The 57489-nt window shown below is 42.4% G+C and carries 58 protein-coding genes, 1 pseudogene and 2 riboswitches (2 of these 61 running past the window's edge); of the genes and pseudogenes, 10 read left to right on the top strand and 49 right to left on the bottom strand.

Annotation, left to right across the window (positions count from 1 at the left end; genetic code table 11):
- The 9 genes from AC4PHB_RS11205 to AC4PHB_RS11165 all read right to left on the bottom strand — a co-directional run.
- On the bottom strand, window positions 1–806 hold the 5' portion of the coding sequence (locus AC4PHB_RS11205; protein ID WP_492136510.1) for a cobyric acid synthase. It extends 34 nt beyond the left edge of the window; 806 of the gene's 840 nt are visible here — the first part of the coding sequence; the start codon lies at window positions 804–806; its stop codon lies off the left edge, out of view.
- 85 nt (window positions 807–891) lie between these two features.
- Window positions 892–1073, bottom strand: a riboswitch (cobalamin riboswitch).
- A gap of 37 nt (window positions 1074–1110) precedes the next feature.
- Window positions 1111–2478, bottom strand: a complete 1368-nt coding sequence (locus AC4PHB_RS11200; protein WP_492136509.1) for a deoxyribodipyrimidine photo-lyase — start codon at window positions 2476–2478, stop codon at window positions 1111–1113.
- Between the two features lie 34 nt (window positions 2479–2512).
- Entirely contained in the window at window positions 2513–3349 is an 837-nt protein-coding gene (locus AC4PHB_RS11195; RefSeq protein WP_492136508.1) for an RMD1 family protein, read from the bottom strand.
- Between the two features lie 126 nt (window positions 3350–3475).
- Complete coding sequence (gene speE / locus AC4PHB_RS11190; RefSeq protein WP_492136507.1) at window positions 3476–4324, bottom strand: polyamine aminopropyltransferase; 849 nt, start codon at window positions 4322–4324, stop codon at window positions 3476–3478.
- A gap of 11 nt (window positions 4325–4335) precedes the next feature.
- On the bottom strand, window positions 4336–5142 hold the full coding sequence (speD, locus tag AC4PHB_RS11185) for an adenosylmethionine decarboxylase (protein WP_492136506.1): 807 nt from the start codon (window positions 5140–5142) through the stop codon (window positions 4336–4338).
- Window positions 5143–5283: 141 nt separating this feature from the next.
- On the bottom strand, window positions 5284–5784 hold the full coding sequence (locus tag AC4PHB_RS11180; RefSeq protein ID WP_492136505.1) for a nitroreductase family protein: 501 nt from the start codon (window positions 5782–5784) through the stop codon (window positions 5284–5286).
- A 126-nt stretch (window positions 5785–5910) separates the two neighbouring features.
- The gene (locus AC4PHB_RS11175; protein ID WP_492136504.1) at window positions 5911–6369 is read right to left on the bottom strand and encodes a DUF2680 domain-containing protein; all 459 of its coding nucleotides are present in this window, start codon (window positions 6367–6369) and stop codon (window positions 5911–5913) included.
- Between the two features lie 96 nt (window positions 6370–6465).
- The gene (locus AC4PHB_RS11170; protein WP_492136503.1) at window positions 6466–7857 is read right to left on the bottom strand and encodes a sensor histidine kinase; all 1392 of its coding nucleotides are present in this window, start codon (window positions 7855–7857) and stop codon (window positions 6466–6468) included.
- Complete coding sequence (locus AC4PHB_RS11165) at window positions 7854–8537, bottom strand: response regulator transcription factor (protein ID WP_492136502.1); 684 nt, start codon at window positions 8535–8537, stop codon at window positions 7854–7856. Before AC4PHB_RS11165 ends, AC4PHB_RS11170 begins: the two co-directional genes overlap by 4 nt.
- A 122-nt stretch (window positions 8538–8659) precedes the next feature.
- On the opposite strand from AC4PHB_RS11165, the gene AC4PHB_RS11160 reads away from it, so the two are divergent.
- Window positions 8660–9154, top strand: coding sequence for a GNAT family N-acetyltransferase (locus tag AC4PHB_RS11160; RefSeq protein ID WP_492136501.1), 495 nt, complete (start codon window positions 8660–8662; stop codon window positions 9152–9154).
- Between the two features lie 15 nt (window positions 9155–9169).
- Window positions 9170–9658: a MarR family winged helix-turn-helix transcriptional regulator gene (locus AC4PHB_RS11155; RefSeq protein ID WP_492136500.1), complete on the top strand. Its 489-nt coding sequence runs from the start codon at window positions 9170–9172 to the stop codon at window positions 9656–9658.
- Window positions 9659–9713: 55 nt separating this feature from the next.
- Here AC4PHB_RS11155 and AC4PHB_RS11150 read toward each other — a convergent pair whose 3' ends face one another.
- From AC4PHB_RS11150 to AC4PHB_RS11125, 6 genes are all read right to left on the bottom strand, one after another.
- Window positions 9714–11054, bottom strand: coding sequence for an MATE family efflux transporter (locus tag AC4PHB_RS11150; protein WP_492136499.1), 1341 nt, complete (start codon window positions 11052–11054; stop codon window positions 9714–9716).
- 83 nt (window positions 11055–11137) lie between these two features.
- Window positions 11138–11674 carry a redoxin domain-containing protein gene (locus AC4PHB_RS11145; RefSeq protein ID WP_492136498.1) on the bottom strand — a complete coding sequence of 179 codons (537 nt, stop codon included), beginning with the start codon at window positions 11672–11674 and terminating at the stop codon, window positions 11138–11140.
- Between the two features lie 19 nt (window positions 11675–11693).
- Complete coding sequence (locus tag AC4PHB_RS11140) at window positions 11694–13103, bottom strand: Na+/H+ antiporter NhaC family protein (protein ID WP_492136497.1); 1410 nt, start codon at window positions 13101–13103, stop codon at window positions 11694–11696.
- A gap of 29 nt (window positions 13104–13132) precedes the next feature.
- A complete protein-coding gene (locus AC4PHB_RS11135) occupies window positions 13133–14332 on the bottom strand; it encodes an amidohydrolase (RefSeq protein WP_492136496.1) in 1200 nt (399 codons plus the stop codon).
- A gap of 20 nt (window positions 14333–14352) precedes the next feature.
- Complete coding sequence (locus tag AC4PHB_RS11130) at window positions 14353–15531, bottom strand: MalY/PatB family protein (RefSeq protein WP_492136495.1); 1179 nt, start codon at window positions 15529–15531, stop codon at window positions 14353–14355.
- Between the two features lie 31 nt (window positions 15532–15562).
- Window positions 15563–16777 carry a DUF401 family protein gene (locus tag AC4PHB_RS11125; protein ID WP_492136494.1) on the bottom strand — a complete coding sequence of 405 codons (1215 nt, stop codon included), beginning with the start codon at window positions 16775–16777 and terminating at the stop codon, window positions 15563–15565.
- A gap of 267 nt (window positions 16778–17044) precedes the next feature.
- Here AC4PHB_RS11125 and AC4PHB_RS11120 point away from each other — a divergent pair, with 267 nt between their 5' ends.
- The gene (locus AC4PHB_RS11120) at window positions 17045–17584 is read left to right on the top strand and encodes a MarR family transcriptional regulator (RefSeq protein ID WP_492136493.1); all 540 of its coding nucleotides are present in this window, start codon (window positions 17045–17047) and stop codon (window positions 17582–17584) included.
- 23 nt (window positions 17585–17607) lie between these two features.
- Window positions 17608–17844, top strand: a complete 237-nt coding sequence (locus AC4PHB_RS11115) for a hypothetical protein (RefSeq protein WP_492136492.1) — start codon at window positions 17608–17610, stop codon at window positions 17842–17844.
- A gap of 28 nt (window positions 17845–17872) precedes the next feature.
- Here the strand turns inward: AC4PHB_RS11115 and AC4PHB_RS11110 are convergent, their stop codons facing one another.
- Entirely contained in the window at window positions 17873–18358 is a 486-nt protein-coding gene (locus tag AC4PHB_RS11110; RefSeq protein ID WP_492136491.1) for an ECF transporter S component, read from the bottom strand.
- A gap of 210 nt (window positions 18359–18568) precedes the next feature.
- On the opposite strand from AC4PHB_RS11110, the gene AC4PHB_RS11105 reads away from it, so the two are divergent.
- Window positions 18569–19429, top strand: a complete 861-nt coding sequence (locus AC4PHB_RS11105) for a DMT family transporter (protein ID WP_492136490.1) — start codon at window positions 18569–18571, stop codon at window positions 19427–19429.
- Here AC4PHB_RS11105 and corA read toward each other — a convergent pair.
- Both corA and AC4PHB_RS11095 read right to left on the bottom strand, forming a co-directional pair.
- Entirely contained in the window at window positions 19426–20481 is a 1056-nt protein-coding gene (corA, locus tag AC4PHB_RS11100) for a magnesium/cobalt transporter CorA (RefSeq protein WP_492136489.1), read from the bottom strand. The genes AC4PHB_RS11105 and corA overlap by 4 nt on opposite strands.
- 92 nt (window positions 20482–20573) lie before the next feature.
- Complete coding sequence (locus AC4PHB_RS11095; protein ID WP_492136488.1) at window positions 20574–21464, bottom strand: DMT family transporter; 891 nt, start codon at window positions 21462–21464, stop codon at window positions 20574–20576.
- Between the two features lie 182 nt (window positions 21465–21646).
- Here AC4PHB_RS11095 and AC4PHB_RS11090 point away from each other — a divergent pair, with 182 nt between their 5' ends.
- Entirely contained in the window at window positions 21647–22198 is a 552-nt protein-coding gene (locus AC4PHB_RS11090; RefSeq protein ID WP_492136487.1) for a biotin transporter BioY, read from the top strand.
- Here the strand turns inward: AC4PHB_RS11090 and AC4PHB_RS11085 are convergent.
- The 8 genes from AC4PHB_RS11085 to AC4PHB_RS11050 form a co-directional block, all read right to left on the bottom strand.
- Window positions 22157–23134, bottom strand: a complete 978-nt coding sequence (locus tag AC4PHB_RS11085; protein ID WP_492136486.1) for a biotin--[acetyl-CoA-carboxylase] ligase — start codon at window positions 23132–23134, stop codon at window positions 22157–22159. The genes AC4PHB_RS11090 and AC4PHB_RS11085 overlap by 42 nt on opposite strands.
- Window positions 23135–23187: 53 nt before the next feature.
- Window positions 23188–24198, bottom strand: a complete 1011-nt coding sequence (fni, locus tag AC4PHB_RS11080) for a type 2 isopentenyl-diphosphate Delta-isomerase (protein ID WP_492136485.1) — start codon at window positions 24196–24198, stop codon at window positions 23188–23190.
- 30 nt (window positions 24199–24228) lie between these two features.
- The gene (locus tag AC4PHB_RS11075) at window positions 24229–25173 is read right to left on the bottom strand and encodes an LCP family protein (protein WP_492136484.1); all 945 of its coding nucleotides are present in this window, start codon (window positions 25171–25173) and stop codon (window positions 24229–24231) included.
- Window positions 25174–25422: 249 nt separating this feature from the next.
- Entirely contained in the window at window positions 25423–26655 is a 1233-nt protein-coding gene (locus tag AC4PHB_RS11070) for a DUF438 domain-containing protein (RefSeq protein WP_492136483.1), read from the bottom strand.
- Between the two features lie 130 nt (window positions 26656–26785).
- Window positions 26786–27745, bottom strand: a complete 960-nt coding sequence (locus tag AC4PHB_RS11065; RefSeq protein ID WP_492136482.1) for a hypothetical protein — start codon at window positions 27743–27745, stop codon at window positions 26786–26788.
- An 89-nt stretch (window positions 27746–27834) separates the two neighbouring features.
- Entirely contained in the window at window positions 27835–28749 is a 915-nt protein-coding gene (gene mnmL / locus AC4PHB_RS11060) for a tRNA modification radical SAM protein MnmL/YtqA (protein WP_492136481.1), read from the bottom strand.
- A gap of 16 nt (window positions 28750–28765) precedes the next feature.
- Entirely contained in the window at window positions 28766–29884 is a 1119-nt protein-coding gene (locus tag AC4PHB_RS11055; protein ID WP_492136480.1) for a glycerate kinase, read from the bottom strand.
- A 96-nt stretch (window positions 29885–29980) separates the two neighbouring features.
- A complete protein-coding gene (locus tag AC4PHB_RS11050) occupies window positions 29981–31171 on the bottom strand; it encodes an anaerobic nitric oxide reductase flavorubredoxin (RefSeq protein ID WP_492136479.1) in 1191 nt (396 codons plus the stop codon).
- A gap of 91 nt (window positions 31172–31262) precedes the next feature.
- On the opposite strand from AC4PHB_RS11050, the gene AC4PHB_RS11045 reads away from it, so the two are divergent.
- Complete coding sequence (locus tag AC4PHB_RS11045) at window positions 31263–31820, top strand: hemerythrin domain-containing protein (RefSeq protein WP_492136478.1); 558 nt, start codon at window positions 31263–31265, stop codon at window positions 31818–31820.
- 45 nt (window positions 31821–31865) lie between these two features.
- Here the strand turns inward: AC4PHB_RS11045 and AC4PHB_RS11040 are convergent, their stop codons facing one another.
- The 3 genes from AC4PHB_RS11040 to AC4PHB_RS11030 are packed head-to-tail and all read right to left on the bottom strand — an operon-like array spanning window position 31866 to window position 34652.
- On the bottom strand, window positions 31866–32540 hold the full coding sequence (locus AC4PHB_RS11040; protein ID WP_492136477.1) for a Crp/Fnr family transcriptional regulator: 675 nt from the start codon (window positions 32538–32540) through the stop codon (window positions 31866–31868).
- 2 nt (window positions 32541–32542) lie between these two features.
- Window positions 32543–34423: a heavy metal translocating P-type ATPase gene (locus AC4PHB_RS11035; protein WP_492136476.1), complete on the bottom strand. Its 1881-nt coding sequence runs from the start codon at window positions 34421–34423 to the stop codon at window positions 32543–32545.
- 13 nt (window positions 34424–34436) lie between these two features.
- Window positions 34437–34652 carry a heavy-metal-associated domain-containing protein gene (locus tag AC4PHB_RS11030; protein ID WP_492136475.1) on the bottom strand — a complete coding sequence of 72 codons (216 nt, stop codon included), beginning with the start codon at window positions 34650–34652 and terminating at the stop codon, window positions 34437–34439.
- Between the two features lie 168 nt (window positions 34653–34820).
- Between AC4PHB_RS11030 and AC4PHB_RS11025 the strand changes: the two genes are divergently transcribed.
- Window positions 34821–35432, top strand: coding sequence for a glycerol-3-phosphate acyltransferase (locus AC4PHB_RS11025; RefSeq protein WP_492136474.1), 612 nt, complete (start codon window positions 34821–34823; stop codon window positions 35430–35432).
- 33 nt (window positions 35433–35465) lie between these two features.
- Here the strand turns inward: AC4PHB_RS11025 and AC4PHB_RS11020 are convergent, their stop codons facing one another.
- Both AC4PHB_RS11020 and AC4PHB_RS11015 read right to left on the bottom strand, forming a co-directional pair.
- On the bottom strand, window positions 35466–37118 hold the full coding sequence (locus AC4PHB_RS11020; RefSeq protein ID WP_492136473.1) for a DEAD/DEAH box helicase: 1653 nt from the start codon (window positions 37116–37118) through the stop codon (window positions 35466–35468).
- A 116-nt stretch (window positions 37119–37234) separates the two neighbouring features.
- Window positions 37235–38098 carry a VIT1/CCC1 transporter family protein gene (locus tag AC4PHB_RS11015; protein WP_492136472.1) on the bottom strand — a complete coding sequence of 288 codons (864 nt, stop codon included), beginning with the start codon at window positions 38096–38098 and terminating at the stop codon, window positions 37235–37237.
- 140 nt (window positions 38099–38238) lie between these two features.
- On the opposite strand from AC4PHB_RS11015, the gene abc-f reads away from it, so the two are divergent.
- Window positions 38239–39792 carry a ribosomal protection-like ABC-F family protein gene (gene abc-f / locus AC4PHB_RS11010; RefSeq protein ID WP_492136471.1) on the top strand — a complete coding sequence of 518 codons (1554 nt, stop codon included), beginning with the start codon at window positions 38239–38241 and terminating at the stop codon, window positions 39790–39792.
- Window positions 39793–39840: 48 nt separating this feature from the next.
- Here the strand turns inward: abc-f and msrB are convergent, their stop codons facing one another.
- The 3 genes from msrB to AC4PHB_RS10995 all read right to left on the bottom strand — a co-directional run bounded on the left by msrB (window position 39841) and on the right by AC4PHB_RS10995 (window position 41655).
- Window positions 39841–40290 (bottom strand): peptide-methionine (R)-S-oxide reductase MsrB, encoded by a 450-nt coding sequence (gene msrB / locus AC4PHB_RS11005; protein ID WP_492136470.1) that lies wholly within the window; start codon window positions 40288–40290, stop codon window positions 39841–39843.
- A gap of 169 nt (window positions 40291–40459) precedes the next feature.
- The gene (locus tag AC4PHB_RS11000) at window positions 40460–41272 is read right to left on the bottom strand and encodes an IS3 family transposase (RefSeq protein ID WP_492137753.1); all 813 of its coding nucleotides are present in this window, start codon (window positions 41270–41272) and stop codon (window positions 40460–40462) included.
- Window positions 41273–41298: 26 nt separating this feature from the next.
- Window positions 41299–41655: a transposase gene (locus AC4PHB_RS10995; protein ID WP_492135739.1), complete on the bottom strand. Its 357-nt coding sequence runs from the start codon at window positions 41653–41655 to the stop codon at window positions 41299–41301.
- A 226-nt stretch (window positions 41656–41881) separates the two neighbouring features.
- Between AC4PHB_RS10995 and AC4PHB_RS10990 the strand changes: the two genes are divergently transcribed.
- Window positions 41882–42619: a GNAT family N-acetyltransferase gene (locus AC4PHB_RS10990; protein WP_492136469.1), complete on the top strand. Its 738-nt coding sequence runs from the start codon at window positions 41882–41884 to the stop codon at window positions 42617–42619.
- Between the two features lie 78 nt (window positions 42620–42697).
- Here AC4PHB_RS10990 and AC4PHB_RS10985 read toward each other — a convergent pair whose 3' ends face one another.
- From AC4PHB_RS10985 to AC4PHB_RS10915, 15 genes and pseudogenes are all read right to left on the bottom strand, one after another.
- Window positions 42698–43141, bottom strand: coding sequence for an MOSC domain-containing protein (locus AC4PHB_RS10985; protein ID WP_492137772.1), 444 nt, complete (start codon window positions 43139–43141; stop codon window positions 42698–42700).
- A 51-nt stretch (window positions 43142–43192) separates the two neighbouring features.
- Window positions 43193–43558, bottom strand: a pseudogene (gene moaC, locus AC4PHB_RS10980) (cyclic pyranopterin monophosphate synthase MoaC); the annotation flags it as partial.
- Window positions 43559–43600: 42 nt separating this feature from the next.
- Window positions 43601–44560 (bottom strand): GTP 3',8-cyclase MoaA, encoded by a 960-nt coding sequence (gene moaA / locus AC4PHB_RS10975; protein WP_492136468.1) that lies wholly within the window; start codon window positions 44558–44560, stop codon window positions 43601–43603.
- A 10-nt stretch (window positions 44561–44570) separates the two neighbouring features.
- On the bottom strand, window positions 44571–46457 hold the full coding sequence (locus tag AC4PHB_RS10970; protein ID WP_492136467.1) for a molybdopterin biosynthesis protein: 1887 nt from the start codon (window positions 46455–46457) through the stop codon (window positions 44571–44573).
- 11 nt (window positions 46458–46468) lie between these two features.
- A complete protein-coding gene (locus AC4PHB_RS10965; protein WP_492136466.1) occupies window positions 46469–47695 on the bottom strand; it encodes a molybdopterin molybdotransferase MoeA in 1227 nt (408 codons plus the stop codon).
- Window positions 47696–48325, bottom strand: coding sequence for an ABC transporter ATP-binding protein (locus AC4PHB_RS10960; RefSeq protein WP_492136465.1), 630 nt, complete (start codon window positions 48323–48325; stop codon window positions 47696–47698).
- Complete coding sequence (locus AC4PHB_RS10955; RefSeq protein ID WP_492136464.1) at window positions 48325–49017, bottom strand: ABC transporter permease; 693 nt, start codon at window positions 49015–49017, stop codon at window positions 48325–48327. Before AC4PHB_RS10955 ends, AC4PHB_RS10960 begins: the two co-directional genes overlap by 1 nt.
- A gap of 51 nt (window positions 49018–49068) precedes the next feature.
- Window positions 49069–49953, bottom strand: a complete 885-nt coding sequence (locus tag AC4PHB_RS10950; protein WP_492136463.1) for an ABC transporter substrate-binding protein — start codon at window positions 49951–49953, stop codon at window positions 49069–49071.
- A 55-nt stretch (window positions 49954–50008) separates the two neighbouring features.
- Window positions 50009–50123: riboswitch (molybdenum cofactor riboswitch) on the bottom strand.
- Complete coding sequence (gene fdhD, locus AC4PHB_RS10945; RefSeq protein WP_492136462.1) at window positions 50092–50874, bottom strand: formate dehydrogenase accessory sulfurtransferase FdhD; 783 nt, start codon at window positions 50872–50874, stop codon at window positions 50092–50094. It overlaps the preceding riboswitch by 32 nt.
- Window positions 50858–51472, bottom strand: a complete 615-nt coding sequence (gene mobA, locus AC4PHB_RS10940; protein WP_492136461.1) for a molybdenum cofactor guanylyltransferase — start codon at window positions 51470–51472, stop codon at window positions 50858–50860. The genes fdhD and mobA overlap by 17 nt, the downstream gene beginning before the upstream one ends.
- Window position 51473: 1 nt before the next feature.
- Complete coding sequence (locus tag AC4PHB_RS10935; RefSeq protein ID WP_492136460.1) at window positions 51474–51971, bottom strand: MogA/MoaB family molybdenum cofactor biosynthesis protein; 498 nt, start codon at window positions 51969–51971, stop codon at window positions 51474–51476.
- 1 nt (window position 51972) lies between these two features.
- Window positions 51973–52467, bottom strand: a complete 495-nt coding sequence (locus tag AC4PHB_RS10930; protein ID WP_492136459.1) for a ferritin-like domain-containing protein — start codon at window positions 52465–52467, stop codon at window positions 51973–51975.
- 11 nt (window positions 52468–52478) lie between these two features.
- On the bottom strand, window positions 52479–55148 hold the full coding sequence (gene fdhF, locus AC4PHB_RS10925; protein WP_492136458.1) for a formate dehydrogenase subunit alpha: 2670 nt from the start codon (window positions 55146–55148) through the stop codon (window positions 52479–52481).
- Window positions 55145–56101 carry an NADH-quinone oxidoreductase subunit G gene (locus tag AC4PHB_RS10920; RefSeq protein WP_492136457.1) on the bottom strand — a complete coding sequence of 319 codons (957 nt, stop codon included), beginning with the start codon at window positions 56099–56101 and terminating at the stop codon, window positions 55145–55147. Before AC4PHB_RS10920 ends, fdhF begins: the two co-directional genes overlap by 4 nt.
- 15 nt (window positions 56102–56116) lie before the next feature.
- On the bottom strand, window positions 56117–57489 hold the 3' portion of the coding sequence (locus AC4PHB_RS10915) for an NADH-ubiquinone oxidoreductase-F iron-sulfur binding region domain-containing protein (protein WP_492136456.1). Its footprint extends 217 nt past the window's final position; the window shows 1373 of its 1590 coding nt (coding positions 218–1590); the start codon falls outside the window, past its right edge — the gene reads right to left on this strand; it ends in the stop codon at window positions 56117–56119.

Genomic DNA, 57489 nt, shown 5'->3' with positions numbered 1-57489 from the left:
TCTATATTAGCTCTAACTACTTCTGCTAGTTTTTCAAGCTCTTCTTCAAGTTCATCCCGAGTCTGAGATCCATCTTCACATTTTTTTGTTTTATCTGTCAGAGTATCTTCATCTGCTATATTCAGGTCTATGTATGGTATTATCCCTACTACAGGTATATCAATAAGCTTCTCCAGCATTTCGATCCCAGACTCAAGCAATGATCTATCGCCTCTGAATTTGTTGAACACAATTCCCTTTATCCTCCTTCTATCTTCATGTTCAAGGAGCATAACTGTACCATATACAGCAGCAAATGATCCTCCCCTGTCGATGTCAGTTACAAGAAGAACTGGAGCATCTGCAATCTTTGCCATACCCATGTTCACAATGTCATCTTTATTAAGGTTTATTTCAGCGGGGCTTCCCGCTCCTTCTATAATAACCAGCTCATTAAGGACTTCAATTTCCTTATACCTTTCTGTTATCATTTCTCTTAATACAGCTTTATCCCTAAAATACTCGGCAGAGGTCGTTGATCCGGAGTCATCACCATTGATTATAAGCCTAGAACTCAAGTCTGAATTTGGTACAAGTAGTATTGGGTTCATATTTTCGTGGGGTTCAAGACCTGCTGCCCATGCTTGAAGTGCTTGAGCAATTGCTATCATTTTGCCGTCTTTTGTCATGTGGTATTTGCTACTCATGTTCTGTGCCTTAAATGGGTAAACCTTTACTCCATCTTGCTTGAATATCCTGCATAAGGCTGTACATAGAATACTCTTACCTGCAGAGGAAGTAGTCCCCTGTACCATTATTGCTCCCATATCCTAACCTCCCTTTGAATTAAAAAAAGCACCTATCGTCAGATAAGTGCTAAAATACTTAATTATAGACATTTCTTATCCTTCGTAAGAAAAATGACGAATCATGTATCCTGACTTAGGTATCATTGCTAAATGCAGCCTTCCCGGTTACCCAGTGGCGTATAGCATCAGCTCCTCCAATACAGTTGCGAGACAGTGCGGGATTCTCACCCGTCTTCCATATATTATTCAGTTACTGATGATTATATATTATGCGATCCTATTTTGCAAATATAGGTTGCAATGACATCAGTACTCAAATAATTTATTGCTCTGAGATTATTTGAATTCTTTCAATCTTTTCAACATAGGCGTCAATATCAAACTTCCTCTCCAAGCCTTTATCATTCATATATCTTATTTTGCCGAATATTGGTCTTTCTGCCCAGGGTCTGTCGTGCTTCCCAAAGCACCAGGCTATTCCCGCGAAGCTGTTAGGATCTCTTCCGTCAAGTGCATATTTATTGTTAAGGTACAATGCAATATTGAAAGCCTCCTCCGGATTCATCGACCACTCTATGAATTTTTTCCCCCAGTACATCCTCATATAACCATGCATCTCCCCAGTAATTCTAAGCTGAGTTTGTGCTGCATTCCAATATGGGTCATGAGTTTCAGACATCTCAAGCTGCTCAAGAGTATATATCCAGGTTCTTTTATCTTTCTTATGCATCACTAATGACTGGGTAGCCCAGCTGGGTAAACAGTCATAGGTATCATAACGGTCATTATAGTATACGAAGTTGAAGGCAAGCTCTCTTCTCACTATTAGCTCATCTATGAAGTTTTCCTTCCCGGGAGAATCAATATCCTTTACTGCATTGTATATATCTATTGGAGAAATTTGCCCAAAATGAAGATAGGCGCTAAGACCTGAGGAAAAGTCCTTGTCCGGATGGTTTTTCAACGTATCATAATTACAAAGCTTATTCTCAATAAAATCATCCAGTCTTTTCTTTGCCTCAGAGTACCCTCCCCTTTTATTCTTTATCGGGGGTACGGATTTATCTATATCTAAAGTATTTAAAGCTTCATCAATGTCTGCTACTATCCCTTTAATATCGGATAAAAGTTCATTATTGAACTTGTTAGTTATAGTTGGAGTCTCTTCAAGGTCATTATACTCCTCAAGTCTTTGCATTATCTTTTTTCTTATGGTAGCAGCTGAGTATTCCTCTTTGATAGAAGCTTCCTCTATAGGAACAACAAGATCCGACTCAACCTGGTAAAAGGCACAACCTGCTTTTTCAGCAACTATTTCTCTCCAATGCCTTTCTACTCTTAAATAGCCTCTGTCAGTAACTATTACACTCGCCTTCTCACCAAGAAGTAATGCAGTCTCATAAGGGCTCCCCTTGGCAATTACAAATCCTATCCCTGCCTTCTCGAGATCTGCTTTCACTTCTTTAAGCCCCTCCATCATGAAGATGTAGTGCCTTAGATTAGCCTCAGGAAATCCATCGGTAAGTCCAAAGTAAACCAGAAGAGGTTTGCAAAGAACATTTGCCACTTGGATAGAAAAATAAAGGGCTTGGTTAGCCCTTGTTCTTTGAGAGTGCTGCATCCAATATAAAATGTAATCTCCATCCTTATTAGATGCTTTGTTTAGATGTTTTAGCCTGCTGGTGTGCATATATCTCTCCCCCAAATCATGCTGCAAATTCATTCTAAAGTGTAATAAGAGTTTTGAGAAAATTCATTATAGGCTCCTCAAATGCATGCACTACTTCGATCATGATCAGTAGAATTACAACTATCTCAAGATATTTCGACATCCTTGAGTGCTGTAGATCTGCAATTACCTCAGCTGTATCAAGAAGTGCATCGATTTTAGCATTTAGCTTATCATATCTATCGTCCAGTTCGTATAGCTCTGCAAGCTCATCAAAGAAAACCTCCGCTTCCTTTTCCTTCCAGGTTATGGATGGCTTATCCAGCATCATAATGTAGGAAATGGTGGTATGCTTGAATGCAAGGATCTTCCCAATGGCAGAAATCGTCCTCTTTTCACTTGTCTTCACCTTCCCATTTCTAAGGCTGACGACAGTTCCTTCTATCTCATCGAATACCCTGTCGATGTTAATCTCAATGATCTCAAGAGCTACAGACTTGGCAAGAACAAGAGCTGTCATATCTATGTGGAACTTCTTTATTATGTTATTCCTGTACTCCTGAAACTCCAGCTGGCTTTCCTCTGTTTCAGCGTCCTCAATTAATGTATATGTCTCAACCTCCCCATAGACTATGTCTGCGTTAATGCTCTTTATGCTTCCTGGGACTGCCTTGATTTCCCTGATGAATTCCAGCATTTCATCATCTTCATAGTTCAGGAATACAAGTACGCCAAAATGATAAAGATAAACGGCTTTACCTATAGTACTGTCCTTCTTGACAATAAGCGGTTCTTCCCACTTAATTTTCTTTGTGATCCCAAAATATTTCCCAATCTCTAGGATATTCAATTCACTGCATATACCCTTGGCGGTAAATTTGTACTTCATCATATTCTTCACTCTCTTTTCGTATAATCACTGCATAATATATACCCTAAGATGAACAAACTATTGCAGCATCACCGCTTAATTGGAAAAGGAGCAGTGTTTTCTGCTCCCTAGATTCTACTAATTTTATTAAGCTTCCTCAAGCTGCTCAATTACATATGTTGGAAGCGCAAAACAGCCTCTGTGAAGCTCTGTATTGTAGTATTTTGTATTTAATCCGAAGGACTCCCAGGATTCTGGCTTATGATCTTTTAATGGATCGAGTACTTTGCTTGCATATCCGAAAAGCCAGTGACCACTGGCATAGGTAGGCATGTGGAACTGGTATACCTTACAAACAGGAAATATTGCTTTAAGTTTTGCATGGGCCTTCTTCATCTCTCTTGCATAGTTTGGGTAATATGGGCTCTCGTGTTGATTGATCAATATCCCCTTATCATTCAGTGCATTGTAGCAGTCCGTATAGAATTCTCTTGTGAAAAGCCCTTCTCCAGGACCAATTGGGTCTGTCGAATCCACGAGTATCAGGTCGTAGTAACCTTTTTTTTCCTTGACATACTTTATACCGTCAACGTAATGGTGATGCACCCTAGGATCATCAAGCTTGCATGCTGTTTGAGGCAGGTATTCCCTGCACAACTGGACGACTCTTTCATCTATTTCCACAAAATCTATATGCTCAATATGGCTATACCTTGTAAGCTCTCTAATTGTTCCGCCGTCTCCACCGCCTATTACCATAATCTTCTTGATCTCAGGATTCACTGCAAGTGGCACGTGAACTATCATGTCATGATATATAAACTCGTCCTTTTCATTTACCATCATCAAGCCATCAAGGGTAAAGAACCTACCAAAATCATAGGACTCAAAAAAAGCGATCTTCTGGAATGGGGTTTCTTCTGAATATATCTGTGCCTTAACCTTTATCTTAAACTCACAGGTATCTGTACTTTTTTCCGAAAACCAAAGCTCCACAATATCCCTCCTCAATAGTCTATCCCGTAATTTCTTCCATAATAGATTTCGTGCATTTCTTCATTAAGCTTATCCAGTATGTCTCTTTTTTGTCTTCCTGTAAGATCCTCTTCCTTGATCTCAAAAAGGTAGTTGTCAAGCTCAAGCTCCTTAAGCATCATCTTCGTATGGAATATGTTCTCCTGGTAAACATTTACATCTATGCTGTTGTATTTATTAAGATTCTCTTTAGAGATATAGTCCTGTATTGAGTTGATTTTGTGATCCTTGAAATGCTTTGTTCCATCCAGATCTCTGGTGAACCCTCTTATCCTATAATCGCAAATTACAATATCTGAGTCAAAACTCTCAAATAGAAAATCAAGGGCTTTTAGAGGAGATATCTGACCACATGTTGATACGTCAAGATCTACTCTAAATGTCATGATACCCTTGTCAGGATGGTATTCTGGGTAAGTATGGACGCTGATATGACTCTTATCTAGGTGACCTATGACATTCCTTGGACTCGCAATAACTTCCCCCAAATTGCATGACGGATCCACACATACGTCAGGAAGTTTTTCCTCTGTAATAAGGAGGTTAACACTTGCTCCCTGAGGGACATAGTCCTGCTTTGCTATATTTAGTAGATTCGCACCAATGATCCTTGTTACCTCAGTAAGGATCTCAGTCAATCTGGTGGAATTGTATTGCTCATCGATATATTCGATGTATTTTTGCTTATCCTCAGGCGTTACAGCATAACATACGTCATAAATATTGAAGCTGAGAGTCTTAGTCAGGTTATTAAATCCATACAATTGTAGTTTTTCCATTTTCCATCCCTTTCATTCTGGAATAAATTGAAATCCATGATTATTTTACATTTTATGGACTGCTGTTGCAAGACTTTGACAAAAAAACCGAGAGACTATCCTCCTTGCTGCAAGTCCAGACTAGAGCTTCTTATTACTTAACTACCACTTTTCGTAGTGGATCATCTTCTTATCGTATCTATTTGTTGCAGGTTTGATCTCTCCAGGCACGCCTATTGGAAGCACTGCCACAGGAACTATGTTTCCCGGAAGATCAAGAAGCTCCTTAGTTTTCTCAACTCTATTTTTGTCAGGGTAAATGCCAACCCAAACTGACCCCAACCCCATCTCTGTTACTTGCAGGAGCATGTTCTGGATGGCAGCGGAACAATCCTGGATCCAAAAGCCTTCATACGTCTGACGATTTAGGTCTCCGCATACAACTATAGCAACAGGTGCTTCTTTTAGCATCTGTGCATACTGATGAAATTTAGGGAATTCAAGCATTGTCGATTTATTCCTAACAACTATGAAATGCCAAGGTCGTTCATCTCCAGCAGATGGAGCTGCCATGCCGGCTTTTATAATTTCCTCAACCATTGCGTCAGAGATATCGTTATCAAGGTATTTTCGAATGCTTCGCCTTTTGAATATTGAGTTCATCTTAATTCCTCCTGTTATATCAATATATTAGCTAAATAGATTTGAATGCTGCTACTCACAAATATGATAACATATTTAAAATCAATAAACCGCCTAAATCTGGCGGTTTATCGATAATTATAATATTTAATTACTGTTCCAAGCCCCTCTTCTCATCATTCCGCCCTGACCCTGCCCTTTTTGACCGCCAAAGCCTCCTCGGAAACCTTCACCATCTCTGTTTCCGAATAACCCGGTGCCCTGCATTACTCTCATCTGTGTTCCGTCGCATGCTTCAAGCTTAGCTATGATCTCATCTGCTCTTTCCTGAGTCAGTTTGCCAAGTCCTACCATTTCCTGAAGCATAGCCTTTTTCGCTTTCAGCATTTCCTCGCTGAATTTTATATAGAAGGATTCACCTTCAGCTAGTGCTAGCTCTCCAAACCTTTTGTCTTGCTCATTCCTGTAAGCATATGCCTCCTGCTCGGTCATCCCCTTCATTTCTCCAAATGTCTTTGCAGGACTCCAGCTTACTTCAGCAAATGCTACGCTCATCGTACCGAATAGCATAACTGCTGCTACCAATACTAAAACTGTTTTTTTCATCTCAACACACTCCTTTGTATTCATCTGTAACTGATGACTAAAGTATATATAAAAGTTATGTTGAAATTGTGATGAAAATATATATTTTTTGTTGGATCATTCCTTTTTTTTACTGATCTCAAACCAAAAGGTAGTACCAGCTCCAGGCTTACTTTCAACTCCAAATTCTGATCGATGGGCTTCAAGGATGCCTTTTACTATAGCTAATCCGATGCCTGATCCTTTAACTCCTGAACCGCTTTTGTCAACCTTGTAGTATCTTTCCCATATAAAGGGAATCTCCTCCTCAGAAATTCCTCTGCCTGTATCCCTTACCTCAAGCCTGACTGCAGTAGTTAAGTCCTCTATTAATATTGAGACTTTCCCTCCGGATTCAGTGTGGTTGATGGCATTTGTAATCAGGTTATGAAAGACCTGTTGTAGTCTTTTTGGGTCGTAGCGTGCAATTTGGGAATCCTTGTCTGTCAACAACACAAGCTCAATACCCTTCTTCTCTGCTGTCATGATGTATTTCCCAACAGCTGTCTGTGCATCAGCCACAATGTCTCCCTCTACTGGATTTATCTCAGCATAGCCTGCCTGGATTTGAGAGAGATTTAAAATATCATCTACCATTACCCCTAGTCTGTCAGTTTCCTCTATGATTACATCAAGACTTTCTCTTCTGTTATCTGTTTGTTCATATTGAACGTCTCTGGCAAGCTCTGCATAGCCCCTTATGAGTCCTAGTGGGGTCCTGAGCTCATGGGATACATTAGCGACTAAATCCTTCCTTAACTTGTCCAGCTTGGATAGCTGATCGGCCATCCTGTTGAAGTTTTTTGCCAGTTCGCCTAATTCATCCCTGGAAGATACCTCTGCCCGAGCATCCATATTCCCTTCCGACAACTGATTGACTGTTCGGTTTAGCTCTCTTACAGGCTTTAATAGCATCCTTGCAATAAAGGTACCTATAGCTGCTGACAGTATTAGAAGCAAAAGCGATATCCCAATCAGCTGGTCCTTCAATATACCGACTGTTTCGTTGATCGGTTCAGCAGGTATGGTACCTGTTATTATAGTTTTACCTCCCTGGATCATTATTGAGTAAGCTATGAGCTCTAGGTTCTGCCTTGGATGAGTTGTGCGAGTCAAGGCTTCCCCTGAGTTAAGTAGTTCATCCAGGTATGCACCCTTCAATATCCTGGAACCTGCCATTTGTCCACGCATGCCTCCAGGACCTCTAAGCGAGGTCATCCCGTCAAGACTGTATACTTCTATTGAAATATTCCTTGAGATGAGAACATTCTCTGCATACTCTTCAAAGTCAGTCATGTCTCCTGCTTCGTATAGACCAGCTGCTTCACGGAGGTTAGTCTTTAAAGTATCGACTATTCTATTTGTATAATTACTCTCAAGAAATACAGTTTGGTAAAACCAGATAGACCCAAGAGTTACTGAAACCAGGATAAGCATTCCAAGTATCAGCTTATAAGATATTTTTCTCATTTCCCACTTTCCTCCGGATGAAATTTATACCCGACTCCCCAAACTGTAGACACCATTCTCTTGTAGGCGCCAAGGCTTTCTCTTAGAACCTTGACATGAGTATCCACTGTCCTGTCATCTCCAAAAAAATCTATCCCCCAAACACTATCAAGGATCTGTTGCCTGGTAAGTGCTCTGTTTTTATTTTCAGCCAGATATATTAACAGCTCATACTCCTTTGGAGTCATTTTGACCTGAGTTCCGTCAATATAAACTGCTCTTGCGCTTGTGTCGATTCTCAAGCCTTCAAATGAGAACCCATCAGCTCCAGTATCCTTCAGCTTCATATTCCTCTTTGTTACGGCCTTGAGCCTTGCCATCAATTCCTTCGGGCTGAAGGGCTTTACCATATAATCGTCAGCTCCAAGTTCGAATCCAAATAGTTTATCGTATTCCTCACCTCGTGCTGTAAGCATTATAACAGGAACGTCGGAGCTCCTCCTGATGGTCCTGAGAACTGTCCAACCGTCTACTACAGGCATCATGACATCCAGTAGTACCGCTTCATATTCTCTCATCCCAAACTGCTCGATTGCTTCATTACCGTTGGATGCCTCAAAAATATTGTAGCCTTCAATAGCAAGATATTCCTTCAGTAATTTCCTCATCTTTATTTCATCATCAACAATAAGTATGTTCATTTTGATTTTTTCCTCCCTTGGAGATTTCTATACCCAATTAGAAATTTTTGTGTTCACTACAAGATATTATATTGGCTAAATGTGATAAAATTGTGTTATATAAAATATAGGTGGTGATTTATATGAGAGTTGAAATAAGGAATATGATTCCTGAGGATTGGGATGAGGTCTCCAGGATATACAGTCAGGGCTTGGAGGAAGGCAAATCAACATTTCAAACTGTTTGTCCCACCTATGTGGAATGGGATGCCTCCCATATCAGGGAGTGTAGATTCATATTGGAGGTTGATGGCTCTGTTGCGGGTTGGGCAGCATTGAGTCCAACATCTTCAAGAGCCGTTTACAGGGGTGTTGTAGAGGCAAGCATCTACCTGGACTCAAAATTCAGATCACTGGGTCTAGGAACGATCCTTCTTTCTCATTTGTGTGATGAATCCGAAAATCAGGGCTTTTATAGCCTATATGCATCAATTTTTGAAACCAATAGGGCTTCGTATAATATGAACCTTAAATGTGGTTTCAGAGAAGTTGGTTACAGGGAGAAAATTGCTAAGGATAAGTTTGGAACTTGGCAAAACACTATCATAATGGAGAGAAGAAGCAAGAATATTCTTTGATGAAAGGGAGATTTTGTGTTAGATAAAGGTACTGACTTTAATAACGAAGTATTCAAGAAACTGAATGAGGACCACAATAAACTATACAGATTCGTGCTTGACTACCATGACTATATCTACTCCTCAAGAGATTATGGCACCGGCGATATCCTTTCGATGATGGAGGCTCATGTTTTGACTGACATTGTTGACTCACCAGGTACAACTGTTACGGAGTTGGCTAAGGTTTGGGACAGGACTGCAAGTGCAATATCGCAAACTGTTCGAAAACTTATGAAAAAGGGATATGTATATAGAGAAAATTCAACGCAGGACGCTAAGGTATTCTTCCTTTATCCAACAAAATCTGCAAAGGAATTTGCAGAAGCACATAAGCAATTTGATACAAGGAATATCCTAAGATCAATGAAGATGCTTAGAGAGGATTTTTCTGAGGAAGAATTGGAAATATTCTATTCTATTATCGATAAGTACAGCGACATCCTTAAACAGGGAACGATATAAAAGGTAGCTCCATAACCGGAGCTACCTTATTGTTTACTTACAATGTTAAATAATATTATTCATATCTTTTCTCAACATTTCTTCTAAATGAGGTTCTGGAGAATATATATCTACTGAAAAGGTCCAAAGCCATGGCTATCCAGATCCAGTATAGTTCAGCCTTAACAACGTAAGCTAGAATTAGTACAAGCGGTATCCTGATAAACCATATGCCGAGTATTGTCGTAAACATAGGAACATTTGGATAACCTGCTCCTCTCAATGCTCCATTATAGAGACCTGCCAAATTTTGCGGCAGCTGGGATATCCCCATCACAATAAGATATACGCTTCCTATGGCTATCATCGACTGATCTGTTGTAAGGAGTCTCATTACCAGCCCCGGAATAAACACCAATATTGCTCCCATAACCAGGGTGATTGCCACTACCATCTTTCTTAGCTCACTCATATAGGTCCTGGACTGTTTGAAGTCGTTAGCTCCAAGGTGCTGACCGATAAATGCAGTTGCTGCTATCGAGAAGCCTGCAGCCGGCATATATGATATGGATTCTGCCTGAAGACCCAATTGGTACGAGGCATAGGCTGTCTCACCATAGGTGAGAACTGCTTTGGTTAAAACAACAGAGGACACCTGCCACAGTAATATCTCCATAGCTGAAGGAAAGCCATACCTTATAAGCTCCCTGATTGAATAGCCGGTGAAAGAAAATCCCTTTGAGTCCTTGGGCTTAAGCTTTCTTGTTGCTCGCATCAGCATTATTATACTGAAAACAGCTGCACTCAGCTGTGCTATATTGTAAGCATAGCCAGCGCCTCTTATGCCAAGCCTTGGCAATCCAAAATTTCCGAATATCAAAAGATAGCTGAATACTATATTGATTCCATTCATAATACCTACTGCGTACATTGGAATCTTTGAATTTGTCATTCCTTGAAATACACCTGCTGAGAAAACAACCAAAGCCATCAGAGGTATGCTGTAAGAAATTATGCCTGTAAACATCAAAGCATCCTCAAGAAGTCCTCCTCCGCTGCTTAAAAAGCCTATTAGGTACTTAGCAAATCTGAAAACTATCTGCTGTACAAAAAGGGACAACAGCAAAACCGCCCCTGCTCCTTCAACGATGAGCCGGTACATCCTATTTGAGTCATTTGAACCATAATACCTTGATATGGCTGCAGATGCGCCTATTCCTATGCCTCTGAATATAGCCCATGCCATCCTGAAGATAATATTTCCTATCCCAACTGCACCAACGGCAGCAGCGTCAAGTCTTCCCATGAATGCCATGGTTACTGTTCCTGCGATCATCTGAAGCAGGTTCTCTGATGTTATGGGGACTATCATTGCCAGTATTCTTTTTCTTATGCTTTTGATCATTTCATCTGACATATTTCTCTCCGATTAATTAAAGCTCCATTTGTCCAACTTAAGTAAGTATGCTTCTATGGACAAATGGAGCTTATTTTTTTAAACTACACCATTGCTGCTATTTCTTCAGCCGAAGGTAGATCTCCAAGGTTTCTAGCATACTTAGCGTATACTATTGTACCAGTTTCGTCAATAATAAACAATGCTGGTAATTGTAATTCTTCACCTTCATAATCGCCATGCTCAAGGCCTCTTTTTTTAGCCCTGTTTATTTTTGATAATGTCTTCACTCCACCGACAAGTTTTGTCATGGATCCAGCTGCATTAATTTCAAATTCCTTATACAGCTCCCCTTGAGGATCACATATGATCTCATAAGGAAGAGGATCTTTGTCAAGCTTCTCCTTGAGGCTTATGGGATCTGACTGGAGCACTACCTTGAGGACTGTATTCTTTTCTGTGAACTTCTCAAAGTTTTCCTTCAACTCCAGAAGGTCCAATTGACATACAGTGCAGCCGTAGTATCTATTGAACAGAATAGCGGACTTTTTACCTTTTATCTTTTCAAGATAGCTCATACCGCTTTCATAAGCAGTGTTATATATTATCTCTGGCATCTTCATGCCTGCTGTCAATTTCAAAAGATCAACTCCTATGTTTTTAGTAACCAATCCATCCTATCATGTTCAAGAAGTATATTATTACAAAGGATATTAGAGTCATTATTATTACTATAGGCAATGACCACTTGAACCACTTTTGGAATGGAACCCCTGCTGCAGCACATGATCCGACTGTCCAGCCAAGAGCTGGTGATATGATGTTTGTAAAACCATCACCAAACTGGAATGCCTGCACTGCGATCTGTGGGTTCATTCCAAGTACCTCTGTTATTGGCTTTATTATTGGCATGAGTATAGCCGCCTTACTTGATGCTGATGGAATTATTGGATTGATTATAGCAATAATACCTGTAAGTCCTATAGCTGAAATCCCTCTATCTAGTGACATCAAAGGTTTAGTCATGTTGTATACTATAGTGTGCAGTATCTTACCTTCAGCCATTACTAGGGATACTACCCTAGCCATACCAATTATGAATCCAACGAATGCCATACCTGCAAGTCCCTTTGCATACTCGTCACCAATCTTATCCCAGGACATCTTAGCTATTAGTCCAGATGCAATTGCAGAGACTGTCTGAGCTGCTACAAGGAAGTTATATGTTGCCAATGCATTTGGTGCCAGGAATATTGAGTAGTAAACTATTACTACATACTGACCAAAGAATATAATCATTATTAGAATATCTCTCCAGGTCAACTTTGATTCCTTGATTACAGCTTCTCCACTTTCGTTTATAGATGTAAGCCATTCGGTATTACCCATAGCTGATTTGGAAGGATCTTTTTTAATCTTCTTAACATACCACATAACGTATACTATGGCGATAACCATGTAGATGTTCATTATAATGAATCTCATTCCGAATCCTGAATATACAGGAACGTCCATCAGGTTTTGGGGTATGAGAAGCTTGTTTGGTCCAGTACCAAATCCAACCATTGTGGCGAATGTAGTTACAGCAATCGCCATTATTGGGTCGAGCTTTAGTTTTCTAGCAAACACAAGACCCATAGGTATCAGAGCTATGAGGAAGTCTCCACCTCCAAATCCTCCCAGGTAAACCATCATAACTATCATGATTATGATCAGTGTGTTCTGGCCTTTATCTTGAAGCTTATAGGTTGCCCAGCTAAGGAAGTTATCGATAGCTCCTGTTGCAAGGATTACACCTATTGAAGCTCCACCAACAAGTACTGTCATTATTATAACTGCTGATCCTACAAGACCATCCTGCATCAGGAACAATGCTCTAAGAGGACTTACAGGACTTTGTGTTCCCACATAGTTGAAGTTGGTTCCGTCTATTTTCCCGCCTTCAAGTACTGCAAATTCGCCCGCTGGGATTATGTAGGTCAATGCGCTCATAATAAGTATAAGGCCCATAAGGATCCACATAAGGTGAGGTAATTTAAACTTCTTTCTTTCTTTTTTTGCTTCAGACATTTTTAACCCTCCTTAGGTATTATTGCTGATTATTTAGACAAGTAGTCTGCTACTATTTTTACAGTTGAAAGAACTCCCATTTTTAGTGCATCTTCATCTATATCGAAGTGAACGTTATGGTGTTCAGCTCCACTTCCAAATTCCTTGTTGCCCACACCAAGGAAGGCTAATATTGATGGCGCATGTTGTCTATACTCTCGGTAGGATTCAGATGCAAACCATCTGTTTCCGTGAGTTATACTCCCTTCTGGAAGTACTTCTGAAAGTGAATTTTGGAACATTGCGGCTAGTGCATCATCATTAACTACTGGTTTGTAAACTATCAACGAATTAGGAGAAAACTCAACTTCACAGTTATGAGCCCTTGCAATATTCGTGGATACCTGTCTAATAACATCACAAGCTTTCTCACCTTCTGAAGTGCTGAAGAATCTAAGCGTACCACCTATCTTCACTCTGTCAGGAATAATGTTATTTTGTGTCCCCCCGTGGATAGTCGTAAGTCCTAAGGTAACAGTCTCTTCTGCATTGATCCTGTTTGGCCAGGCTGTTCCCAGTCCAACCAGCACATTGGCTGCCCCAAATACTGGATTTATTGATAGATCCGGTCTTGAGCCATGTCCTCCTCTTCCAATGATATCCATCTCAACGACTGTAACTCCGGCCATTCTGGGTCCTGCATCGATATTAATAGTTCCTGAAGGCATAAAAGATGTTACATGGATAGCCCAAATAGCATCGATTTTTTTCTTTGAAAGAGCTTCCATCATTGCTGGCCACCCAGTTCCTATCTCTTCTCCTTCTTCCAGACATAGAAGAATAGTACCGCTCAGTTCATTTTTGATTTCATTTATTACCTTTGTTGCTCCGAGCAGCATCGCCATATGTGCATCATGGCCGCAAGCATGGCATGCACCCTCATTTTTTGAAACCCATTTCTTTGGTGCCACAAGGTTCATGTCACTTTCAGGCATTGGCAGAGCATCGATATCTGCCCTAAGGGCAATAGTTTTCCCTGGTTTACCTGTCTCGATCGTGACTATAAATCCAGTGGTTGATACCATTTCGATCTCATAGCCCATTTCAGTAAGCTCCTTCTGAAGAAACTTGCTGGTTTCAAATTCCTTACCGCTGGTCTCGGGATACTCGTGGAGGTATCCCCTGGTCTTCCTTACGTACTCATCGACTTCGTCGACTTTTTTCTTAAGTAGTTCGTTAGTTAGTGCCATCCCATCTCCCCCTCTTAGATTTATGAATTAAGAACAGAAGCTATTCTGTCCAATCCCTTCTTCAATAGCTCTCTTGGGCAAGCAAAATTAAGTCTCATGTATCCTGCTCCCTGCGCTCCAAACCAGGTTCCGCCATCCATTGCTACCTTTGCCTTCTTAGCCATTAATTCCTCAAGTTTCTTGCTGTCTGACTCGTATCCACTGAAGTCGATCCAAGCAAGATATGTTGCCTGTGGCTTTATCATCTTTGCCTTTGGTAGGTTTTCCTTCAAATAGTCGTCTATGAACTTGATATTTCCTTCAAAGTATTCCAATAATTGCTCCAGCCATTCTTCTCCTTCTGTATAAGCAGCAATCAAAGATACTATACTAAGTGGGTTTTGTCCACCGATTGAATTCTTCTCCAGGATCCTTCTGAATCTCTGTCTGTGTACGGGGTTCGGTATTATGACATTTGATGACTGCATCCCAGCTAAGTTGAATGTTTTGCTTGGAGCTGTACAAACCATGAGGTTGTCAAGATACTCATCACCAACAAGTCCGAAGATAGTATGATTATAGCCTGAGTATACAAGGTCGTTGTGTATCTCATCGGATATAAGGAATACATTGTTTTCCAGACAAAGCTGTGCAACCTTTTTAAGGTCCTCTAGATCCCAAACTCTTGAAACAGGATTATGAGGACTGCAAAGGATCATCATAGTGACCTTTGGATCCTTAAGTTTGTTTTCAAGATCTTCGAAATCCATATTATATTTTTCGCCATCAAATACCAGGTCATTGCTCACTACATGGCAACCGTTGTTGTTGATCGCATTTGAGAATGGGTAGTATACAGGCTGTTGGATAACTACTTTGTCTCCTGGCATACAGAAAGCTTGGATTGCATAGTTTACTGCCGGAACGATACCTGGTGTGTAGTCGATCCACTCTTTCTCAATCTTCCAGCCAAACCTCTTCTCTGTCCAATCGATTATTGCCTGATAGTACTCTTCCGGTCTATTGGAATAACCGTATATCCCGTGCTCTGCCGCTTTTACAATTGCATCCACTATAGGTTGTGCTACCTTGATGTCCATATCTGCTACCCAGAATGGAAGAAGCTCCTCTTCTCCAAATAGCTGATTTAAGACCTGTGGCTCCCATTTAGAAGCATTTGTACCGCTTCTGTCAATAATTTGATCAAAATTGTACTTCATTTGAATCCCCCTTTTTCATTTGCTAACATTTTTATCGGCTGACTAAACTAATATATAAGACATAACTATAGATGCTGCTTAAAATTACGAAGCTTATGAGAACAGGCATCGTTTTGCTTACTAAAGAAGTAAACGAAGTTTTGTAGTGATCAACGATTACAGCGATGCAGATATGTGTTGGTGAAACCTGCATGCTCATATATGTCATACTCATAAGGAACACTAAAAGAGCCAAGCCGCCAGTGGGCATCGTAGCATAAGCTAAAGGTAAAGCAAGAGCGATGATCGCCTGTGTTCCAGCCACTAGAGTACCAAAGAAGAATATAAGTCCGAATATGATAGCCGGATGGACAGGCAACACCTGGAAGTAACCGGGAAGTCTTTCTATGACGCCTGTGTAATTTAGAAATTCTTTGAAAATCATAACTACCAGAGTAGTGAAAATAAGCTTTTTCTCTATTGCGGTGTAGAACATAGGCCTAAGCTCTTTAAAACTAAATTTATTAATGAATATTGAAGCAACTATTACAAGAACAACACTGTAGTGAACCGGCAGCCTAAACACAAGGATGATCACTATTGAAAGGATAATAGACCATAGACTCTTGATCAGATTTCTTAGGTCTTCAGCCTTGTTCGTAGACTCGGGAATACCAGTCTCTTTGGGGATTTTTTTAACGTAAAAAAAATAACCCAGAAAAAAAAGCAATACCATCAGCGGCAGCATAGCCAGCACAAAGTAAGTCATATCAACTCCGGAAAGGTTCAATGCCAGAAGTATTGAAGCATACGTTGGCAGGAAAGCCTCTGATATATGCCTGAAGTAGCTAGTAATGAAGGTCTTTTCCTCCACCGTTACATAGTCTCCACCTGCGTTATCAACAATTGGAGCTGCGATTAGGACCGCTCCAACGGAAGGAAGAAGGCCTATCACAAACGGCGCTATCATAGCATTAACCCTTCTGCTGTTGAAAATCCTGGTCAAGGATTGCTCAGCAAGAAGAAGATGTCCTCTCTTCTCCAGCATTCTCTGTAAAAACGTTATAGTATAAAACGCAAGAATCAGATTGATCGTCGATATGTTATATATCCCCTTCCATACCAATGGAAGCAATTCAGAAAACGGTATCACATAGAGAACAGCCGTACCCAGAATTCCAAGTGCCATTGCAATATAAAGAGGTTTATTCTTCTTTGTAGCTATGATTATTATTATGAAAATCAATGAAAGCTTAATAATATCCATGGTTGCCTCCGGATCAGTTTTGATCCCTAAAATTAACAGTTAATTTAATTAGATATATTATTGTTTAATACTTAAACTATTTAAGGTCATTATACTTTAAGCCCTAATGTAATTCAATGTTTTTTTTGTATGATTTAAACATTTTTTCATCAAATAATCCAGTGGATATAGTAAATATATTATTTGACCCTCTAAATAGTTTAAGGTATAATGTATTTTACATTCTAAGATTTCTACATGGCAAATAAAATTTATAAGAGGTGGAAAATGGATAAGGATTTTATGGAAAGCTTAGTAAGGTCTCCAAAGCTGGATGTGTTTTCTATGCCTGCTGAGGAAGTAGATAAGCTGTTTAGTCTAATCAACGAGAAGATGCTTAAGATTTACAAATTTGTATTGACCTATAATGACTATATGAATACCGGGCACGAGTACTCTGATGGAGTTGCCATGTCTATGATGGAGGCACACATTCTCACAGATATTTGTGATAACCCTAACATTACAGTCACAATGCTTGCTGATAACTGGGAAAGGTCAAAGAGTGCCACAAGCCAAACAGTCAGAAAGCTTCTGTCAAAAGGTCTTATTGAAAGGAAGGAATCAGAGAAAAGCGGTAAGGTTTTTTACCTCAGCCATACTGAGAAGGGGAAGAGAATTTCAGATGACCATAAACGGTATGATGTTTTAGATACAATCAAAACACTTAAGGTTCTTAATAGAGAAATGACAATTGATGAGATACTTATAATGTTTGATAGTTTGGATACTTACAGGACTCTTCTGAAGCAAAGGAGCGGTAAATAAGGCCTGAAGGAGGATATTCTCAGATGAGAAGATCTATATATAGAAGTATGTATGTCATGGCAACTGGATTCATAGCTTTTTTGATCGCGGTACCAATTATTGAGAAGAGAGGGTTGGATGCTTCGCTGATAGATGATTTCAGCGCTGTCCTTTTTTGGATCACAGGATTTATTCTCATGTTCACAAAGAAATATTATCGTGTGGGAATGTTTCTAGCATTTTTCCCAATACTATTTATATTGGTTGCACTAATAGCATAAGGCCGGACTTTGTCCGACCTTATTTTTTTTATACCTTTAGCCTATTTTTCAATACGCTCCAAAGTACTGTAGCTGCTACGGCGCCGAATAGACCTTGCATTATGTTCGCCGGGAGATTTACTACTGCCGCCTTAGCACCATACATAAATATTTCTGCTAGATAGTAACCCCCTGCCATTACAAGACCTCCTACAGCAGTTGGTATAAAGGGTAATTTCTTACCCCATGCAGTTTCCATAAGAAGCCCGGCTGTAAATCCCTCCATTCCCTTTGCCACGAAGGTTATGGGTGCATATGCTCCCCATCCAAGGAGAATGTCAGCCATTGCCGATCCTATACCTCCAACGAGAAATCCTGCCTTTTTTCCCAGCATGAATACTGTCACAAATATTACCATGTCCCCCAGGTTCAAGTAGCCATAGCTTGTTGGTGTTGGTATTTGAACTACCATAGTCATAACCACCGTAAGGGCCATCAATACAGCATAGGTAACAAGTGTCTTTGGTTTTTTCATAAGTAGCACCTCTTTATTGTATCGTTACACTTTAACTTTGTATCGGTAGTGTACCTATTATTATAATAACACCTTGTTTACATTTGTTCAACTACTTTCTTAGATAATTTATTATCCTAAAAAGCGCTGCCGCTATATACCCCCGAATGAGTTGTATTACAAATCTTTCCATTGTATAATTGATTCATAATATTTGGGGGGTCATACAGAATGAACAATTATTTGAAGGGGGTCTTCCTTGTACTCGCCTCGGCACTTGCCTTCAGCTTTCTACCAATTTTTATTGTTTTTGCATATGATGGAGGAGCGGATGCCAGCACATTGCTTTTAATAAGATTTACACTGGCTACCGTGGTGTTTTTCGGATATCTGAAGCTAAAAGGATATAATGTAAAACTTGACAGGAGTACACTATTTAAGTTTTTTCTTCTTGGGGTATTCGGCTATACGCTTCAAAGTAGATTCTTCTTCATGGCGCTTCAGTATATAACTCCTGCAATAGCCAGCATGTTCCTTTACACCTATCCGGTGTTGGTAAGTATAATTACATATTTTGTCGATAAGGAAAAGCCTTCACTCAGATTGGCAGCATCTATTGTCATTGCCTCACTTGGCTTGGTGCTGGTTATGGGTACCTCTATGGGTTCTGTTGATATTCGTGGAGTTGGGTTTGCACTTTTGGCATCCCTGGTTTATTCTTTTTATATTGTTGCCAGCAACAAGCTTATAAAGAGAGTCCCTGCTGTCACTGCAAGCGCTTATATAGTATTGTTCTCAGCATTTGGTACCTTCTTGATTGGATCTCTCTCCGGTGGATTCAGTCTAGATTTCGAACCATCCACATGGTTATGGATCGTCGGAATAGCTCTTGTCTGCTCAGTGATCGCCATGATAACCTTTTTCAAAGGAATGGAGTACATAGGGCCAACAAAAACCTCCATCATTAGTTTGACGGAGGCGGTTTATACTGTGGTATTGTCAGCTGTAATGCTTCAGCAATACTTGACTATTTGGCAGTTAGCAGGCGGCGCAGGGGTATTGTTTGGTGCTTATTTGGTTGCAAAGGCCTAAAGCCATCCCTTATTGCGTAGGAACCTCAGCATAAATATCGTGATAAGTGCCGAAACTCCCCAGAACCCGAAGTAACCGAACCTCAAATCGATCTCAGGGAAGTATTTAAAGTTCATACCATATACTCCTGCCAGGAAAGTCAGCGGAATAAAAATAGTTGAGAATACTGTAAGGATCTTCATTACCTCATTGGTTTTGTAGCCTATGCTGGAAAGGTAGGTGTCGAGCATTCCTGAGCATATATCTCTATAGGTTTCAACTATGTCTATCATTTGGATAACGTGGTCGTAAACATCCCTGAAGTAAATTATGGTCTTCTGGTCTATTGCTTCAAATTCTCCCCTCGCCAGTTCGCTGGCGAGGTTTCTTGTTGGCCAAAGGATATTCCTGAAAAAGATAAGCTCTCTTTTTAGATGATATATTCTGTTCAAAACTTCCTTTTCTGGCTTTTCAAGCAGCTGATCCTCGACCTCATCAATTTCTTCTCCTATTGCTTCAAGAACAATAAAGTAATTGTCAACTATGGAGTCTATCAGTGCATATACAAGATCGTCCGAACCGTTTTTTCTTAGAGTCTTTCCTTCCTCAAGCCTTTGGTGTATGTACTGGAAGCTGTCACTATCGTACTCCTGAAATGTGACGACTGTATCATCAAAGAGGACCAGGCAAATCTGTTCAGTATCCAGTGCTTCATCCTCATCAAAGAAGATATTTTTTGTGACCATGAAGAGAAAGCTATCGTATTCCTCGGCCTTCGGATATTGAGAGGTGTTAAGTATATCCTCCTGGGCAAGAGGGTGGATATTTAAATCCCTGCAAATATCATTAACGGTCTCAGTATTGGCTATTCCAATGATGTCAAGCCATTTAACTACATCCCTACTTTCATCAAGGAGTTCTTTAGCAGATTTTATCTCCCGTCTTTCAAGAATTTCATCATTATAAACAGTAAGAACCAATCTCTGATTTTGTTTCTCGCCTTTACCTGTGTATATGAGCGAACCTGGCGGTTTGTTCGCAGTAACTGATAGATTTTTGGTTTCCCTAGACATGTTTGATCCCTCCAAACCCTTGCTACTGCAATTATATCATTTAATTTCAATTATCTGCCATTCGAAAATCATACGGGAAAAATACAAGACTCCTAAGCAGGAGTCTTTTGTCTTTTAAGCTTTGATGGATTTGGTTTTACCTCACTTATAATAACCGATACTAGTATAGCAATACATCCAATTAGAAACTTAAGCGTAATAGTCTCCTTGAGGAATATGACCCCCATTATACTGCCAAACAATGCCTCTGTGCTGAAGATTATGGCTGCATGTGTAGATGAGGTATGGGCTTGAGCAATGTTTTGAAGAAGAAATGCTATCATAGAGCTGAAAACAGCCAGATAGACTATTGAGATCGCCATATCAGGATTGAATGTGGTTATCTTTGGCTCAAAGATGGTTGCAAGGACCAATGAAGCTACTGCTGCAAAGGCTATCTGGACTGTTGAGATCACAAATACGTCAGATCCTTTTGAAAAATGGCCGACAGCAACAATCTGAAGAGCAAAAAACAACGCACTTGCAAGTGATAGAAGTTCTCCAAATCCAAGTCTCAGATTCCCATCGAGGCTCAGCACCCCTATCCCTATAAAGCACATTATTGCCCCAAAGGTCTCGTAATTGTCAGGTCTCCTCTTAGTAAGCAGCCAGTAAAAAAAAGGTACCATTACTACATTCGCACTTACAATAAATGAATTGACACCCACTGTAGTTTTCATTAATCCAATAGTCTGCAGCAAAAATCCCAGCAGCATGCTGACCCCAATAATCAGTCCTGCCTTGATATCTGATGTTTTGGCTCTTTTAAGTCTCTTGAAGGATATAACTCCCAGTAACACAGTTGCTATTGTGAATCTGAAGGCCAGAAGGTAAAAGGGTGTTATGTGGTCAAGTGTACTCTTGGTAACCACAAAGCTTGAGCCCCAGATAGCTGCAACAGCCAACAGGGAAAGGTCTGCCAACAATGATTTTTTATCGTTCATCTAAATCTCCTCCGGATAAGATTATATCCCAGAGTAAAACATTAAACAATACACTTTTCATGTATCTCAGGATCCTTACTTTTGTATTTTACTTCCATAGTTATGTTTTTTCTTGCATTTTTGTCAGAGTAATTGTAAACTATATTTATAAGTTAAGGTTGACAATTATGGGAGGAATCGACTTGAGAACCAGAGATCTTACGCTAGTATCACTGTTTGCAGCACTTACGGCTATCGGAGCCTTTGTTTCAATTCCCTTAGGCCCAGTACCATTAACTCTTCAAACCCTATTCGTTTTGGTGTCGGGTTATGTCCTGGGCGCAAAAAAAGCTGCGTTGGCGCAGCTTGTCTACATAGCTCTTGGTTTAGTCGGACTTCCAATTTTTGCAGGCTTCTCTGGAGGGGTCCAATCAGTTCTTAAGCCATCCTTTGGTTTTCTAGTTGGATTTGTGGCAGGTGCCTACGCTGTTGGAATCATGTCCAAAAAAGCAAAGGGGTATTTAAGTTACCTAGCCGCTGGTGCAGTAGGTACACTGGTTATATATGTATTTGGGCTCCCATACATGGCCTTCATTCTAAACTATATTATGGGCAGCGGGCTTTCACTTGAAAAAATACTTCAGATAGGAGTTATTGCATTTCTTCCTGGAGACCTGATTAAGCTGATTATCGCCGCACATCTAGGGAAAAGATTAAATATATCCATTCTCAGTTCTGATCGAGACCTCGCCTGAGATTACCTGCTCCAGCCCTTCTTCAAATCTTACCATGAGCTCACCATCATGATTGATGCTGACCGCATGACCAGGTCTTTGCTTTCTTCCCTGAACTACTACTATATCCTTGCCGATCACTGCAGATCTATTCCTGCATATTTCTAAAGCCTTGTCAATGTCTCCTGTTTCCTTAAACTGGACATAAAGCTCATCAAGCCTGTTTAATACCTGAGCTATAAGGTGCTTTCTCTGGATAGCCTTGCCTGAAGCTATCTTTAAGGAGGTTGCTTTGTCCGCTAGCTCAGGTGGGAACTCTTCAACGCTCTGGTTTACGTTGATGCCAATACCTAAAATGATGAAATTGACTATGCCTAGCTCGCTGCTCATTTCTGTAAGTATTCCCGCAGCTTTCTTCCTGCCTATAATTATATCGTTAGGCCACTTGATCAATGCCTCGATACCACAATCCTCAAGAGCAAGTGCCACTGCGGCTGCTCCCAGTAGTGTCAATTTAGCCGCATTAGATGGCTCCATGTCAGGCTTCAGGATAATTGACGCGTATATGCCTTTTCTTCCGGGAGATGACCAACTTCGTCCAAGTCTGCCCTTTCCAGAGGTCTGTTCTTCAGCAACAATAACAGTACCCTCCTCTGATTGGCCTGCCAATTCCTTTGCCTTATCATTTGTTGAGCCGATGCTTTGAAAATGAATGAGCTTCTTCCCGATTATAGATGCTGTCAGCTCCCCTTTGACCTCGTCATAGTTGATGATATCTGGTGATGACAGAAGTCGATAACCCTTTCTTGTCACTGATTCAATGTCATATCCATCTTCTTTTAGGGAATTGATATGTTTCCAAATGGCTGTCCTTGATAACCCAAACTCCTCAGAAAGCTTTTCCCCTGATATGAATCCCTCTTCCTTATGGAGTCTGTCTATGATTTTATGCTTCATATATCCTTCCTCCTATTTGTATGTAAAAAAAGGCTCCATAAAAGAGCCTTCTGTTAAATTATATCCTTCAATTTACCGGTGATTTTGTAATCTGTGTTCTTAAGCGCCTCAATATTCTTCTTGCCTAGGAGCATCATAAGTATCTTGAGTTTATGGATGGTTCCCTCAAGGTACTCCATTGCATTTGCATAACCCCCATGTACCAGATAAGCAAGCAGCTCTCCACTGATAGCTGCGATATCAGCTCCAAGGACAATAGACTTGACTACGTCCATACTTGTCCTTATACCCCCGCTGGATATAAGCTTTAAGTCCTGAGGCAGTCTCCTGCACTGGATAAGTGATGCTGCAGTTGGGATACCCCATGAATACAAATCTGTATAGTCGTATTCGTTATTCCTAAGGTTTTCAATTTCAATAAAGTTCGTTCCACCAAAACCGGATACATCTATATATCTTACTCCTACATCATATAATCTTGAGGCTGCATCAAGAGATATTCCAAAGCCTACCTCCTTAACGATTACAGGTTTGTCGATTTCTTTAACAATTACCTCGATGTTCCTTAGAACACCCCTGAAATCCCTGTCGCCTTCTTCCATTACAAGCTCCTGAGCCAGATTAAGGTGCAGCTGGAGAGCATCGCCGTCAACCATCTCAATAGCTCTCTTGGCTTCCTCAACAGTTGCAAGTCCGCTCAGGTTACTGATTACAATACCATCAGGTCCTATAACATCTCTGACGATATGGAATGATTCCATGGCGCTGTCGTCGTCAAGCGCTATGGTTTGTGATCCTACGGCCATAGGAATCCTAAGCTCCCTTGCAAGTGCAGCAAGGTCCTTGTTTATCTCCTGGGTGAATTCTGATCCTCCGGTCATTGCATTTATCAATATCGGATAATCCATTCTCTTGCCAAGAAATCCAGTGCTGGTATCGATTTGGTCAAAATTCAATTCGGGAAGTGAATTATGGGATAAATAAACATCTCCCATCAAGGTGTCCCCCTTGAAGGAGGTTTTCAAATAGTTCTCGATATGTTCTTTCTTTCTGACCCTTCGCATTTTTACACCTCTTTTAAAGTTCGGGGTTCGTTATTCAGGAGAATAATCTCCGAACATCGACTTAACAAGCTGATCTGTGGCCTCTGCATCATGAAGGAAGTAACTGATTTCACCGATATATCCTCCAGCTCCAGGGAGCGTTGCAGTTTCCATTGCTTCTACATCGATCTTATTTGCCGCAAGAGCACCTTTAAGCATAAGCTTTAAAGGAATATTTGTCTCAACATTGTCGAAGAAGGTTTCAACAAGCTTAGGAAGCTTCAGCAGGTTTTTTGGAGTGATCGTCTGCTTCACAAGCTCCTTCATGAAGTACTGCTGTGTCTTAGTTCTTCCAACATCTCCGTCAGGGTATCCAACGGTCATGTCGTTGTTGTGTCTGAAACGAAGAAAATCATGGGCATTCTTCCCATCCAGGGTCTGCAAGCCCTTATCAATGTTGATCTTTAAAGGAGGATCAGCTGTCGGATCACTGTATCTCATATTGAAGGGTACCTCGACGGTAACTCCTCCAATGGCATTGACAACGTCCTTCACTATCTGGTAGTCGACCTTAACATAGTACTCAAGATCTAGTCCCAGCAATTCCTCAACTGCTTCAAGAGCTGCTTCTGCACCTCCGTATGCGTGAGCTGCATTAATCTTGTCTTTTTTACCATTAACTGTTGTCCTGGTATCCCTTGGGATTGACATGATGCTTATTTTCCCAGTGTCAAGATTCACCCTTGTAAGCATAAGCGTGTCCGTCCTTGTTCCCTTGGACTTGGCAACGTCATTTGCATCTACGCCCATAAGGAGGAATACTATATCATTTTTTTCAGGCTCTGCCGGCTCCTCAGATACTGGATCCTCGTCAGAAGGTGACGGTGTCTCTGCTGACACGGGCTCATTCTCGAAGATAGTATCTCCAAGAAAGCCGTAAAACAGGCCGAATACGACGATAGAAACCAGGAAAGCCGTTATAAATAGTCTTTTCATGTTACACCTCATTCATATAAATAGCTATAATAAATAATACTATAAAAGAGGTGGGATTACAATTACTTATGGCAACTATGGGGTTACAATTTGGATACAATTGGTCCGGCACATATTGCAGCATCATTCTTTTATGCTGAGCGCAGCTCATGGATCATCAAGCATTGATAAGATCTCGCTCATCACGAACATCCGGCAGGTGATTATTCCCCAAAAATAACGATCCCCGGGTGTACCCGGGGAAGTTGTCTATTCCGACATGAGTCGCTTCTCGCCCTCAAGCGCTCTCAATGGTGCAATATCCTGGCTGAACTCGAGTGTACCCATAAACTCACCATTCTCATCTCTCACTGCATAGTAGGATATGACTACGAATCTATCGCCCATCTGGATCCAAAAGCTCTCTGAATCCTTCTTACCTGTTCTCAGATCCTCAACCAGTTTCTCGACTATATGTGCGCTCTTTGGAGGATGGCAATTTTCAACTGTCCTTCCAATAATTGCTTTAGTCCTTGCAAATATCCTTTCTTTTCCGTTTGAAAAATATTTTACCACGTTATCCTTGTCGACGAAGGTAAAGTCTACAGGCATATGGTTCAACATGAGATTCAGTTCTTTTGATGAAAGTACCCCAGTGTCAAATCTGATAAAGCCGCTTTCAGTTATTCCCTTATCCTGCTCCTTCCTGATTACGTTGACCCTCTTAAGCTCCCATTCCTTTTGTGGTGGTATCAACGTATAACCGATTTCGTCCGAACCCTCATAGACCTTGATCCACTCGTCCTCTGACAAGGTTTCAAGACACATTGGGAATAATATGCTCTCCTCCTTGAAGATCATTTCACCGGCCTGAACTATTGCAGCATTTAGTTTTTCCTCTACATTTTTTACATCTCCGGAGAATTCGACTAACGCTTTTTTTGCATCCTTGATCTTCTGCCTTATTTCATCGTCCACTCCCCACATGACCTTTGGAGGAGCAGTTACCCCTGCAGCCTCGAGGAATGGGAATATTAGGTTTTCCTTTCTACTGTAGTGCTTATCTATATCGTAGAACAGATTTACACTTTCAAGCAGCTTGAACCTGTTATCATCAGTAGGATCTGCTTTGAAGGCATCCAGATCACTTCTCAAGCCTACTTTCATCAATGCTCTTAAAGCTTCGTTCTCCTGCTTCATTGTGTATACAGGATGTCCTGGGACCTCCTCAGGATGATGGTACTCATCGAGCGAGCCCTTGAATACCTCTGCATGTACATCACACAGATTCTGGATCTCCTCTATGGGAAGTCCATCCTTTACTAGCTGTACCTCCAGTCTCGAGATTTCAACAGGAGATACTCCTGCAATTACATCAGCAAACTTTGCCTTGACCTCCTCAACAGTCTTCCCGGCGTGCAGCTCCTGGATCACCTCTTTTAGCTTCTCCTGCCTCTCGTCATCTGTCATCTGATTACGTCTATTGTCAATCAATTCGCTCATATTATCCCTCCTAAACATATTCATCTATATCTACCCATTCAAATTGCATTAAAAACCCGACAACTTTTAAAATATTTCATAAGCAAGCCGCCTCTGAATGTCCAGAGACGGCTCGCTATTCACTCGTCGATTACTTAAACTCCTTCATTATCCTAACGGCTTCCTGTATATACTCGTCAGCCAGCTTCAAAATACTACTGTCAACCTTCATTCCATTATCTCTTATCGCAGTCATATAATCGTAAACAAAGCCGGTGGAAACTAAGCCATCATTAGCCCCGAATGATTCATAGGCTTTGTATATATTCTCAAAGATAATATTATTATCATATGCTGCAAGAGGAGAGTTAGGAAGTCCCTTCATGAAAGCCGTCAGTCTTTGCTCATAAATGTCTACAAGCTCCTCATGTCTTGGGCCTGAAATGTATCTGTTCATGTAACTTTCCAGCTTAATGATCCTGTCACCAAGCTCATCAAAGCTTATCAGCAGCGAGCCATCAAGATACGGCGGCGAGTCAGAATCTTCAGCCATTAGCTGGATGTATTCCTTCCATTCATCAGTCATCTTATCTTCGTATTGAAGCAATGAGCTGTAATCTATTACAGGCTCTACCATCCCTTCAGTTGACATCAGCTTGTAATGTCCATTGTAGGCCTTGGTTATTAATTCTTTTAGCTCTGTGTTCTTGATGTCATCGATCATGTCTTCCTTAAGGAACAGATCCTGACCAATAAGCTCAACTAGCTCATTATCCTTATCTATAGAACCGATTTCTGTTCTCAGGCCATTCAAGCCTTTTTTCAATGCTGTTTCCAGGTTATCCACCATGGTGCTAACTTCTAAAGGACCCAGCTTTGCAATATTTTCTTGGATATACTCCTTTATATCAAGCACGTGTGGATCTTTGCTGATCAGCTCATTAAAACCATCCATTATAGCCTTCTTTTCATCCTCTTCTGCTTCCTCGACCGGCTGCTGCACAGGTGGTGTGTTTGGCTCCTCGACCGGTTCATCTTTCTTTTTGCAGCCTGCAAAAGCTACAGTCAGGACCAATACGAACACCAGAAAAATCACAGCTTTCTTTTTCATATCTGCACCTCCCTTAATCAGGTTTTACCCTATACTCATAGTATACCCACTAAAAAAGACCTCCCTTTAGGAAAGTCTTTACAATATAATTACAATTTGAATCGGCACCCCTGCTTTATGTCATTTTCCTTCATATACTTATCGATCGACGAAATAACTCCAAGCTTATCAGCACTCCATTCAGGCTTGTACAAAAGACTTTTATCTCCATCCCCGGTTATTCTATGGATGACCATATCCTCTGGAAGTAGTGTCAAGGCCTCCGAAACAATTCTGACGTATTCTTCCTTATCCATTATTGGGAATGGATCTTTCTTATATAATCCGTAAAGGTCGGTATCCCTTTGGATGTACAACGAGTGAAGCTTGATCCCCCATGTTCCGGTTTTAGCCACATGCTCCACTGATTCAAGCATTTTCTCACTGGTTTCCCCTGGCAGTCCAAGTATAAGGTGAGTTACTGTCTTGAGCTTCCTTTTCTTTAATTTTTCAATCGTTTCATCGTAAACAGACAGTGGGTATCTCCTTCGTATCAAGCTCGCAGTATCTTGATGGATAGATTGAAGTCCAAGCTCGATCCAAAGGTATGTTCTTTTACTAAGCTCTTCAAGATAATTCAAAACCTCATCAGGAAGGCAGTCAGGTCTTGTGGCTATAGCAAGACCTACTATCCCTGGATTCTTTAGAGCTTCCTCATATAACTCCTTCAGCCTATCCAAAGGAGCATAGGTATTCGTGAAGGACTGAAAGTATGCAATGTGTGTGGTAGTTCGCCACTTTTCATAACCGTCTTTGATTTGGCATCTGATCTGATCTGAAACAGATACTCTTTTATAGGTAAACTCGCCAGCACCGCTTTCACCGCAATAAATACAGCCTCTGTTTCCAAGCCTGCCATCTCTGTTAGGGCATGTAAATCCTCCGTCGATAGCAAGCTTTGCCACTTTTTCTCCAAATACTCTTCTAAGCTCTGAGCTTAGATTGTTATATCTTTTCCCGTCCATCTATTTTGCTCTCCATTCATTCCATTGTAAGCTGCACTACAGCCTCTGACATTTTTTCCAGAAGCATCCCTGCTTTATCCCACTGGATATCAGATGGATTTCTATCGTTGAATAAAGCATAAATTCCCGAGAAGCCTCTGTTATATAGTTCATTATAGTCGTCATCAAGATATCCGAATATCCCCACTAATGGAACGTGGTTTCTCTGGCTCATCTGCGCAGCCGTCATCATGCCCTTGTGGAGTTTTTCTGAGCTACTTGCCTTTTCAGCACCGGTTATAACTAATCCAGCCGACCTGATCTCGTCGTCCACTCCCGTCATGATCCTGAAGGCTTCTACAAAGGATATTATATCAGCTTTCAAAAATGCTACAAGTCCCGCACCAGTTCCCCCTCCTGCTCCTGTACCTCTTGTTTTTTCAACATCTACCCCGGTAGCTTTTTCAACCTCTATGGCATAGTTCCTCAACCCTCTGTCAAGGGATTGTATCATAAGCGGGTTTGCACCCTTTAATGGACCGTAGCCATAGGCTATTCCACGTACCCCAGAGTATAGGTTTATATAATCTGTAACAAGAGTAAATCTGCACTCCTTTAGTCTTTCATCCGTTGATTTCTCGTCGATGGATCTAATGGAGTACAACCCCTTACCGCTTAAGGATACAGATTCGCCATCACTGCCAAGGAATCTGTATCCAAGGGCAGAGAGGATTCCTATCCCCCCATCATTCGTCGAGGTTCCCTTCGTAAATATGAAAAAGTCCCTCAATCCACGGTCAAGAGCATCCAGGATGAGCTCTCCAGTCCCAAATGTAGATGTGAGAAGCGGATTCCTTTCATCTTCAGTAAGTCTTCTAAGACCTGATGCCTGTTTTAAATCTATCACAGCATATTTATCCCGAAAGACTCCATAGCTTGCTTTGATCGCTCTGCCTAATGGATCGGTGGCAGAGGCTTCCATAAGTGTTCCGCCGAAGGCGGCCAGCTGCTCAAGTGGATCATCTCCCCTTAGAAGAGGATAGGATTTTATCTCTGCCTCAGGGGCTGCTTTTCTTATTCCCTTCTCTATATAGCTTACCATTTCCATTGGCGTCATCCTGTCGCGTATCCCGCATGGAGCTACTACTATCTTCATATTACCAAGCCCTCTCTTTTCACTATGAGGACATATTACCCCAATAAACTGTTTCTTACACTAAAAAGACGGGATCAGATCCCGTCTTTGAATTACTTATTTGAAGCTTTTTGCGAAGCTCTTTCCGAATTCGAAGCACTCAGTTTTTGCCGCTTCATCCGGATTCCAAAGAGCCTTTATTCCCGGCTGGACTATTTCGAAGCCCGATGCTTCCAGTCTATCAGATAGGATCTGTACTGATTCCCCGCTCCAGCCGTAGGAGCCGAAGCTGGATGCCTTCTTCTTCTTAAAGTCGAGCCCCCTGATCATATCCAGTATCCCGCCGACAGCATGCTGTATACTCTTGTTCACAGTTGATGATCCGAAAAGGACTCCTTTTGACTTGAATATCTCAGCTATAATGTCATTCTTGTCAGTGATCGCAGCGTTGAACAGCTTAACTGCAACCTCCGGATCCTCCTCACGGATACCCTTTGCAATAGCCTCTGCCATACGTCTGGTACCATGCCACATGGAGTCATATACCAGGGATATTTGGTTTTCCTGATAATCATTTGCCCATTCAAGGTATTTATGGACTATCTGTGCAGGATCGTCCCTCCATATTATACCGTGTGAAGTCGCTATCATGTTTAGTGGGAGGTTGAAGCTTAATACCTCATTGATCTTCATGGTCACAAGCTTGCTGAATGGAGTCAGTATGTTTGCGTAGTATTTAAGGGCTTCAACATAAAGCTCACATTGATCAACCTTGTCGTTGTACATAAACTCAGATGCATAATGCTGGCCAAAGGCGTCGTTGGAGAAAAGAATATTGTCCCCGCTCATATAGGTCATCATACTATCTGGCCAGTGTAGCATCCTTGCTTCAACAAAGGTTAATGTTGAATCTCCGATTTCAAGCGTATCTCCTGTTTTTACCTCTACGAAGTTCCAGTCCTCGTGATAGTGGCCTTCCAATATCTTCCTTCCATTCTTTGTACAGTATACAGGTGTTCCAGGGATCTCCTTGAGCAGCAGAGAAAGAGCACCGCTGTGGTCGCTTTCACCGTGCTGAGCTATGATGTAATCGATCTCCTTAAGGTCGACCTCTTTTTTTAAATTTGCGATAAATTCATGAGCATAAGGCTCCCAAACTGTGTCGATAAGTACGGTCTTTTTGTCTCTGATAAGATAGGAGTTGTAGGAGGTACCCTTATCAGTTGAGTACTCGTCCCCATGGAAACGTCTCAGCTCCCAGTCGATTTTGCCTACCCAGGTGACCTTTTCTGTCATTTTAAAGCTCATAACAAAACCTCCTCATTTTTTTTATTACTCTATTGTTATACCCATTATATATTGGGTAACATCAATACGATCAAATATACGGGGTGATACTGTGAAATCAATTGATATTATGGTTAAGGAGCACGAGAATATTCGAAGAATTCTTAAGGTAGTTAGAGAAATCTCCTACAGGGTCATGACAAATGGGGACTTTAGTCTTGAGGACTTTGTACCCGTCACAGAATTTATCAAGAATTATGCAGATAAGCTTCACCATGGAAAAGAAGAGGACATCCTGTTTGAAGCGATGAACTCCGAAATCCAGAAGCTTGCCAAATCAGGTGCTATAACTGGCATGTATATTGAGCACGACCAGGGGAGATTGTTTATCGCAAACCTTCTAAAGGGAGTCGAAGCATTTAAAGCTGGAGAAGACAGGGCAAGGCTTGATATTATCGCCAATGCCATAGCCTATGCTGACCTTCTTGACAGACATATCGAGAAGGAGAATACAGCTCTTTACAGATTCGCTCAAAACATGCTCAGCCAGGAAACAAAGGGAAAAATCGATGCAGACTGTGATATCGTTGAAAACAAGGCTATAGAAGATGGGATCCAGGAGCATTATCTATCCAGTTTGAAGACTCTGGAGGATAAGTATCTCAATTAGTGTACATTAAAAGCCCCTTTTTTCTCGGGGCTTTTTTTGTTTTATCTACTGTATATCCTCAAGGCCCTCGCGGTCTATGACCCTTATCCCTCTATGTCCAACCAGTTCTATCAAACCATGATCCTGAAAGGCTGTAAGCTTTCTTGAAAGTGTCTCCTGACTCATTCCAAGATGTGATGCCCAATCTCCCTTACTCATCTGAAGCTGAATAATGTCTTCTGTTTCCATCTGAAGGATACTCTTGGCTATACGTCTTTCAACGGATGAAAGGCTTATGTCCTCCACAAGGGTCTCGGCTTTTTGAAGCCTTTGGCTCAGCTCCTCCAATATTTTGAAGGCTATCGAAGGAAATCTAGCCATAAGCCCTTTGATGTCCTGACCGTCTATCTTGCACATTATTGTCTTCTCGAGAGCTATGGCGCTGTCTGATGCAGGCTCCCGATTGAAGATGGCGAGCTCTCCAATAAACTGTCCAGGACCAAGCACTCTTATTATCTGCTCCTTACCTGATTCATTGAGCCTTACTATCTTTACCCTTCCCTTGTGGATGACGTAGAGGCTGTCTGTAAGAAATCCAGCAGAGTAGATGGTGTCTCCTTTATCCACCGCTTTCTCAGTGGTTATCATTGCAATCTCAAACATCTCCTCCTTTGTAAGACTGCTGAATATCGGGACCATTTCTATACAGTTTTGTCCTCTTTCACCACAATTACATTTCATGATCATTCTCCTGTCTGAAGTACCTTTTTCCTGCTCATTCCTCTATCCCCAAAACCCAGAAGTCTTACTGCATTTATGATTACCAGAAGGACGCTCATTTCGTGAACAAGCATCCCAAAGGATAGGTTCACAGTCTTGACTAAAACTCCCATTAATAGCAGCGCTGCCACAGCAATCGCAAAGTAAATGTTTTGCTTCATATTACTTACCGTTGCCCTGCTGAGTCCGATAGCGTGGGAAAGCTTTCTGATTTCCTCGCTCATTAGAACTACATCGGCAGTTTCCATGGCGACATCCTTTCCGGCACCTCCAATTGCAATACCCAGCTCTGCAGATGCGAGTGCGGGTGCATCATTGACACCGTCACCAACCATTCCTGCGGGTCCATATTTTTCCTGAAGCTCCATCAATACCCTTACCTTGTCCTGTGGAAGAAGTTCTGCGTAGTATTCGTCGAGCTCAAGCTCTTTGGCTATTGCCCTTGCAGCTCTTTCATTGTCACCTGTAAGCATAACAACCTTCCTGATGCCTTGATCCTTTAGATTCTTTATCAGACGCTTTGCATCCTCACGAACCACATCAGCTATGGCTATGATACCCAATACATTTCCTTCTGACCCAACTATTACTGCTGTTTGTCCCTTGTCCTCCTCAGAATGAAGAAGTGCTTCGTACTTATCCAGATCATACCCATTATCATTGAAGAGCTTTCTATTGCCCAGGAGATATTCCTTCCCTTCTATTTTAGCACGGATCCCCTGTCCAGTAACCATTTCTGCTTCCTCCGGCTGACCTTCTATTAATCCCAGCTGCTCTTTTGCATAGGTGATTATTGCTCTGCCCAAGGGATGCTCTGAATAGCCCTCACCAATTGCCGCTATTCTTAAAAGCTCATTCTTATCAATATCAAAGGCTGTCACTTCAGTTACGGTAGGCTTCCCTATCGTCAAGGTTCCGGTCTTGTCAAAGGCAAGGACCTTTATTGTTCCAAGCTTTTCCATTATTTCACCGCCCTTAACGAGGACTCCATGCTTGGCGCCATTTCCAATGCCCGCAACTATCGAAACGGGAGTAGAGATCACCAGTGCTCCTGGACAAGCTATTACAAGAAGTGTAAGCGAAAGCACCAAATCTCTGGTAAACAGGTATAATGCAGCTGCAAGGACTATGATCCCCGGAGTGTAATATCGCGAGAATTTTTCCAGGAATTTCTGTGTCTTGGCTTTCTTATCCTGAGCTTCCTCAACCATCTCCAATATCCTGGCAAAAGTTGTGTCGTCTCCAACTCTGTCAGCTCTTATTTTCAGGTAGCCTGATTCCACGATGGTTCCCGAAAAAACTCCATCCTCGACTGTCTTGCTTAATGGCAGAGACTCTCCCGTGATCGCGGCTTGATTGACATATGCATTTCCCTCGATTATCGTGCCGTCCACTGAAATCTTTTCTCCAGGCTTTACTATTACGATGTCGCCTTCAATGACATCCTCAGGGTCAATCTCAACCTCCATACCCTCACGAATAACCCTTGCTATGTCCGGAGCAAGATCCAGAAGTGCCTTTATAGATGACCTTGTTTTTTCTATAGTTCTTGACTCAAGGTAGTCACCAAACATAAAAAGGAAGGTAACAGCCGCAGCCTCCCAATATTCTCCGATAAAAAGCGCTCCGGTAACAGCGATCGTAACCAGGGCATCTATCCCTACGATTTTATACTTAAGTGCCTCAAAGGCTTTTTTAAAAATCGGTATCCCTGCAACGGCTGTAGTTGCAAGCATAAATATTATAGTCAAGGTAGCATAGCCCATAAGCTCCTTAAGGATAAAAGATACGGAAACAAGGGCAGCTGCCAGTAAGACCTTGTTTTTCTTATTTAGCTTTGGCATTTCCCTCACACTCCTATTTTTCCTTTAATACCTCGAAACCCAATCTAGCAATTTTATTCTTTATTGTTTCCGAATCTACAACATTCTCATCGTAGGTCAGCTTGATCTTTGATGTGTTGAAAAACACCTCGTATTCTTGTACTCCCTCTGTTTGTTTAAGCATCCCCTCCAGCTTCATGGTGCATGATGGACAGGTTAGTGTATCCAATTGATATGTTTTCTTGATCATTTTGATCTCCTCCTTGTTTTTCTATTATCTACATTGTACCAGCTGGTTCGACTTATTTCTTTGACCTGGGTCAAAATTTATACTGAACTCACTATCAATTTTGCAAAAATCCATTCTTAAGTGCTTCCAAATATTATGCTATAATATTTTTGAAAGGATGGGATATATATGAGCTACCTTTTAATGGCTATTGTAGGATATTTTATAGGCTGCCTTCAGTTCGCTTATATTTTTGGCCGAGTATTCAGAGGAATAGACATTAGGACTCTAGGCCACGGAAATGCAGGAGCGTCCAACGCAGTACAGTCTATGGGGTGGAAGTACGGAGTCGCAGTAGCCATATTGGATATTCTTAAGGCTGTTGCAGCTGTTATTCTGGTAAGAGCCTTATTCCCACAGGAAGTCATTGCTGCTGGCCCGCTTGTCAGCTATTGGACTGGTGCAGCTGTTGTGTTAGGACATAATTACCCATTTTTCATGGGCTTTAAGGGTGGGAAGGGAACTGCATCTACGGTGGGATTTCTATTAGCTCTGGATTACAGGATCGGGATAGCTGCGATCCTTATAATTCTTGTCATAACAATAGCAACTGACTATATAGTCATTGGAACTATGGCTATGCTGGCACTTATACTCATATATACCTTCGTGATGGATTTTGGATTGTTTTGTATGCTGATTGCCCTGGGAATGACCGTCCAAAGCGTCCTTAAGCACCTTCCAAATCTCAAGAGGATTGCTAAGGGCGAGGAAAATGGCCTGAGAGGAACAATAAACTGAAAAAAACGGAGCTATCATTAGCTCCGTTAATTATTATTTTCTCTTCTTCTTTTCGCTTGCCCTTTCGACTCTGACCTTGAGACCCTTGATCTTTTTGCCATTAAGTCCAGCTATTACTACATCTGCATAACCGCTGTCAACTTCCATAAAAGTAAATTTATCATATACGTCTATGTTCCCAATCAGCTTCTTGGACAATCCCGTCTCCTGGAATATTGCCGAAAGTAGGTGTCTTGGACTGAAGCCCTGTTCCTTGCCCAGGTTGACGTGAAGTCTTGTGCTGTTTCCTGCATATTTCTGTTTACTGCCGGAGTCTCTTCCGTCTCTGGAGTCGGAGGTCCTCATCATTTTACCTGTATCGACCATTTCAAGCTCTTCATGACCTTCAAACAGCTTGTTTTCCTCAACATACATCTTCAATAGAGCGCTTGCCACATCGAAGGAATTATACTCCTCCTGAAGCAATGTATCTATTATCCCCGAGTATTTTGAAATATCTCCTGAATCAAGGCTCTCCCTGATTTTCTGAGTTATGCTTTCTGTATACTGTGCCTGAATATCCTTAAGAGTCGGAAGATCCCTTCTCTCAATGGTCGTCTTGGTATACTTTTGTACGTCCTTAAGCTTATAAATCTCCCTGCCCGCTACAAAGCTGAACGCTTTCCCAGCCCTTCCAGCTCTTGCAGTACGACCGATCCTATGAACATAGTATTCCTCATCCTGCGGCATGTCATAGTTGATTACCATGTCTACATCGTCAACGTCAAGTCCTCTTGCTGCAACGTCAGTTGCAATAAGGATGTCGATGGTGCCCTTTCTGAATTTGCCCATTACGGTATCTCTCTGGCTCTGCTTCAAGTCACCGTGGAGTCCGTCTGCAAAGTAGCCTCTTCCCTGAAGCTCCGCAGTAAGCTCGTCCACTTTCTTCTTCGTATTACAGAATACGATGGTCAGCTTAGGATTGTAGATATCTACCAGTCTGCTTAGTATCTCAGTCTTCATGTGGGACTTCAGCTCAAAATACGCCTGTTCTACCTTGGGAACGGTCAGTTCCTTGTGTACGACCTTGATGAATTCTGGATCAGATTGATACTTAGCTGCAAACCTTCTGATTTCATCCGGCATTGTGGCAGAGAAGAATATGGTCTGTCGCTCTGTTGGAAGAGTATTCATAACCAACTCAATATCATCTCTAAAGCCCATGTCGAACATTTCATCAGCCTCATCAAGCACCATGTACTTGACGGTCCCAGGCTTCAAAGTCCTTCGATTTATATGGTCTATGACCCTTCCCGGTGTTCCAACTACTATCTGGACACCGCTCTTGAGGGCTCTAATTTGTCTGTCTATCGGCTGCCCTCCGTAAACCGGGAGGATGTTCAATCCCCTCATATACTTTCCAAGCTTGCCTATCTCCTCAGCAACCTGGATGGACAGCTCTCTGGTAGGACACAGTATCAGTGCCTGCAGAGTCTTGTCGTGGGGGTCGCACATTTCAAGCAAGGGTATCCCAAAAGCTGCAGTTTTACCGGTACCAGTCTGTGCCTGTCCGATTATGTCCCTGCCATCAAGAAGCACAGGTATGGCCTGGGTCTGTATTGGAGATGCTTCTTCAAAGCCCATGGCTTTGATTCCCTTCTTTACGCCCTCTGACAATTGCATTTCTTCAAATCTCAAATTTTCCATTAAAACAAAATTCCTCCTTATTGTTAACCTTTATAGTGTATACTTTAATTCCCTAAATTGCAAGGAAAATATTGCATATTAAAGAAATAAAGGTGCTTCTAAGAATATACTCGGTGTTATATCTCGATTCCGATAAATTGCTTGACCAGTACCCCGATCAAAAATGATATCCCAGCCACTCCAAGGGATATGGCAGCCATTTCTCCAAATCTTTTCTTAAAGTCATAGTCCTTTGCAACTGATATATAGTAGTTGAACACGAAAATTATTAGTACTGCTACGGACAGTGAAGTCACCAGGCTTATAAATGGGTTAGGTATAAACAGAAACGGCAGTATCAGAAATATTACGGTAAACACGTATGCTGTGCCTGTGTAAAGGGCTGATTTCAGTGCGTCATCCCCGCCCTCCTGTCTAGTTGAAAGGTATTCGCTTGCTGCCATTGACAGAGATGCGCTAATTCCTGTTATTAGTCCGGTCAAAGCGATCAGTCTGGTATTCTGGAATGCAAAGGTATATCCGGCAAGAGCTCCGGTAAGCTCTACAAGTGCATCGTTAAGTCCAAGCACTACGGAGCCCATATAGTTTAGCTTTTCCTCATCGATCATCGATATAAGCTCTTCTTCGTGCCTCTCCTCATCCTCGATTATCTCATCCATGAATGCCAGGGTCTCGTCCAGTTCTTTGTAGCTTCTGATTGCCTTCCCTTCGCTACGTTCAAGAAACTTGATGCCAAAGGTCAGACCAAATATCCTTATCATCCAATAGGATAAAGCAACCTTAAGTTTTACCGGCTTTAATTCCTTTCCGGTAACCTGTCTAAGTCTTTTATAGTGAGAAAGTTCATCATCAGCTACCTGAAGGACTATCTTCTTATTAGCCTCGTCCTTAACGGTCTCTGCCAATTTTTTATATATGTGATGGGCTGTTGTCTCATCCTGTTGATCCTTCAAAAGCTTTTCCTTTGTCTTGTCGTCCATATGTATATGCCTCCTCATTTAGTACTATCACCATATATATCCATTTTGTTGTCATATTCAAACAACTGACAGCAAATGTTGTAGACTTAGAGCACCTTTTTTTGTATAATCTTTTGAGGATTAATCGAAAGGAGCAAGCAATGAGTATCTTGACAGTAACAAATCTATCTCATGGTTTTGGAGACCGTGAAATATTAAAAAATGTAAACTTCAGACTTCTTAAGGGTGAGCATGTAGGGCTTATAGGGGCGAACGGAGAAGGCAAATCCTCATTCATGAATATCATAACCGGTAAGCTTGAGCCGGACGAAGGTCAAATCGAATGGTCCAAAAGAGTCAGGGTTGGATATCTTGACCAACACTCGGTCCTTGAAAAGGGAATGACCATAAGAGATGTTCTAAGAACTGCCTTCCAGTATCTGTTCGACCTTGAAGCTGAGATGCAGGATCTGTATATGAAGATGGGCGAAGTGGATGAAGGCCAACTTCAGACAATGCTTGAGGATGTTGGCACCATCCAGGATATACTTGATCACAATGACTTTTATATAATCGATACAAAGATCGAGGAAATATCCAAGGGATTAGGACTGGACGACATCGGATTGGAGCGGGAGGTTACTGATCTAAGCGGAGGTCAGCGAACTAAGGTCCTACTTACTAAGCTGCTCCTTGAAAAGCCTGATATATTGATGCTGGACGAGCCTACAAATTATCTTGACGAGCAGCACATAATTTGGCTTAGAAGATATCTTCAGGAGTACGAAAATGCCTTTATACTTATATCTCACGATATACCGTTCTTAAACAGTGTAATAAACCTAGTGTACCACGTGGAGGACAAGGAGCTTAACAGATATGTAGGTAACTATGATGATTTCCAGAGACTTTATGAGGCTAAGAAGGCTCAGCTTGAAGCAGCCTATAACAGACAGCAGCAGGAGATCGCTGACCTTGAAGACTTCGTCAGAAGAAACAAGGCCAGCGTTGCAACTAGAAACATGGCAATGTCAAGACAGAAAAAGCTGGATAAGATGGAGATAATAGAGCTTGCAAGGGAGAAACCGAAGCCACAGTTCAACTTCAAGGAGGGAAGGACGGCTAACAAGCTGATTTTTCAGACCAAGGAATTAGTCATAGGTTACAGCGAGCCATTGACCAAACCTTTGGATCTAATGCTTGAGAGAGGGCAAAAAATAGCCCTTACTGGAGCAAATGGCCTGGGAAAAACGACGCTATTAAAATCGATACTTGGGCTAACACCTGCTTATTCAGGGCAGACAATTCTTGGGGACAACCTGGAGATAGGCTACTTCCAGCAGGAAATGGATCCCGGCAACAACACCTGCATAGAGGAGATTTGGCAGGAATTCCCCGGCTGGACACAATATGAGGTAAGAAGCGCCTTGGCTAAGTGCGGACTTACGACAAAGCACATTGAATCCAAGGTGATGGTTCTTAGCGGGGGTGAACAGGCTAAGGTAAGGCTTTGCAAGATCATGAACAGGCCTACAAATATATTGCTCTTGGACGAGCCTACAAACCACCTGGATGTGGATGCCAAGGAGGAGCTAATGAGAGCCCTAAAGGCGTATAAGGGCGGGATCCTATTGATATCCCACGAGCCTGAGTTCTACAGGGAAGTGGCAACAGAGGTATGGAACTGCGAGGGCTGGAGCACAAAGATGTTCTAATTAGATAGATATATGATTAGGGATCGGATAAATTTCCGATCCCTTTTGTTATTCAAACAGCGACAAATATTCTTCATAGCCTTCCTTCTCCAGGTCAGCCTTTGGGATGAACCTTAGCGATGCACCGTTGATACAATACCTTAATCCCCCCATATCCCTCGGCCCGTCGTTGAATACATGTCCAAGATGGGAATCTGCGTCCTTGCTCCTTACCTCAGTTCTTAACATAAAGTGGCTGAAGTCCTTCTTCTCGACGATCTGTTCCTTCTCCAGAGGCTTGGAGAAGCTGGGCCAGCCGCATCCTGCATCGAACTTGTCCTTTGAAGAAAACAATGGCTCCCCAGAAACTATATCTACATATATCCCTTCATCAAAAAGCTGATCATATTCATGAGTGTGAGGTCGTTCTGTGTAGCTTTCCTGGGTGACCAGGTAGGATAGCTCCGATAAGTTCTTCCTTAACTCTTCCTTTGTTGGTTTTGTGTACTTCTTGTCCATTAGATACACCTCCGATACATTTTATACCCATTTTCAGGGCAACAAAAAGCCACCAGGGACGGTCCTTTTTGGCAGGAGTTGTTTGTTATTTTAGAAAATGGGACAACGGGGACGGTTTGGCATGCTACCTTAAAGGTTTACTATTTGGGTACGGTTAATTTTTTAGTTTTTATGCAGATAATTGTTTTTCTTTGAATATGCCAGGAGGATATCCACCAAGTTTCTTCTGAGGTCTGTCGTATATATAGTATCTCATATAGTCTTCAACTATCTCAATGACTTCGTTGATATCCTTGATCCTTCTACTCATTAGATGAATAGTTTCGCTTTTAAAGTGACCGAAAAAGCTTTCTGCTTTAGCATTATCCCAGCAATTGCCCTTTCGTGACATGCTCTGTTTAACATTCAACTCTTTTAGAAGATTGACATACATCAAGCTAGTGTAATGGACACCTTGATCGCTATGAATGATACTGCCAGATAGGTCGAACTTCTCGGAAAGTGCCTTTATTGCATTTAAGCTAAGATATTTATCCTGAGTATCGCTTATATTCCAGGATACAGGTTCATTATTGTACAGATCGATTACTGTGCAAAGATAAATCATCTTTCTTCTTGTTGGTATATATGTTATATCAGTTACAAGCTTTTTGCCAGGTACGGCTGATGAGAAATCACGTTGGAGTAAATCTTCTTTGATAATGCTTTGCTCTCTGGTCCTTTTGGACTTCTTTGTGAGTATTGATGAAATCTTTTTCTCTCGCATTATTCGTAGTATCTTTTTATGGTTCACATTGAGATGATATATGTTTCTTAAGTCATCCTTGATGGGCCTGTAGCCTTTTCTACGACCTGATTTCTTGTGGATAAGGAGAATCAGTTCTTCTATCACTTTATTTGAATCTGAGGGCTTAGAAGGATTCCTCTTGTAGTTGTAGTACGATGCTTTGCTTACTCCGGCTATTTCACAAAGAAGCCATATGGGGTATTTGTACTCAAGACTGAGTATTACTTCGTATTTTGCTTCACGGGTTCTTTTTTTTTAAGAAATGGTTTCAAGGATTCAAGACCCTCAAGGTACTCTATACGAGCCTTAAGGATCTCTATCTCATCTTCATAATGTCTTTCAAGAGGAGTCCTAGTGTCATTTCTAACGATTGACTCCTTTGATCTGGCAACTGACTTCTCCTGCTTTGTAGAGTTTGGAGGAAGAAGTCCTTTGTCAATGAGTTGTTGTTCCCAATTATTGATGTAGTTTTTTGAAGGAAGATTGTACTTCATTGCAATAGCTCTGACACCAAGAGAGCTGCTGTAGTAGTCAAGGACAACGGATAATTTGAATTCATCAGAGTATATTTTATTCAAAAGGAACACCTCCTAAGTTTAGTATATCTTACCGTCCCTAAATGGTAAACTTAAGAGGGTCCTTGCCAGTTCTTTTTGTCCCGATTTTGGGACAAAAAGAACCGTCCCCGTTGTCCCTGATCTTTGAAAAAATATTATTGACAAAATTTTAAAATGTATATATAATAAACCTACAACCTTATATTAAGTTGTAAGTTGTTTATTATTAAAGAAAGGAGGACAACAGATGGTACTTGGTAAGGGAAATTTAATTAAAAATAAACATGGAAATATGGAGCTCGAGGAGTACAAGATGAAGCTTCTTGGAAAGAATAGATTGAGCGAGGTCATTGAGCTTCAACAGTACGTTTATGACAATCTCCCCAACAAGGAGGTCTTATACATCGATTCCTACGATGATATGCTCGCCGATATGGAAAAGGGAGCGAAGATAATAGGAGTGCTTAACAGCAGAGACCGTCTGGTGGCCTACAGATATATCGCATTTCCAGGCAGCGAAGAGAGGAATCTAGGCTACGACATAAATATGAAAGAAGAACAGCTGGAGAAGGTCGTACACCTTGAGACTACAGTCGTTGATCCAAAGTACAGAGGTAATGGCTTGCAGAGTCTTACTCTTGATGCAGCAGCGAAAATGGTAAAGGCTGAAGGTTACAGACATTTGATGTGTACAGTATCTCCGTACAACTTTTACAGCCTGTACAATGTTATGATGAATGGTCTGAAGATAAAGGCTCTTAAGAAAAAGTACGGCTCTGACGAAGACGGCGAGGAAGGCCTTTGGAGATTTATACTTCACAGCGACCTGAACAAGAAGTCTTTGAATCCGGTAGATCTGGTTGTATCCAAGTGGGCAAATTTGGACAAGCAGAAGGAGCTTATTGATAATGGTTATGTAGGCTATGAGATTATAAAGGATACAAAACAGCTCAATTATATAAAATTTGAAGAAATCAGTGCATAATATAGGTGCTAAGGCTTTTCATTATTCTCCTCCTTACTGAAAATCCAGGACAAAGTGTCCTGGATTTCTTCTTTTCATCTATATTATTTCTATTTCATCTCCAGGCTGTATGATGCCGCCTTTAAGGACCTTCGTAAATATACCCTCCTTAGGCATTACGCATTTTCCTACCTTTACCTGGATCGCACAACCCTTGTGACATTCTTTACCTATTTGTGTGATTTCGTGAAGAGTATCACCAATCCTAAGCTTAGTTCCAACTGGAAGCTTATAAAGGATTATTCCCTCTGTTGTCAGATTCTCTGCAAAATCGCCATATTTTAGGTCATCCATTCCCATTTCCTTCATTTTATTGAAGCTTTCAACTCCCAGAAGGCTGACTTGTCTGTGCCAGTCTCCACTATGAGCATCGTTTTCGAGCCCATGATTTTCTATGAAGCTTCCCTTATCGATAGGTTCTTTTACAACTCCCTTTGAATCGGAGATGTTTACTGAAACTACTTTTCCTTTTTCTCTTCGCATATACTCTCCGGATTTCCCCCCAGTTTTCTTCATAAGCTTTATATCCTCAATTATCATATCCTTATCGATTGCCTTACACATATCGTAAATGGTAAGCGCAGCAGCAGAGGCTGCAGTAAGTGCTTCCATTTCTACACCCGTTTTCCCTGTGGTTCTAGCTTCAGCAGTTATATCAACCCAACATTCACCCAGAGAGAAGCTTATGTCAACCCCAGTAAGAAATATGTTATGGCACATAGGAATTATTTCACTTGTCCTTTTAGCAGCCATTATTCCTGCCACCTGGGCTACTCCTAGTACATCGCCTTTTTTGATCTGTCCTTCCTTTATCCTTTGAAGAGTATTTTCATTCATCCTGATCCTGCCCAAGGCCACTGCTGTCCTCTTTGTGTCATCCTTATCCCCTACCTCAACCATCCTGGCTCTGCCTTCTTCATTGAAATGAGTAAGCTCCATATCTCAACCTCCTATCGAGTTCATGCTTCGCTTGATATATTCCTGGTTCTCAAGGTGGTGCTCCTCCTCCTTAGTGAGGATGGCATTTGCTATAGTTTGATCAAGGTCTCCTCCTTCGCGAAGGATCCGCTTCAGGTCGATCTCTCTGTCCGAATGGAGACACAGTTTAAGCTTCCCAGTTGCAGTGAGCCTTACTCTGTTGCAGTTATCACAAAACTTGCACGATATCGGGTTTATAAGGCCAACCTTACCCAAGCCATCCTTTAACCTATAGTACACAGCCGGCGAAGACGGATCCTCTCTGTCTATAGGAACCAGTTCCGGAACTTTCTTCAAAACAGTTGAGTTGGGTATAAATTTGGACTTAGCAAAGGATGCGGCCTCGCCTATTGGCATAAGCTCGATGAATCTTACATCAATGGAACCATCTTTGGTAAGATCCACGAAATCAGATATCTCATCATCGTTAAAGCCCCCGATCAAGACTGTGTTGAGCTTTATTGGCTTCATACCAAGCTCCTTGACCTTCCTGATCCCAGCGAGCACCTTATGAAGGTTCCCGCCTCTTGTGATAGAGTTGTACTTTTCCTCATCAAGGGTATCGAGGCTGACATTGATCCTGTTCACTCCAGCCTTTACTAGCTCCTCTGCAAATTGATTCAGCAGGATTCCATTAGTCGTCAAAGTTACCTCCCTGACACCAGCAAGCTTCCCTACTTTATCTATTAGATCTAATGCTCCATACCTTACCAGAGGTTCTCCTCCCGTAAACCTAATCTTTGATATCCCCAAACGGACAAAAGCTTCTGTCACCTGATAGAGCTCCTCCAGAGAGAGCATCCCATCGTGAGTTACCTTGTTCTTGATCCCGTCCTTGGGCATACAGTATTCACATCTAAGATTACACCTGTCGGTAAGTGATATCCTCAAATAATTTATATCTCTTCCATAGCTGTCCTTCATATTATCACCCTCAATCTATCCAAATTACTTCACCAGTTCTATGGAATCCGTAGCCTCCCATTGCAGTTACTCTGTTTTTAAATTCCTCAGATTTGATCGTACTAATGAACTCCATTACCAGATCCATTTTCATGGATTCTCCGTCGATAAGGAAGTCGTAGTCTTCGTCTGCCAGCGGTACAAAGTCCAATCCCATTGCATTTGCCGCTGAAAGTACACCTAGCCCTGTATCTGCGGATCCTGTCAAAACTGCGGAAGCCACAGCCATGTGAGTTGAGAGCTCCCTTTGATGTCCCTTGATATCTGCAGGTTGTATACCTGAAAGCTGCAGCTTGTAATCCAGGAGTACTCTTGTTCCGGCTCCTCTCTGCCTGTTTGCGAATAATACATCATCTCTAATAAGGTCCTCTACACCTGTTATCTTCTTGGGATTGCCCTTTGGTACCATAAAACCCTGCAGCCTTTGTATTCCCTTGATCAGAACCATTTTTCGCCCTGGAAAATATTTTTTGATGTAGCTTATATTGTATTCCCCAGTATCCATGTCCAATAGGTGTATAGGAGCAAGGTGACACTCGTCTCTCCTAAGGCTCATTATACCTCCCATACTTCCTACATGAGAGGAGGAAAGTTTCATCACATCCCCAATTATGTCCATTACAAGATCGTGACTGCCTATTGATACAAGTGTATCTCTTATTTGGGAAAGAGGTTTGAGCAGCTCGACCTCAATTTCATCTCCTGCTTCGTATCCTTCGACGTTTCTCGGGATTATACCAAGCCCATCAGCCTTTACAAGGCTCATGCTCACTCCCGCTCCACCAGCAAGCGGTGTTGCGATAAGCCTTTCTCCAACCTGACCGAGACTTACTCTTATGATTTCCTTGTTCTTCAGTGAGGAAACCAGACGCCTTGATATTGTAGCCTTAACGGTCTCATATATCTCTCCCCGATCTCCCAAATACTTTAGGATCACAGGTTTTGCGAAAATATCGAATACCATGAAGGCGGAGACTGGATATCCTGGAATTCCAATTACCGGCTTATCATTTATCATTCCAAGTATAGTAGGCTTTCCCGGCTTCATTGCGACACCATGGACAAACACCTCACCCAGCTCACTTATAAGGTTGACCGTGTAATCCTTGGTTCCTGCAGAGGAACCGGCATTTATCAACACCACATCGTTCTCACTGACCGCTTGAAGAATAAGATTTCTTAGCTTCTCATAATCATCCTCCATTGGAGCATACCTATTGCCGATGCCTCCGAGACTTTCGACAAGGCCATTGAATACATGAGAATTTGAATCGATTATCGTACCTTCCCTCACCTGTGCAATATCCTCCACGATTTCGGAGCCTGTTGGTATTATTCCCACTCTTGGTTTGGCATATACCGGCACCTGCGATATGCCTCCTGAAAGCAAAGCTCCAAGATCCATTGGTCTTATTTTATGCCTGGAAGGCAATATCATCTCGGTTGCAACGATGTCCTCTCCAATCTGCCTTACATGCTGATAAGGATACGCAGGCTGGAGTATCTCAACACTTCCATTTCCCTTCTCAAGGACTTCCTCGATCATTATCACCGAATCATAAGGTTCTTTAATAGGATTCCCTGTGTTGATATAGCTGAATTCCTCACCTTCAATAAGAGTCATGGGCTTGCTTTCTGCTGCTCCTACAGTCTTCTTGGATTCAACAGCTATTCCATCCATAGCAGCTGCATTATAGCCCGGAGAGGATACCAATGCGTATACCGCCTCAAACGTCACTCTTCCAAGTGCTTCTGCTGTGGAAATCAGTTCTCTTTTGCCAGAAATTTTAAGCCTTTCCAGGTAGCCAGACCTTGCCTCTTCAACATCGACATTATCAATATAGGTAGTTCTTTCCATTTATTCTCCTCCTAAATAAGGAATATATCCCTTAGCTCGCCCCTATTGACTCCTTCCTCGTGCTCCCTTATAACTATATAACCTTGAGAGCCTGAAAGCAGAGTTATCATGCCCGACTTTCCAAAGCTTGGAGTTGCCAGATACTCTCCATTCTCCATACCCAATCGTACCATGTGATAGGTTTCCTTGCCTGGAGATGAAGGGAAGTTTTGTGTCACCACAGCCTTTACCTGGGGAAGGATATCTTCCCTACTCATCAGACCTCTGATAAAGGGTTCAACAATTGCCTTGAAGACAACTATGGAAGAAACAGGGTGACCTGGTAATCCAACAACCAGCTTGCCTTTTCCGTCCCCAACTATAGTAGGCTTCCCAGGTTTTATAGCAAGCCCGTGTATAAGGACTCCCTTGCCCCCAAGGGCTTCTATTACCTGGTATGTATAGTCTCTAGTCCCTACTGAGCTCCCTCCAGATAGTATAAGTATGTCACATTTTTCTAGTCCTTCCAGTACACCTTTAAGTAGCAGATCGTAATCATCCCCGATTATCACTCTTCCCGAAAGCTCTCCACCAAGGCTCTCCACCAGTGAACCTATTGAGTAGGAGTTGATGTCTCTTATCTTTCCAAGGTCAAGTTTTTCACCGATATCGATAATCTCATCACCTGTTGATATTATATGGACCCTGGGCTTTTTATATACCTTCGCCTTAGTTATTCCTAGGCTAGCAAGAACTCCTATCCCCTGAGCTGTCAGCTTGTACCCCTTCTTAAGGACTGCTTGTCCGGTCCTGACGTCTTCTCCCTTAAACAGAATGTTTTCTCCTACAGCTACAGGTTTGTATATAAGGAGAGTACTATCGTCCATTTTTTCGGTATTTTCTATCATCACCATTGCCGTTGCACCTTTAGGTATCATCCCGCCTGTTGGTACGTAAATGGCTTCACCGCTTTTTAAAACTTCAGCTGCTTCCTCACCCATCCTTACCTCGCCCTTTATAATAAGAAGCGACGGGATCGAGTCCGTTGCACCATGACTGTCCTCGGCTACTATTGCATAACCATCCACAGTTGATCTGTCGAATCCGGGTACATCCTCTTTGGATACCACATCTTCGGATAAAGTCCTGCCAGTGGCCTTCTCCAGCTCCAACTCCTCGCTCTGGAGGGTATATCCCGAAAATTCATCCAGAATCAATTTTCTTGAATCTTCAACTGACGATACCTTAAAGAACTCCATTTATACCATCCTTCCCAATTCCAATTTGATTTGGTTGTTGCAAAGCCTTTCAGCCTGCTCCATATTGTGGGTTATTATGACTATAGTTGCTCCAGTTGCATAGTTATATCTTCTAACAGCCTCTTCCATCCTCAGGGTTGAGTCAGGGTCCAGATTAGAGGTCGGCTCATCCAGGAGTAAAAGCCTGGGTCTTATGGAAAGAGCTCTTGCCAAAGCCACCTTCTGTGCTTCTCCGCCTGAGAGCTGATGCCCTTTCTTTTTTAGCAGCTCCTCTATCCCCAGACTTTCGGCTGCCGATAAAACTCCTTTATCTATTTCTTCCTTGCTTTTATTGCGAATTTGCAGGGGATAGGCAATATTGTCGTAGACTGTCCTCCTAAAAAGATATGGCTTTTGGAATACCAGCGTCATTGACTCTCTAACATGATTGCTTATTGGGAGCCCGTCATAGGTTACCTCTCCTTCGAAGCCGTCGTCGAGTCCTGCAATTATGTGGAGTAGCGTAGTCTTGCCTGCTCCGTTGGAGCCGGTTATCCCAGTTATAATCCCTTTAGGGATGGTCAAATCATCTATATCTAAAACCATTGTATTTCGGTATTTTTTTCTCGTTCTTATTAGCTTTATCTCCATTACTCTTCCTCCTGACTATACGAGTAAATCAGACTGTGGATCCCGAAGGAAACCACGAGGAGGATGATTCCAAGTGCAATTGCCATTGGATAATCTCCCATGGAGTTCATCATTGATATTGCTGTAGTCATAACCCGGGTCTGTCCCTTGATATTACCTCCAACAATCATTACTGCCCCTACCTCGGATATGGCTCTTGAAAATGCAGTGGCAATGTTCACAAGGATGTCGATTTTTAACTCTCTGATAATTAGGATCACTGAATCGGATCTTTTACCTCCCAGGGTTCTTGAGACTCTCTCGATAGGGATCCCTCTGTTCTTTGATAGATTATATGTAAGGCCCAACACAAGTGGTATTACAAGTATCGTCTGAGCGATGATCATTGCTGAAGGAGTATAAAGAAGCCGCAAATATCCCAAGGGTCCTCTTCTAGCGAGCAGCAGCGCTACCACTAGACCTACGATCACTGAAGGGATACTCATGAAGGTATATACAGTTCTTGAAAATATTTTTTTCCCTTTAAATTGCTTGATGCCAAGGTAAACCCCCAGCGGAACAAAAATAAGTGAGGCGACCATGGTAGCGCATATGGATACTAAAAGTGAAAGCATGATTATTCTATATACCTCACCATCAAATCCAGCCAAAAGCCTTAATGCCTCTCCAAAGCCCTGGGCTATATAATCCATAGTCCCTCACCTCCTTTGATAATCTTATTGTTTCTAGGAGCCTGAATGAACCTATTTACCATAGTTTGGTATAAACAAAGGCTCTCCATACTCCTCGACTCCAAATTGCGATATAAGCTCCTGTCCCTCTTCTGAAATCAACCAGTCCATAAACTCTAAAGCCCCAGCCTCATTGATCATTTCTCCCTTATTTGGATTGACAGGTATTATTCCATACTGATTGAAAAGGCCTTCGTCTCCCTCGACAACAATCTCCAGTTGGAGTGTGTCCTTAAGTGCAAGGTAGGTTGCTCTGTCTGTCAAGGTATATCCTTGTCTTTCGTCAGCTATCTTTAGGACATCCCCCATTCCTGCACCGGCTTCAATATACCATTCACCGGCAGGCTCAATTGAAAGTGCTTTCCAGAGTCCCAGCTCCTTCTTATGAGTTCCTGAGTCATCTCCTCTTGAAACGAACGGAAGTCCTTTTTCACTGATCGCAGCAAGAGCTGCATTGATATCATTTCCATAAGTAATTTGACCATCGGCTGGCCCCACAAGTACAAAATCATTGTACATTACATCGTGTCTTACTGTGCCATGACCTTCCTCAACCAGCTTCAATTCATCAGCCTTGGCGTGTACCAGAAGTACGTCAGCCTCCCCGTCTCGTCCCATTTGCAGGGCATTACCGGTTCCAACTGCAATTGTTTTTACCTCGATCCCGGTCTCCTCAGTGAAGATCGGAAGCAGAAAATCGAGAAGTCCTGAGTCCTGTGTACTTGTCGTCGTTGCAAGGATTATACTTTTCTCAGCAGCTGGTTCAGGCTCAGTTGCAGGCTCCTGTGCAGGAGTTTCAGCCGGTGCTTCTGCAGGAGCTTCTGTCCTAGATGCACAACCGGACATAGTTACAAGGATCAGCAAGAGGAGAAGTACGTATGTAAGCGTTTTTTTCATGACGACCACTCTCCTTTAATTTTGGGAAACAAAAAAGACAACCAGAAAGAAAGGTTGCCTTATTAAACATCTTCCTTTCCAAACGGGAGGCTCAGAGATTTCCCTCTAAACCCAACGGCACTGGGTCATGGCTATGCTTTAGACCTTCGTGCTCGGAAAATTGCTATAGATATTCAGTTTGTCTCCTCTTGCAAATCCAATCAATGTAATGCCGGTTTCCTGAGCCAGACTGACAGCCAGCTCTGTAGGTGCAGACCTTGAAGCGATAACAGGTATCCCTTGCTTAGCTGCCTTTATAAGCAGCTCGGATGATACCCTTCCTGTTGTAAGCACTAGCTTATCAGACAACTCAATGCCCTCAAGCCTTGCTCTGCCAATGAGTTTATCCATGGCATTGTGCCTTCCGATATCCTCCTCCTGAAGGAGGATAGAAGATATATCACACAATGCGCATCCATGTACTCCTCCAGTGTCTCGGAAAAGCTTGGAGTTCTGATTGAACTCTCTCATCAATTGTAGCACAATACTTGGATGAATTTCCATACTTTTCTGTATTTTAATAGCCTTTGTCTGGTCAACAGCACTGTAGAACGAGGTTCCTCTTCCACAGCCCGAGGTTATGGTCCTTCTCCCTATAAGCTTTTCCCTAAGCGGTCTTTTTACAGAGGTATTAATTGTAGCTCTTCCCAGCTCTTCTTCTATGTACAACTCATTTATCTCGTCAATATGATCGATGAAGTTTTCGGACAGAAGAAATCCTACTATCAGTTCCTTGAGAGAGGTTGGCGTGCACAAAAGAGTGACCAGTTCATCACCGTTCAGATGGATGGTCAATGGATATTCGACTATCACCTGATCCTCTTCGATCGTCAGTTCTCCTCTTCTCCACCTTGCAACATTTACTCTATTCGTCGTATCCACTTAAGGTTCCCTCCTCCAAATACTTTAGAAGGTCCTCGCGGGTGTTAAGATTAAGAAACATCCCCCAATCAGGGCTGAAGCTTCTGGCGACCTCCTCAGGAATATACTCCACTATGTGGTTTTTCAGAAGTCTGTGCACAGCCTTTCCCCCCTCCAGGAGAAATTCTTCTATATACTCAGCCAATGCTTTGTTATAGAAGGCATTAAAGGGCTCGATCCAGTCACCGAATTTAGTGATGCAAGCCATAGGTCTGTTATATTCCAGTAGCTCCTTCATATGATCAATATATTTGTTATTGATTTGAGGCATGTCGCAGGCGATGACGAAGGAATATTCTGAGGAAGCAGCAGAAAGCCCGGCATGGATCCCTGATAATGGGCCCATGTCGGGAATTATGTCGCTCGTTATCTTGTCTGCGAGTCCGATATATAGCTCAGGCCTATTTGTCACGACGATTATTTCGTCAAAATAGTTCCTTAGCCTTTTTATGAGCCCCTCGGTCAAGCTTCGCTCTCTAAGCTTGAGCGTTTGTTTATCAAAGCCCATACGGGTGCTTTTGCCCCCGGCAAGGATTATTGCAGAACCAAAATGCTTCATATCAATCACCGCTTCTTGCACATTCACTATCTCTTCCGGTCATGATCTCCAATCCATGATGAACGCTGTCCAGAATGAATTCCAGAGATTCCCTTACGGCCTTGGGACTTCCTGGTAAATTTATTATCAGAGTGCTTTTGCGTATTCCAGATACCGCTCTCGAAAGCATTGCGCGGGGAGTGATTCTAAGACTCAGGGACCTTATGGCTTCGGATATTCCAGGAGCCATCCTGTCACAAACCCTTATTGTTGCTTCCGGGGTGACATCTCTCATACTAAATCCTGTTCCACCGGTTGTCAGGATAAGATCTACCTTGACTTCATCTGAAAGTCTTATCATTTCCTGGGCCAGAAGTTCCTCCTCGTCTGGCAGGACCTTGTAGCTTACGATCTGGTATCCTCTGTTCTCTGTCATCTCCTTGATCAACGCTCCTGAAAGATCTTCTCTGTCTCCCCTCGAGCCCTTATCGCTTGCTGTGATTATTCCTACTTTGAACATATTAACCTCCCCAAGGAAGGGTCATGTATTCCTTCATCCTTCTGTCGTATTCAGATTTGAAAAGCCTTTCGTGCCCTTCCTCCCATTTTGAGAGCTTAGTGAATATTGCCTTGATACCCTCATCCTTAGAATGCTCGGCAGCTCTCTCATAGAATTCCTTGTAGTCTCTCTCTATTAAATACGCCATCCTTAGAATTGTCAGATCAGGGATGTCAGACTCCTTGAGCGTCTCCTCAATATGCTCAGATTCTTCTCTTGACTTGAATATGTCTTCATCTCTGTCCATGACATCCTCAGCAGTGTCAAAGTCTCCATTGCTTCCGTACGACTTAAGCTGTCTTTCCAAATAGGCGTAATGCTCCATCTCAACATCAGACAGGTCAAGGAACAGCTTTTGGGTGGTCGGGTTCGAGAAGTGTCCGGCCTTTTCCTTGAAGAAATTACTGCCATCCAGCTCCATTTGCATGGCATATCTCAACACCTGTTCATAATCCATTATAACACCTCCTAAATTCTTTCGATCCTTACTGCGGCTACCTTAAGCTCTGGAATCTTTGCTATATCGTCAGTTGCTGTGTTGGTAAGATAATTTGCTTGACCCTCCGAGTAATGGAATGGCATGAATACAACATCTTCATCGATTCCATCTGTAACCCTTGCCCTTGCCTGGGTTTCGCCTCTTCTTGAGGTAAGCCTGACCATGTCGCCTTCTGATATGCCAAGCTTATTTGCAGTAGCGTCATTGATCTCGACGAACGAGCTTGGAGCCAGGGTCATAAGACCCTCTTCTCTTCCAGTCATAGTCATCGTGTGATAATGATACAGTATCCTGCCCGTGGTCAGGATAAATGGATATTCATGATCTGGCATTTCAGCACTGTCCACATGCTCTACCGGCATAAACAAGCCTCTTCCTCTTGCTATGGCCGTCTTGTGGAGGAATCTCGTACCTGGGTGATCCTCATTAAGCACAGGCCATTGCAGTCCACCGTGTTCAAGCCGTTTGTATGAGATCCCTGCATAAGATGGAGTCAGTGATGCTACCTCTGCCATGATCCTTGCAGGATGGGAGTATTTCTTTTCATATCCCATATAGTTCATTATCTCCATAAGGATCTGCCAGTCGGGCTTAGCCTCTCCGGGAGCTTCAACTGCCTTTCTTACTCTCTGGACTCTTCTCTCTGTATTTGTGAAGGTGCCGTCCTTTTCTGCAAATGCCGCAGCAGGAAGAACTACATCGGCAAGCTCCGCTGTTTCAGACAGGAATATATCCTGAACGACAAGGAAGTCCACATGCTCCAGGACATGCCTTACATGGTTTGAGTCCGGGTCAGATACCATGGGATTTTCCCCCATGATATAAAGAAATTTAATCTTATCCTTTTCGATAGAGTCGAACATCTCGGTTATTGTTTGTCCGACCTTCCCTGAAAGTTTTCTGCCCCAAGCCTCTTGAAATTTATCGATTACCTCAGGCTTATGAACCTTTTGATACCCTGGCAGGTCACCTGGCAACCCTCCCATATCGCAGGCTCCCTGAACGTTATTTTGTCCTCTTAAAGGATTTACCCCTGCAGATTCTATACCCACATTTCCGCATAAAAGCGCCAGATTAGAAATACTCATTACAGCATGAGTGCCAGTGGTATGCTGGGTAATTCCCATCGTGTAGTAGATCCCTGCCTTTTTTGCTTCTCCGTATATGTGAGCAGCCTTTTCGATGTCCTTTGGATCCAGTCCGCAGATCTCGCCAACCCTCTCCGGAGTGTAGCTCTCGACAAGTCTTTTAAGCTCCTCGAAGTTTTCAGTTCTTTCCTCTATATAGCTCTTATCCTGGAGTCCATCTCTTATGATCACATGCATAAGTCCGTTCAACAAGGCTATGTTGGTACCTGGTTTAAGCTGCAGGTAGACATCAGCGTAATCAGCAAGCTCTATCCTCCTTGGGTCGGCAACTACAAGCCTTGCTCCCCTTCTCTTAGCCTGCTTCATCATGGCTCCGATGACCGGATGGTTTTCAGTCGTGTTTGAGCCTATTATAAACATTGAATCAGTGTTTTTTATTTCCTGGATGCCGTTGGTCATTGCTCCGCTTCCAAGTGTTATTGCGAGACCCGCAACAGTGGAAGCGTGTCAGAGGCGTGCGCAGTGGTCGACATTATTTGTCCCAAGCACTGCCCTGAAAAGCTTCTGGAATAGGTAATTTTCTTCATTTGTACATCTGGCAGAGGTAAGTCCTGCGAAGGCTTCTGCTCCATGGCTTGACTTGACTGCCTTCATTTTTTGAGTAATAAGGTTGTACGCCTCCTCCCAGGAAGCTTCCCTGAACCTGCCATTATCTTTTATCAAAGGTTTAGTAAGCCTATCCGGATGTGACAGAAAATTATAGGAAAACTTTCCCTTTACACAAAGCAATCCCTCGTTGTGTGCATCCATTGCAGGGTCAACACCAACAACCTTATTCCCTTTTACTACAAGATCCATCTGGCAGCCCACTCCACAATAGGAGCAGGTAGTTCTTACCTTTTGAGTGTCCCAATATCTGAATTTATCTCTTGATTTCGGCTCAAGCGCCCCTACGGGACAAACAGATACGCAGTTTCCACAGGATACGCAGGTTGAATTTATTAGACCGTCGCCAAAGGGCGTGGACACATTCGTCTCGAAGCCTCTCTCCTCAAATCCTATTGCAGTGGTTCCCTGCAGTTCGTCGCAAACCCTGACGCACAAGCCACATAGGATGCACTTCCTGGAGTCGAAGGAATAGAATGGATTTGTATCGTCGTACTTTGGAGTTCTGGATGACCATCTGTATGTGCCCTCTGTTATGCCATACTCGTAGCAGTAGTCCTGAAGCTTGCATCGTCCCGATTTTTGGCAGTTCAGACACTCTAGAGGGTGGTTGGAGATAAGGAAATCCAGCAGCTGTTGCCTTTCCCTTATGACCGGCTCACTATGGGTGTTTATTTTCATGCCTTCCCTAAGCAATGTCGTGCAAGATGTATGTAAGCTTTTCCATCCATCGATCTCTACCACGCAAAGCCTGCAGGATCCTGAAGGGTTAAGCCTTTCGTCATGACATAGAGTTGGGATATCTATCCCTGCCTCTCTGCAGGCCTGAAGTACAGTTATCCTTTCAGCAAACTCATATGGCTTCCCGTTTATAATTATCTTCATTCAGTGTCACCTCCCTTTCCTGCGTTGCCTTTGAGTCTTTCTATTTTCTCCAGCAGCTCAGTTATTCCAAGAGCCTTATCCCAAGTTGTCCTTTCAAATTTGCCATCGATTTTTCTATATGGTGGTTCCGGATCATCAACATACTTAAGCTCAGTTGCAAGTCTGCCCTTAAGGCACAAGGGCCTTCCATTTGACGGAGCCTTCGCAACTAGAGATACTACCTTCCTTTTTACTGAATGTACCTCAAACTCGCAGCCATACTCGCATGCCTTACAGGAGACAACCTTCTTCGATGCCTCCCAGCTTCTTACCTTATTATATTCTCTCTTATCGACCAAAGCTCCCACCGGACACACGGCAACACATCGGTTGCAGGATACACAGGGTGATTCCTCTATAGATTCATCAGCTCCGAATATTATCCTGGTGTCATATCCTCTTTCAGCAAAAGCCAAAACCCTTCTGTCAGATACCTGCGAACAGGTAAGAACACATTTCCCACATAAGATACACTTGCTATTATCCTTTAATATATAAGGGCTCGAGGTATCCATAAGCTGCGGTCTCATCGCTCCCTCATGCTTTCTGAAGGCTACATCGTACTTGTAGGAATACTTTTGAAGCAGGCACTCACCCGCCTTCTGGCATGTCAAGCAGTCATTGGGATGACTGTCCAGCAACAGCTGAAGTACGTCTCTTCTGGCATTTATAGTCTTTTCTGTTTCCGTATTTACTATCATTCCGTCCTTCACAAGTGTCGAGCACGAGGTTTGAAGCTTCTTACTCCCCTCGATCTCAACCACACACATCCTGCATGCTCCGAATATCTCAAGGGTTTCATCATAGCAGAGTGCCGGTATTTCTATACCTATCGACCTGGCGGCCTGAAGGACGGTCAATTCAGCGGATACGTCCGCAATCTTTCCGTCTATGGTCAACCTTACAGTTTTCATTTCAAGCCTCCAGTACTAACTTATTGATACTGCCTTGATGGGCTTAACAGGACACACGTCGTAGCAAGCACCACATTTGATGCACAGGGACTGGTCGATCAAATGCCTCTCCTTAACCTTGCCTGTTATCGCTCCAACCGGGCAAGCCTTGGAACATCTTGTACAACCTATACAGGAATCCTCTATGAAGAAGGTTATAAGTGCCTTACAGCTCTTAGCCGGACATTTCTTATCTCTTATATGTGCTTCGTACTCGTCCCTGTAATACTTCATTGTCGTAATTACAGGATTCGGTGCTGTTTGTCCAAGTCCGCACAGAGATGTTGTGGTCACTGTTTCGCAAAGCTTCTCAAGTCTCTCTATATCGCCTTCCTCGCCCTCACCTTTGGTTATCTTATCTAGTATTTCATAAAGCCTCTTGGTACCCTCTCTGCACGGTACGCATTTACCGCAGGATTCCTCCACGCTAAAATCGAGGAAGAACTTCGCTATGTCGACCATACAGGTGTCCTCATCCATCACGACCATTCCACCTGAACCCATGATCGACCATATCTTGCCAAGAGATTCATAATCCACGGGAGTATCTATCAAGTCAGCAGGGATACAGCCACCTGAAGGGCCCCCTGTCTGGACCGCCTTGTACTTCCTTCCATTTGCAGCGCCTCCACCAATGTCAAATATGATTTCTCTTAGAGTCATACCCATTGGGACCTCAACGAGTCCTGCATTCTCTACCTTGCCAACTAGGGCAAATACCTTAGTTCCTGGTGATTCTTCCGTCCCTATTCCTCTAAACCATGAAGCTCCTTTGTCTATTATTATGGGAACATTGGCCAGGGTCTCAACATTGTTTATTATTGTTGGCTTGCCCCAAAGACCGACGTGGGCAGTCCTGTGCAGCTTAGGTCTTGGCATACCTCTTCTGCCCTCAATAGATTCCATAAGGGCTGTGCCTTCACCACATACAAATGCACCTGATCCCAATCTCAGCTCTATGTCGAACTTAAATCCTGTCCCGAATATATTATCTCCAAGCAATCCGTATTCTCTTGCCTGTGCTATGGCGATCTCCAATCTCTTGACTGCCATTGGATACTCCGCCCTGACGTATATGTAGCCTTGGTCAGATCCAATAGCATACCCTCCAAGAGCCATGCCCTCAAGAACAGAGTGCGGGTCCTTCTCAAGGATCGATCTGTCCATAAAAGCTCCTGGATCTCCCTCATCAGCATTACAGATCATGTATTTCTTATCTGCCTGAAACTTGTACGCTTCCTCCCACTTTTTACCTGTGGGGAATCCTGCACCGCCTCTTCCTCTCAGAAGGGATGTCTTGATCTCCTCGACGACTTGTCCAGGATCCATGGATGTCAATGCCTTATAAA

The sequence above is a fragment of the Gudongella sp. QWL-04 genome (genome assembly GCF_058683975.1).
This window is presented reverse-complemented; position numbering and strand designations above follow the sequence as displayed.

Bases quoted from the DNA above. Each gene is read 5' to 3' on its own strand.
- AC4PHB_RS11135 (WP_492136496.1), bottom strand. From the start codon at position 14,332: ATGGCACTAACTAACGAACTACTTAAGAAAAAAGTCGACGAAGTCGAT.
- AC4PHB_RS11015 (WP_492136472.1), bottom strand. From the start codon at position 38,098: ATGGACGACAAGACAAAGGAAAAGCTTTTGAAGGATCAACAGGATGAG.
- fni (WP_492136485.1), bottom strand. From the start codon at position 24,198: ATGCGAAGGGTCAGAAAGAAAGAACATATCGAGAACTATTTGAAAACC.
- AC4PHB_RS11115 (WP_492136492.1), top strand. From the start codon at position 17,608: ATGAGAAGATCTATATATAGAAGTATGTATGTCATGGCAACTGGATTC.
- AC4PHB_RS11025 (WP_492136474.1), top strand. From the start codon at position 34,821: ATGAGCTACCTTTTAATGGCTATTGTAGGATATTTTATAGGCTGCCTT.
- AC4PHB_RS10985 (WP_492137772.1), bottom strand. From the start codon at position 43,141: ATGCGAAGAGAAAAAGGAAAAGTAGTTTCAGTAAACATCTCCGATTCA.
- AC4PHB_RS11165 (WP_492136502.1), bottom strand. From the start codon at position 8,537: ATGAACATACTTATTGTTGATGATGAAATAAAGATGAGGAAATTACTG.
- mobA (WP_492136461.1), bottom strand. From the start codon at position 51,472: ATGAAGCATTTTGGTTCTGCAATAATCCTTGCCGGGGGCAAAAGCACC.
- AC4PHB_RS11065 (WP_492136482.1), bottom strand. From the start codon at position 27,745: ATGAAAAAGAAAGCTGTGATTTTTCTGGTGTTCGTATTGGTCCTGACT.
- AC4PHB_RS11200 (WP_492136509.1), bottom strand. From the start codon at position 2,478: ATGCACACCAGCAGGCTAAAACATCTAAACAAAGCATCTAATAAGGAT.
- AC4PHB_RS11175 (WP_492136504.1), bottom strand. From the start codon at position 6,369: ATGAAAAAAACAGTTTTAGTATTGGTAGCAGCAGTTATGCTATTCGGT.
- AC4PHB_RS11160 (WP_492136501.1), top strand. From the start codon at position 8,660: ATGAGAGTTGAAATAAGGAATATGATTCCTGAGGATTGGGATGAGGTC.
- AC4PHB_RS10990 (WP_492136469.1), top strand. From the start codon at position 41,882: ATGGTACTTGGTAAGGGAAATTTAATTAAAAATAAACATGGAAATATG.
- AC4PHB_RS10930 (WP_492136459.1), bottom strand. From the start codon at position 52,467: ATGGATTATGAACAGGTGTTGAGATATGCCATGCAAATGGAGCTGGAT.
- AC4PHB_RS10955 (WP_492136464.1), bottom strand. From the start codon at position 49,017: ATGGATTATATAGCCCAGGGCTTTGGAGAGGCATTAAGGCTTTTGGCT.
- AC4PHB_RS11105 (WP_492136490.1), top strand. From the start codon at position 18,569: ATGAACAATTATTTGAAGGGGGTCTTCCTTGTACTCGCCTCGGCACTT.
- AC4PHB_RS11120 (WP_492136493.1), top strand. From the start codon at position 17,045: ATGGATAAGGATTTTATGGAAAGCTTAGTAAGGTCTCCAAAGCTGGAT.
- AC4PHB_RS11095 (WP_492136488.1), bottom strand. From the start codon at position 21,464: ATGAACGATAAAAAATCATTGTTGGCAGACCTTTCCCTGTTGGCTGTT.
- AC4PHB_RS11040 (WP_492136477.1), bottom strand. From the start codon at position 32,540: ATGAAATGTAATTGTGGTGAAAGAGGACAAAACTGTATAGAAATGGTC.
- mnmL (WP_492136481.1), bottom strand. From the start codon at position 28,749: ATGGACGGGAAAAGATATAACAATCTAAGCTCAGAGCTTAGAAGAGTA.
- AC4PHB_RS11170 (WP_492136503.1), bottom strand. From the start codon at position 7,857: ATGAGAAAAATATCTTATAAGCTGATACTTGGAATGCTTATCCTGGTT.
- AC4PHB_RS10960 (WP_492136465.1), bottom strand. From the start codon at position 48,325: ATGGAGATAAAGCTAATAAGAACGAGAAAAAAATACCGAAATACAATG.
- AC4PHB_RS10950 (WP_492136463.1), bottom strand. From the start codon at position 49,953: ATGAAAAAAACGCTTACATACGTACTTCTCCTCTTGCTGATCCTTGTA.
- AC4PHB_RS11140 (WP_492136497.1), bottom strand. From the start codon at position 13,103: ATGTCTGAAGCAAAAAAAGAAAGAAAGAAGTTTAAATTACCTCACCTT.
- AC4PHB_RS11130 (WP_492136495.1), bottom strand. From the start codon at position 15,531: ATGAAGTACAATTTTGATCAAATTATTGACAGAAGCGGTACAAATGCT.
- AC4PHB_RS11055 (WP_492136480.1), bottom strand. From the start codon at position 29,884: ATGAAGATAGTAGTAGCTCCATGCGGGATACGCGACAGGATGACGCCA.
- AC4PHB_RS11110 (WP_492136491.1), bottom strand. From the start codon at position 18,358: ATGAAAAAACCAAAGACACTTGTTACCTATGCTGTATTGATGGCCCTT.
- AC4PHB_RS11125 (WP_492136494.1), bottom strand. From the start codon at position 16,777: ATGGATATTATTAAGCTTTCATTGATTTTCATAATAATAATCATAGCT.
- AC4PHB_RS11050 (WP_492136479.1), bottom strand. From the start codon at position 31,171: ATGAGCTTTAAAATGACAGAAAAGGTCACCTGGGTAGGCAAAATCGAC.
- AC4PHB_RS11020 (WP_492136473.1), bottom strand. From the start codon at position 37,118: ATGGAAAATTTGAGATTTGAAGAAATGCAATTGTCAGAGGGCGTAAAG.
- abc-f (WP_492136471.1), top strand. From the start codon at position 38,239: ATGAGTATCTTGACAGTAACAAATCTATCTCATGGTTTTGGAGACCGT.
- AC4PHB_RS11075 (WP_492136484.1), bottom strand. From the start codon at position 25,173: ATGAAAAGACTATTTATAACGGCTTTCCTGGTTTCTATCGTCGTATTC.
- AC4PHB_RS10935 (WP_492136460.1), bottom strand. From the start codon at position 51,971: ATGTTCAAAGTAGGAATAATCACAGCAAGCGATAAGGGCTCGAGGGGA.
- corA (WP_492136489.1), bottom strand. From the start codon at position 20,481: ATGTCTAGGGAAACCAAAAATCTATCAGTTACTGCGAACAAACCGCCA.
- AC4PHB_RS11030 (WP_492136475.1), bottom strand. From the start codon at position 34,652: ATGATCAAGAAAACATATCAATTGGATACACTAACCTGTCCATCATGC.
- AC4PHB_RS10920 (WP_492136457.1), bottom strand. From the start codon at position 56,101: ATGAAAACTGTAAGGTTGACCATAGACGGAAAGATTGCGGACGTATCC.
- AC4PHB_RS10965 (WP_492136466.1), bottom strand. From the start codon at position 47,695: ATGGAGTTCTTTAAGGTATCGTCAGTTGAAGATTCAAGAAAATTGATT.
- AC4PHB_RS11085 (WP_492136486.1), bottom strand. From the start codon at position 23,134: ATGAAGCATAAAATCATAGACAGACTCCATAAGGAAGAGGGATTCATA.
- msrB (WP_492136470.1), bottom strand. From the start codon at position 40,290: ATGGACAAGAAGTACACAAAACCAACAAAGGAAGAGTTAAGGAAGAAC.
- moaA (WP_492136468.1), bottom strand. From the start codon at position 44,560: ATGAAGGACAGCTATGGAAGAGATATAAATTATTTGAGGATATCACTT.
- AC4PHB_RS11150 (WP_492136499.1), bottom strand. From the start codon at position 11,054: ATGTCAGATGAAATGATCAAAAGCATAAGAAAAAGAATACTGGCAATG.
- AC4PHB_RS11180 (WP_492136505.1), bottom strand. From the start codon at position 5,784: ATGAACTCAATATTCAAAAGGCGAAGCATTCGAAAATACCTTGATAAC.
- AC4PHB_RS10970 (WP_492136467.1), bottom strand. From the start codon at position 46,457: ATGGAAAGAACTACCTATATTGATAATGTCGATGTTGAAGAGGCAAGG.
- AC4PHB_RS11195 (WP_492136508.1), bottom strand. From the start codon at position 3,349: ATGATGAAGTACAAATTTACCGCCAAGGGTATATGCAGTGAATTGAAT.
- speD (WP_492136506.1), bottom strand. From the start codon at position 5,142: ATGGAAAAACTACAATTGTATGGATTTAATAACCTGACTAAGACTCTC.
- AC4PHB_RS11070 (WP_492136483.1), bottom strand. From the start codon at position 26,655: ATGAGCGAATTGATTGACAATAGACGTAATCAGATGACAGATGACGAG.
- AC4PHB_RS11035 (WP_492136476.1), bottom strand. From the start codon at position 34,423: ATGCCAAAGCTAAATAAGAAAAACAAGGTCTTACTGGCAGCTGCCCTT.